Genomic DNA, 57,671 nt, shown 5'->3' on the forward strand with positions numbered 1-57,671 from the left:
CTAAATTTTAGTCTATTGTTAAAATATGCTAAATCATAAAGCCTCAAGACAATAAAACCGTATAATTGTAATTTACGTTGGTATGATTTTGATAAACATGAAATTGAACAGGTTAGGGATTCTTTTAGCGTTGCTGTGTATAAGTTTTGCTTCATTTGGACAAAGCAAGAATGTAGAATTGCCTAAAAACTGGTTCAATTTGGATTTAATTGAAAACGGTTATTTCGGTATCAGTACGGAAAAAGCATACCGTGAAATTCTAAAGGATAAAAAACCTAAGCAGAAAATTATTGTTGCGGTTATCGACGGTGGTGTTGATATTGCACATGAAGATTTAAAGGATGTGCTGTGGACAAACCCAAAAGAGATTCCTGGCAATGGCATTGATGATGATGGAAATGGATACATTGATGATATACATGGATGGAATTTCATTGGCTCCAAAAACGGGAATCTAGAATATGATAATCTAGAATTGGTAAGGCTCTTAAGAATTTACACTCCAAAATATCAATCTACCACGAATTTGACCCCATTAGATAGTACACAGAAGGCGGAATTTAAGTTGTACAAGAAAATGGTTGGCGATTTTGGAAAAAAATATGAAGATGCCAGCAATACCTTTTCCGTGTTAATTGCTATAAATAAAGTTCTGGATTCTGCTGCTAAAGTGCTTAATAAAGAAGTGCCTACTTTGGAAGATGTTGAAAGATACAAGCCTGATGATGAGGTTGAGGAGCAGGTTAAGAAGATTATTAGGAAAGGCGCTAAAGAAGATGGAAGCTTTGAGAAGTTTTATAAAAGCATAAAAGACGGCTACAAACAGTATGACGCCATGCTTAAGTACAATCTTAATCCAAAGTACGATATGAGGGCAGCTTTAGTTGGTGATGATTATTCAAATTCTAAACAAAAGGATTACGGTAATAAAGATGTGAAAGGGCCTGATGCGCATCATGGTACGCACGTGTCTGGAATTATTGGTGCAAACAGAGTCAATTCATTAGGAATAATGGGAGTGGCTGAAAATGTAAGTATCATGGCTATTAGAGTTGTTCCTACTGGTGATGAACGAGATAAAGATGTGGCTAATGGTATTCGCTACGCTGTTGATAATGGTGCGAAAGTGATTAACATGAGTTTTGGTAAAAGCTATAGCTGGGATAAAAAGATAGTTGATGATGCAGTAAAGTATGCCGAAAGCAAAAATGTTCTTTTAGTGCATGCTGCTGGAAATGACAACCAAAATAATGACATCGAAGAAAATTACCCAAATAAATATTATGAAAGTAAAGAAGCGGCTGAATATAAGGCATTACATAAAAAGCCTACTATAGCTGATTTTACACCACCTAAAGCTAATATGCAAAATAATGGTATGGGGATGAGACCGCCGCTGAATAACAGTGCGTTTGCTAAACCAATTCCTTTAGATTCAGCAAAATTTAATCTGCCAAATGCTTCTAATTGGATTGAGGTTGGGGCGAGTGCCTATAAAGACGGCGATAATTTGAAAGCAGATTTCTCTAATTATGGTAAATATAACGTAGATGTTTTTGCTCCGGGCTTTTTAATTAACTCGACTGTTCCTGATGGAAAATACGAAGATGCTGATGGAACAAGTATGGCTGCTCCGGTAGTTTCTGGTTTGGCAGCACTAATTTTGAGTTATTACCCAGACTTAAAACCAGCACAGGTTAGGGAAATCATCATAAAATCAGTTACGAAAGTTTTGCACAAGGTGAAGTATAAAAATGCAAAGGGCGAAAATGTTAGAGTTCCCTTTAGTGAAATTTGTGTGAGTGGCGGCATTGTTAACGCCTACAATGCTTTAAAATTGGCCGAAACTTATAAATAAATTGTTGCTTATTTTATCCTTTTAATGAATTCTTGAAAAGTACCAAATGGATACTTTTTAACTTTCATCCAGCTGATTAAATTTTCCATCCTGGTAACCATTTTATCGCCAGTATTTTTTACAACATAGCCAGGAAATCCAAATTTTTCAAAATCATCTAAATCTGTAAATTCCCAAGGGTGAAAATAGATGTTTAGGTAATTATCTTTTTTGTAAGTCCAGCTGGCCAGGCTTTTGTATATAGATAATGGTAAGTTATGGAAGGATAACCAAAATAATGGAAATCTGATTAAGGGACTAACCGAGGCCGGAATTTGAAGTACATTTTCTTTAGTAAAAAAAGTACGCGAAACATTAAGGTTATTATATCTTCCAGGTAAATAAGTTGGGTTTATAGATGTATTATAAGTGTAACCCGCTTTCTCAATTTCTTTTTCATCAACAGGCATCATACGGGCCATTCGATAACCTGTAATTTCTTTACCCGAAAGCTCTTCTAATTTTAATTTTGATTGAAGTAAGTGTTCGGGTTTAAAATCTGAATGATAATAACCGTGTGACGCTAATTCGTGTCCGCTTTCGGTAATTCTTTTAATAACATCAGGAATGTTCTCTGCAAAAGTTACCGTGCAAAAGAAGGTTGCTTTTACTTCATATTTATCTAAAATATCTAAAATTTTTATGGTACCGGCTTTTGAAATTGCAATCTGATCAACAAATGAAATTTCCCGATTGTACTCAAAAGGCATATCAAACTCTTCAATATCAAAACTTAAAAGCACCATTATTTTACAGGAATATTTGTTGAACGGATAATATAATTTGGTCGGTTTTTGCTTTGCATGAACATCTTTCCTACATAAATACCAATAATGCCTAAGATTATCAATTGCAAACCACCAAAAAATACAATGGTCATAATTACGGATGCCCAACCTGAAACTTCTACATCGTTAACAAAAGCATAAATAATGTATGGAATGTATAATATGGAAGCGAATGATAAGGTAAAACCTAAATAAACGGCAGAATATAGTGGTTTTATGCTGAAGGACGTTACGCCATGCAACGCCAATCTCAGCATCTTTTTTAAAGTATATTTACTTTGACCTGAAAAACGGGCCGCAGGATTATATTTTATTGCAAATTGTTTAAAGCCTAGCCATTTTACCAATCCCCTTAAAAAAGGTTCGTTTTCATGGAAATTTCTAAAAACATTAACTACCTTTTGATCTAATAAGCGAAAATCAGCTGCGCCAGATTCTAATTCGATATCTGATAACCAGTTTAATGTTTTGTAAAATAGACTTGAAGAACTTCTTTTTCCTTTCGATAGTGTTTTATCTTCTTCGCGGATGGTGTAAACCACTTCAAAACCTTCTTCCCACTTTTTCAGCATTTCCGTAATTAATTCAGGTGGATGTTGCATATCACAATCCATAGAAATTACACAATCGCCGTAGGCATAATCCATCCCTGCCTTTACAGCAAGTTGATGTCCGAAGTTTTTCGAGAACTCCAGAAAGAAAATATTATCATGTTGTGCAGCATACTCTTTTATTTTATCGATGGTATTATCTGCACTGCCATCATCAACCAGAATAATTTCGTAGCTATAATTAATAGATGCAAAAACCTGTTTAATACTTTCGGCAATTACGAAAATATTATCAGCCTCATTATATGCAGGAATTACTATTGAAACTAATTTGTTCATTTATTGGTAATAGAGTATGAGTCAAAGTCTTCGACCATCATTTGATAAATGATGCATAGCCAAATGATTACGCAAGGTAAAGCTTTAAGCGAATATAGACGAATGAATTCTTTGACAGATTGTGGGAAAATATCGCTTGGCGATAAGCTGGTTAAGATAAAGGCAAAGATAAACAAAGCAATAACCCAAATATTTTTTGGTTTTTGCTGAATCATAAACCAAACGGCTACACCAGCAAAAGCAATGATGTAGGTAGGTGATTCAGAACCACTACTAAAGATAACAGTAAAAATTAATGTTGAAGCTAATAGCAAAAGCTGGAAACCTAAATTTTTATATTGTTTTATCCTCGTGTATGGCAATGCAAAAAGTACAATTCCACCAAGTAAAAACGGTGCGTTTGGCAAAGCTACATTGCCAGAAATTCTGCGGGCCATACCCATTAGGGAAATATCCTGAAAAGAGGTTAAAGAAGCATTAATATCATTTTTATGTTTTAGCGAATTATACCAATCGCTATAGCTTTGTACTATAAAATCTGTTGAAGATATCGCCATTGGCAAAATAAATAATACTACTAATGCGGCTAAACCTCCAACTATGAACCTGATTTTATTCTTGCTAAAGAAGAAAAATGCCAAACCTACTATACCGTAAAGCTTTATCAACGTGCCTATGGCAATAAAAAAAGCAGATTGAACTTCTTTCCTTTTAATAGTGTAGGAAAAACTTAGTAAAATTAATCCCGTTAGGGCAATGTTAAATTGAAAGCTGAATAATGCTGTTAGCGTTTCGTGAGCGCAAATCCAGGCAATTATCTTTCTTTTATTAATTGATATTGGCAGACTAAAAATTCCCCAGAGTAAAATGCTCACATTTGCTATATTCCATAAAATTGTCCCTACTGCATCGGGAAATAAGGCAAAAGGCGCAACGAAAAGTGAAAAAACCGGACCATAATGATTGCTATCTAAATACTCTGGATATTCTGCATACAAATTTGTGTTTTCGACGGTATGTAGATAAACGTATTTGTAGATCTGATAGTTGTTAAAATGGTTGTGGCTATATTGTTTAACCCCCGAAATTATAGCAAGTAACAAATAAACAATTATGATAAATTGCTTATTCAGTAAAAGTGATTTCAGCTTGCTCGGGATGGTAGTTTTCAGACTCATGTTATGATTAGAGCCACAAATATAGTTATTTATCTTTCTCTCAAAATATAGTATCGCTATACAGTATAATATTCTGGTTAAGAATGATTTATTAAAATATAACCAAAATTTGAGTAAGGTTGTATGGTTAATTATACTAAATGTTTTTTTTCTGCCAAATTATTTGGAGATGATAAATGTAATAATTAATATTGTTGTGTAACATCCTTATTACGAGATTAACTAATGATTAACTTTCCTGAATTACTGAGAAGGGGAAAAAATTTTTCTACTTCTAAGCAAGGTATTGTATTTTATATTTGGCTTGCTATTGCTTTATTCTTTGCAATAAATTCTTTAATAACCCATCGTTTTAATAATTATTTAATATTTGAAAATGTTTTCAGGAATCTGATAACTGAGCAATCTTTCTATGGACATTATCCTCAATTCCACGATGATGTAAACCATTACGGACCAATATTTTCATTATTTATCGCACCCTTTGCAATGTTACCAAACTGGCTTGGTTTAATATTATGGAATACATTTAACTGTGTAATTCTATTCTATGCCTTGCAAACGCTGCCAGTCAAATCTGATAAGCGTGTAATCATTGGTTATATTGCCATCCCATGCCTAATCGAATCGATGCTAAATCAGCAATTTAATGCTGCAGCTGCTGCTTTTATCATTCTAAGCTTTACAAGATTAAATAATAGCAAAGGTTTATGGTCTTCCATGTTAATCATACTCGGAACGTTTATTAAACTCTATGGCATTTTAGGTTTGGCATTTTTCTTCTTCGTGAAGAATAAAACCCGTTTCATTTTATATTTAATTTTTTGGTCAGTGGTGCTTTTTATCTTACCAATGTTTTTCTCATCACCACTTACCATTTTCGAATCTTATCAGGAATGGTTTATAACACTTGCAGAGAAAAACTTAACCAATACTACTCAAGGGTCTGTTCCAATTTCAATTATTGGTTTTTTCAGGTCGTTGATTTACGATTATGATATTCCGAACCTGGCGTTTTTAATGCCTGGAGCATTTCTTTTCTTATTGCCATTTATAAAATGGTCGTCTTTTCAGGATAAAACATTCAGGTTGTTAATATTAGCCTCGGCATTACTATTTCCTGTATTGTTTAGCACCAGTTCAGAAGATTGTACTTATGTAATATCAATTGTTGGTGTTGGCATCTGGTTCATCCTGGAAAAAGACAAACAGATAAGAAAGGTTTTATTGCCTACATTATTGGTTTTGTGCTGCAATTTCCCACTCTTGCTGTTTCCGGTTTGGGCGCATAAACATCCAATATCTCTTGCAATTTTAAGTTTGCCATTTTTTATTGTTTGGCTAAGGATAATTTATATGGCCTGGACTTATCAACCAGCGGTACAAGAAGAACATTTATTAGAAGTTTCAAACCTAAATATTTCTTAAAATACCATAAAAATTAATCCCTTTTGAAACCATAATACAATCTAGGCGTTATCCTTAAATGTATGTTATTTTATGAGTAAGAAAATATTAATTGTTGATGATGATAATGATTTACAAAATGTATTTCCATTATTATTTCAACACAGGGATTTTGATTTAAAAGGCGTCTTAAATATTACAAATGTAGAATCTGTAATAAAGGAGTTTAAGCCCGATTTAATTTTAATGGATATTTGGATTGGTGATATGGATGGCAGGATTGTTTGCAACTATTTAAAAAGCCATCAAGATACCGCAGATATTCCCATCATTTTAATTTCTGCGGTTTTAATAGATATCGATGATGCCCATTGCACACCTGATGCAATTGTGCAAAAACCTTTCGATGTAGATTACCTGCTGGAAGTTATGGATGGATTGATGGAATAAATAGTAAAGCCCCGAAAAATTAATTTCGAGGCTTTGGTATTTAGAGGGACTGATTTAAAATCCTAATCCAACTGTAAAGGCTCTGGCCGAAGTAGAAACTGTTCCCAAGGCTGTTGCTGCTCCGGTTGTTAAATTAACCGTGTAAACTCTTTGCGTTGTACCTACTGTGAAAAGTCCGTAGGCTGTACCTGATGTTGAACCAATATCGAAGCCATTTGCAGCTTCTACGTTAACGCCAAGTGCGCCAACATCTACTAAAGTTCCGGCATTTGGTGGGTCTTGCTTGTACAATCTATCTCCAGTCGAGTCAATATTATAAAGCACCGTTGATGCAGCATTTGCAACATTATTGGTGTAAGCTGAACCGGTAATTCCTGCTGTTGACAGTGAAATGCTACCATCAACAATCACCGTTCCATCTGCAGGGTTAAAGCGTAAGTTTTGTCCGGTATTGCTTACAATTCTAATTCTATCAACCGATGGATTAAAATCGAAACCAAATTGTGTACCGGCTAAAAGCGTTGCTAATGGACCTGTACCCACGGCAGCTGCTACTCCAGAAGAAGCGTTGATGGTATAAATTCTGCTGGTACTTCCTAAAGCAAATATTTGTCCGTTAATTGGGCGCATATCGATTCCTAAAATGCTTTCACCTGCTTGAATTCCTGTAATTGGTTTTGCGATTATTGTAGGAGTTGTAGCCAAATGGTTGAATATCAAAAGCTCATTGGTTGAAGAAATTGCATAAGCAACAGGTTCTGTTGGTATGGCTAAGCCTGTAATTTGTTGTGTGAAATTACCCACTTTTGAGGCTTTACCTGTATTTATATCAATGATGAATAATGATGATGTTCCGCCAACAGACATAGCTGCTAACGCAGAAGTACCATCAGGATTAATATCAAAGCCACTTGCATCTTCTACATCGTAACCTAAACTACCAACTTCTACAAGTTTACCATCATTTGGTGGGTCTTGCTTGTGAAGTTTATCATTGGCTACATCAATATCAAAAAGCACAGTAGTTGTAGCGCCCGCTTTGTTTTGAGTATAAGCGGCAGCCGTAACCCTGGCATTTGTTACGCCATTAATTGCGCCATCAGTAGCGGCAACTGTTCCTGTTTCAGGGTTTAAACGTAAATTTTGCCCGCTTGAGGTTACTAACCTAATTCTATCAACAGTTGGATTAAAATCAAATGCAACAGATGTACCGCTTAATGCTGGTGTAAAAGGCGATGCAGAAATTGACCTTGCAACTCCGGTTTTTTGGTCAATAACGTAAAGTCTGCTAGTGCTGCCAATACCGTACAACTGGCCTGTTGCCGGTCTGAAATCAATTCCAAGAATCGTTTCGCCAGTTTGTAAGCCAGAAATTGTGACTTGTGAGGTTACTGAAGATGGTGTTTTTGCATTAATGAGCAAAAGTTTGCTATCTGCTGTTAAAGCATAAAAGTTTACATCAGGTCCGGGAGTTAAAGGATCGTTAAAGTTTCTGTCCTTTTTGCAAGATGAAAATATTAGAGATACTACACAAAGTACCGCTAGAAAAGTATGTTTAATGTTAAGCATTGTTATAAAGTTTATTTAAGGAATTATGTTAATTATTCGAAAAATAAAGGCTTTTTAGGGGGTTGCTTAGCTACTTTGAAATAAGTTGTGGGAAGAAAAATATTATGATTTGAATACGTGATTTTTAACTTTCGCAAGAATATCGAATTGCAAAACTGATTCAAGATAAATTCTGTTGTTTTTAATGTTCCGGTTTCTTGGCCTTCCTCATCAGAGGTCTCGATTTTTTCTTTTTCTAAATCTTCTTTAGGTAAAGATTTAACCAGATTCGAAATTACAGGAGTAATGGCTTTGGCACTTACCGAAAGTAAGACGAAAAATGATAAGAAAAATAAGAGGTAAATTTTTTTCATCGTAAGTTTTGCCAGAAGCCCAATTCTAAAACTTACATACGTAGTAACACAACGTCTGGTTTTTAATTTTACTGTTTTTAAAATTTAACAGTATCCTACCAGGATTGTTACGATAAAAATAAAATAATAGTAAACAATAAGGGGTTAGATAAGTTAATTAGGTATAACAATTCATAAGCTATGGCATCTTTACACAACTCAAACTCAGAAAATCATTCAATGATTAAAAATCAATCTTCTGATTCTGTAACGATAAGTGATAATTCTTCGGAAACGCAGCAAAATCGCGAATTGTTTCTTCGTTATCTATTAGAAAATTTAGAAAGTGATTCGGAAGAGTAATAATAAACACATCTTCTGATAAAAAAAATCAATTTTACCGATTGATTTGTTCGCTATTTCGTTCAATATTCATTTGAATATGATTTTTCCTATCAGTAGGATATAATTTTTCTATTCTGTATCAGTATATCTTAAAAATATCTGCTTAAAGCATTTAAACGGTCTTTTATATGCTTTCTTGTCGTTGATTTTCATCAATATATCTCCATATTCTTCATTTTCTCAAACGTTTGCGCAGCATTAATTCTATTGCTTTTTCATAATGCTGCATCCGCTTTCCTAGTTAGACGATTAATTCGATTAATATCTATTTAATGTTGTGATGACTTTGTCATTACAATAAAAAGACAATTAGGTTTTGGCTGAAATCTCTTTTATCTGAAGAAATAACGCAAAAAACATATCAAACGTTTGCGTTTAGTTTTCCCATTCAACATTACTTTCTTCCGCCTACCTTGGTCAAAACAGTAAGGCTAACCACGTAACAAAACTTCTATGACCAAAACATTTTATCCGATACGGGAATGAAATAGCATTTAACATTTCCCTCAAATCATTTACGCTTCACATCTCAATTGATGAAAAAAACTAACTAACCAAGTTTAAAAAAAATGAAGAAATTAATCCTATTTTTTACCCTATTAGGCTCTGTATTGGCCGTCTGCGCACAGGAATTAACAATTACCGGCACAGTAAAAGATACTAAAGGCGAACCCATTCCAAATATTATTATTAATGAGTTGGGCAAAAACCAAAATGTTCAAACTAATGTTGATGGTATTTATAAAATTACAGCATCCAGAAATGCTACTTTGGTTTTTAGAGGTATTGGCTATACCACGCAAAATATTAAAGTTACTTCAAACACCATTAATGTTTCGCTCATAGAAAGCACGACAGATTTAGATGCAGTAACCGTTGTTGGTTATTCTGCAAAAAAGAAATCAGAACTCAGCAGTGCGGTTTCTGTGGTTTCAGGAGAAAAATTGAATGATGTAACTTCAGTAAGTTTAGCTAACCTGATTCAAGGTAAAGTTCCCGGAGTTGTAGCTTCATCTGCCTCTGGCGACCCAACCTCTAGTTCGAGCATTGTAATAAGAGGAGCCGGAACCATTAATGCCAGTACAGGGCCATTGTATGTTGTTGATGGAAATATTGGCGGTTCTTATAACCCGGCTGATGTTGAATCGATAACCGTTCTACGCGATGCTGCTGCAACGGGTTTATATGGTTCCAGAGCGGCCAATGGTGTTATCATCGTAACTACTAAGAAAGGTAAAAATGGCGAAACTAAATTTAACTTAAGTTCTGTACTGGGTGTTGCGAATGCAACTATGGGCAACTTTAGTTTGATGAATGCGCAAGAACTGTATAACTACCAAAGCACATTTTTTACGCCAGCGGCTGGTGTTTTAAATAATGATACAGATTGGTGGGATTTAGGTTTCCGAACCGCAATGATTAATAACCACGGTATAAGTGCTAGTGGTGGTTCAGAAAAAACACAATTTTACTTGGCTGGCAATTATTATAAAGAAGAAGGAACTCAGATTTATAATGATAAAACACAATACAGTTTAAGGGCAAATATCATTTCTCAATTAACGAAACGCCTTAAGCTAACGGCCCTGTTAAATGGATTGTACATTAATGATAATTACAATTCGGCAGGTTCTGTTTATCAATCTTATTTAAACTTACCATACGATGCGGCTTACAATCCAGATGGCACTCCGGTAGATGCCAGATATGGAACCTGGTACGGCAGGGATAGATCGAATTTTCTCCATTCGTTGCAATACAACTATTCAAAGGCGAGAAGTTACAGAACTACTGCAGATTTAAATCTGGATTACACTTTGTTAGATAACTTAACCATTTCATCATACAACAGGGCCAATATTTTTAACTCTCGTAGTAATTCATATTATGATAAACGTACAAAAGATGGTGCGGTAAATAACGGAAGTGCTTATGTAAGCAATGCTTTCTCTTCAACACTTTTATCATCAAACAGAATTAAATATAACGTTACGTTGGGTAAACATAACATTAGCGCTTTAGCAGTTGGCGAGATTGAAAAAGGTTATTCAGATTCGAACAGCGCAAATGCCAAAGGACTTCCGGCAGGAAGGGATGCATTTAGTACCGCAACAGATATTATAAGTAATCCATCAGGTGGTTATGATAACTATCAGTTTATAAAATATCTGGGTCAGGTAGAATATAGCCTTGCAGATAAGTATTTTGCGGTTGCTTCAGTTGTAAACGAATATTCATCACGTTTTGGAAGCAACAATCCCGATGCAACATTTTACCAGTTAGGTGCTTCGTGGATTATTTCCAATGAGAAATTCATGGAAAATGTTAAACCAATAAGCTTCTTGAAACTTCGTGGTAGTTATGGTACAACAGGTAATGCCGATGGTATTGGTTATTACGCTTCAATGGGTTTGTATAACATTAATTCAGGTGCAAGTTATGCCGGTTTACCTGGCGCTGCCCCAAGCCAAATGGCAAATCCAAACTTAACCTGGGAGAAATCAAAATCTGCAAACATTGGTTTAGAAATTGGTTTGTTTAAACGCATTGATATTAGTATTGATGCTTATCAGAAAAAGAACTCATCCTTATTGTTTTTTAGAGAATTGCCAGCCACAACAGGTTACAGTGGGGTTTACGAAAATGTTGGTGTTATCAGAAACCGAGGTTTGGAGTTATCCATCAATTCAAAAAACATTGTTGGAAAAGACTTTACCTGGGAAACTAATTTCAATGTTGCAATGAACAGAAATAAGGTTTTGGAAGTGAATCAAGGTCGTTCTGAAGTTTATGCAGGCGCTACACAACCAATTGGTGTTGGCCATAATATGGATGAATGGTTTATGCCGGTTTGGGCAGGGGTAAATCCTACGGATGGCAGACCGCTTTGGCAAAATTCTATTTCGGATGCGGATGGCAATAGTTATGTGCTTTATACCAATACTTATAATTTGGCTTCGAGGGTTTATACAGGTAAAACGGCTGCGCCGAAATTTACTGGCGGTTTAACCAATACTTTTGCTTATAAAAACTTCACTTTAAGTACATTCTTCAACTTTGTACAGGGTAACTACGTGTATAATACAAGTCGTTTTTATTTTGATAATGATGGACTGTATGAAAGTTATAACCAAATGAATTTGGCTAAGGGCTGGTCGAGATGGGAAAAACCCGGCGATATCGCCACACACCCAAAACCTGTATTTGGCCGTTCTGATGCGTCAAACCAAACTTCAACAAGATATTTGGAAGATGGAAGTTACCTAAGACTTCGTAATGCAACTTTGGGTTATAACCTACCGGATGCCTTAATGAAGAAAATCAAATTTCAATCGGCAAGGATTTTTGTAAGTGGCGATAATTTATGGACACTAACTAAATTCTCTGGAACTGACCCTGAGGTTGACCTTGCAACAGGCGATTCAAGCATCAAATACCCAACAAGCCGCAAATTTATGTTTGGTATAAATGTTTCATTCTAATTCTTCTATCGTTAAAATCATGAAAAAAAATATTTTAGTTTTCGCTGCCATTTTAACTACGGTTTTAGGCACATCATCTTGCAGAAAAGAATATTTTCCATCGACCCAAATTGATGAAAACTCTGCATTAACCAATGCTGGCGATATTGAAACTGCAACCATTGGCACTTATGCATTGTTTAAAGATTTAAATTATGTGAGAAGTGGTCACTTTCTTACCGAATACCCTTCGGATGAAATTGCGCAAGGTCAAAATTCATCTGATGATTTATCCAATCTTTATAAATATACACACCTGATTAACTCCTCACACGCTTCATTGTTTTGGAGCCAATCTTACAAAGCCGCTGGTGCAGCCAACAAAATTATCGAAGTAATTGATGATAATGCTACTGCCGACCTTAAGCAATTAAAAGGCGAAAATCTTTACATCAGAGCGATGATGCACTTTAATTTGGTTAGGGTTTTTGGTCGTCCTTTTAGTCAAAATGCCGGTGATAATGCGGGCATTCCAATTTTAAAGGAAGGTTTAAGCGAAGAACAAAAACTTACCCTTCCACGTAGTAAGGTTGCAGCAGTTTATGATTTTGTTATTGCCGATTTATTGAAAGCCGCAAATTTAATGTCGGTGGCTAAAACAAATCCTTTTGCGTCAAAAGAAGTGGCTTATGCTTTGCTATCAAGGGTTTATTTATATCAGGAGAATAATCAAAAAGCAATTGAATATGCAAACCTTGTGATTAATTCTGGTCGATATGCATTACTGCAAGGTTCAGAATATCAAACCTATTTTAGAGCTGCGCCTGAGGGAAATAAAGAAACGATTTTCTGTACCCGCCACATTAAAACTGAAGATAGAGGTTACTCAGCAATTGGCTCGATGTATTACAGTGGCGATGCAAATGGCGTGGCGCAAAACCAGGCGTTTAGCGGTTGGGGCGAAATATACGCTTCCAAAAAATACTACGATTTCTTGTCCTTAAATCCAGCAGATAGAAGATTAAGTTTCATTTCAAGCTATAGGGTAAATGGCGTTGTGCAGAATAATACCAAACTAACACCAAATACGCCAATGCACTACATCAACAAGTATAATTTGCAGGAAGGTATTGTAAACTTAAGTTCTCCTGTATATTTAAGGTTGGCAGAAATGTACTTAAATAAGGCAGAAGCAAATGCAAAACTGGGTAACGCACAGCTTGCGCTTGATGATGTGAATATTATCCGTACCAGAGCAGGCATTCCAACGCATACTATTGCTTCGGTGGCGGCTTCTGGTAAAAGTATTTTGGATGTTGTATTGGAAGAAAGATGGTTGGAACATGCTTTCGAAGGGCAACGTGCTTACGATTTATTTAGAAACGGACGTTCGATGGTTAGGAATTATCCGGGTACGCAGGCTGTAAATGGAAACGTTAATCAAACGGTTACCGCCTTCGATAATCGTGTAATATCATTTATTCCCCTAACGGAAATAAATAAAAATCCGGCACTTACTCAAAATCCTTAATCATTCTTTTCTATGAAAAAGTTAAAATTGAAAAGGTCGGTAAGGATTTATAGTGTCTGCATGATGCTGACCTGTGCAATAATCGCATTGGCCTGTAAGAAAAAAGAGTTTGCAGAAAAACCTAAATCAGAAACTATTGCAGAAACCATTGACGGTATTTTAGTGCCATTTGGTGGAAATGCTTTTATACAAAATAAAGCTGCTGTTGAAACGATTGAGAAAACTGGCTTAATAAATTGGACAAGCGATAAAACAGTTTGTGTAGTTTACTTTAGAGCACAACAAACCGGAGAATTAAAATTGGGTTTGAAGCTTAAAGTTACAAGCGGAACGAGCCAGTTTAATGTTACGGCAAACGGTGTAACTAATAAAGTAACGGCATCAAATACCGAGGTTAAAAATGTTTATGTTGGGAAAATCAATGTTGCTAAAGAAGGTTATATAAAAGTAGAAATCCAGGGTTTATCTAAAACCGGAAATACATTTGCCGAGATATCTGATTTAGTGATTGGCGGAACAACGGCATCAAACTTACTTTTTGCTAACGACCCAGAAAATTATTACTGGTCGCGTAGAGGTCCATCGGTGCATTTGAGTTACACTTTACCCGCATCAACAAATGTGGAGTGGTTTTACAATGAACTAACGGTGCCAGTTGGTGAAGATAATCCAGGTTCTTATTTTATGGCAAATGGATTTGGTCAAGGTTATTTTGGCATCCAAAGCAGGGCAAACGACCGATGGATTCTATTCTCCGTGTGGGACCCGGCAACCGGAATCACTGAAGTAACCTCGAAAGGTGAAGGCGTGACGGTACAACGCTTTGGCGGCGAAGGCACAGGCGGACAAAGTTATATCGTTTACAATTGGAAAGCTGGTGTAACCTATAAATTCTTAACTCAGGCTAAACCTGATGGTGCAGGTAACACCCTTTACTCAGCTTGGTTTTCAGACCCTGAAAATAACAATTGGCGTTTTATGTGTACCTGGAAAAGACCGCTAACCAATACCTATTTAACAGGCTTGCATTCATTTCTGGAAAATTTCTACGACTATAATGGATACATGGGCAGAAAAATGCAAACCAATAATCAATGGATTTGCAGCAGCGATGGGGTTTGGACAGAGGTAAAATCAGCAAAGCTTACAGGAGATGCTACCGTTACCAATAAGCAAAGAATGGATTATGCAGGTGGCATTGATAATGGAACATTATACCTAAAAAATGGTGGTTTTTTTGACCAATATATGCCCGTAAATCAAAATTTTACCAGAACAACTACTGGCGTAAAACCTGAAATTAATTTTAACAACCTTCCTAAAAAATAATATCAATATGAAACCATCACGATTTTTCAAACCACACAGTGGGATAAATAAATCAGATAGCTTCATCACCATTAAAAACAATTTATATACAGATGAAAAAGATTTTATTTGGCCTATTGGCAGGCTTCACACTGCTAACTGCATCGTGCGATAAGGCAGAAAGTATTTTATTTGAAGATAAATCTACAGCTATAAAAGCGGATAAAACCACCTGGACAGCTACCGCAGATAGCGAAACGCCAGACGGTGCCGAAAATACTGGTAAAGCATCAGCTTTGCTGGATAATAATATTGCAACTTATTGGCATACCGATTATACCGTAACTAATCCAGATTATCCGCATTGGGTACTGTTAGATATGAAAAAAGAAAGTAAATTAGTTGCAGTAGTGGTTACCAACAGACAAGCAGCAACACCAAATCGGTCGGGTATGAAAAAGTTTAATTTAGAGGGCAGTACAAACGGAACGACGTTTACAAGTTTGGGTACATTTAATTTTGCCATCACCAATGATCCGCAAACTTTTCCGGTTTCATCGGCCAATGCCTACCGCTATTTAAAACTTACCGCTACCGAAAGCCAAACGGGAACAACAAAACACACTTTTTTGGCAGAAATTGATGTATTTACAGTAAAATAAGATCACCTATAAAAACAATAGAATAATGGAACGTAGAGCGTTTATTAAAAACAGTACAATTACAGCAGCAGGCATTACAATTTTACCTGGCGGAACACTTTTCGCAAAATCTGATGGTGCAAAAGTTAGGTTAGGCTATATTGGTGTTGGTGCAAGAGGCATGAGCCATATTTCTGAAGGTACTTTAAGAGATGATGTAGAAATTGTGGCCATTTGCGATACGCAGGAAAGCTCGCTGAAAATTTGTCGTGCTTTTATTGCCAAAAAAGGCAGGCCGGCCGCAACAGAATATACTGGCGGAGTTGATGCCTACAAAAAGCTTTTGGATAGAAAAGACATTGATGCCGTAATTATTGCAACGCCTTGGCAGTTCCATAGAGACCAGGCTGTAGATGCCATGAATGCAGGTAAATATGTGGGTTGTGAGGTTATTGCAGGCCTTACCGTTCAAGACCATTGGGATATTGTGAATACTTCTGAAAAAACAGGTATGCCTTATATGACTCTGGAAAATGTCTGTTATCGAAGAGATGTTATGGCGGCTTTAAATATGGTTAGGCAAGGTGTTTTTGGAGAATTGGTGCATTTAGAAGGTGGTTATCAGCATAACCTAAGAAATGTATTGTTCAATGATGGGAAATCTTATTACGGTAATGGGGTGGAATATGGCCCGAAAGCTTTAAGCGAAGCGCAATGGAGAACGCAGTTTAATATCGATCAGGATGGAGATTTATATCCAACGCATGGTGTTGGGCCGATTATGCAATATGCAGATATTAACAGAGGTAATCGCTTTACCAACTTGGTTTCATTCAGTTCAAAAGCCCGTGGTTTAGCGGCTTATGTTGAAGATATGTCGCCAGGTCATCCGAACGCAAAAATTAATTATAAGAACGGTGATGTAACGACAACATTGCTGAATTGCGCCAATGGCGAAACTGTTTTATTAAGTCACGATACGCATTTACCACGTCCATATTCTATCGGATTCAGAGTGCAGGGAACGGATGGCATCTGGATGGATGTAAATAAATCAATTTATATTGAGAAGAACTCTAAAGGCAATGATAAATGGGAACCAGTAAAAGAATGGTTCGATAAATATGACCATCCACTTTGGAAAAAATATGAAAAAGAAGCGGTTGGTGCTGGTCATGGCGGTATGGATTGGTTTGTGTTTAATGGTTTTATCCAGGCGGTAAAGCAGAAAAGACAAACGCCAATTGATGTTTATGATTCGGTAACGATGAGTGTAATTGTACCGCTTTCTACAAAATCATTAAAAGAAGGTAATATGCCACAAAAGTTTCCTGATTTTACAAAAGGCAAATGGAAAGAAAGAAAAAATACTTTCGCCCTGGATGATAGTGGCTTTTAGCAAAAAATAATGTTCGTATAAAATTGGTGGATATTGGACTTGTAGATTAATCAAAAAATCTGCAAGTTCAAATCATCCCTTAAGAAATACCAGCATCAAAAATTAACGATAGAATTTTAGCAAATCATATGATTGAAAAAGTATTAGAGGGGTTTGGGTTAGATAAAACCAAAGCTGAACTTAAACCTTTCGGGAGCGGATTGATTAATAATACATGGAAAATTTCTGTTCCGGAGGGGGCATACATTCTTCAGAAAATAAATACTCATGTCTTTTCTTCACCAAAAGATATAGCAGATAATATGCTGATGATAAAGCAATATCTGGATATTGTTGCACCCAAATACTTTTTTGTAGGGCCGATTAAAGCACAAAATGGCGATTCTGTTTTAGAACTTGATGGCAATGCATACCGGCTTTTCCCTTATGTAGAAAATTCGGTTACGATTGATGAAGTAGAAAACCCAGATCAGGCCTACCACGCGGCAAAACAATTTGGCAAGTTTACCCGAATGCTGGAAGCCTTCAACCCTAAAAAACTCAAAATTTCCATTCAGGATTTTCATAATTTACCTTTCAGGGTAGAACAATACAACCAAGCCCTTTCTATTGCAAGCAAGACAAGATTAGAACAGGCAGCTTGGGCGATAAAGGAAATAGAAAGGCAGTTGGATATCGTTCATATTTTCAATGAAGCGGTTAAACAGGAGGAATTAACAGTTAGAGTAATTCATCACGATACTAAAATTAATAATGTATTGTTGGATAAAAACAGCGGTAGCGGCCTTTGTGTTATCGACTTGGATACCGTAATGCCAGGCTATTTTATAAGTGATGTTGGCGATATGATGAGAACTTATCTTTCGCCATCCAACGAAGAAGAAACAGATTTCGATAACATAAAAATCCGTCCGGAGATGTTTGCCGCCATTTACAAAGGTTATATGGAAGAGATGGATAAAATCTTAAATCAATCTGAAAAACAACTCTTTATCTACAGCGGTAAGTTTATGATTTTTATGCAGGCTTTACGTTTCCTAACCGACTTTCTTTCTGGTGATATTTATTATAAAATTTCCAACCCCAATCACAATCTAAACAGAGCTGAAAATCAAATTTTTCTCTTAAATAAATACATAGAAAGTGAACCCATATTTAATGATATTATCGAAAATAGAAACAAAGTTCTTGAGTTAATATCTTAATATTGTTACGATTACCCCCAAAATAAATAACACCTAAAGCTACGGAAACGTAGCTTTTTTGGTTAATATTCCTGCTAGTTGATCCTTTACTCTTAAATGGAATATTTTATTTTGTGCACTAATAAATATTGTTTTTATATTTGATAAGCGTTCGTTTAACGTTTATGTTAAAAGAACAGACCTAAAACCAAATATAAATATGAACAGACTTTACCTCGCTTGCATTTTAGTGCTTGCAGTTTTTACTGTACAGGCTCAAACTCGAAAACTTAGTGGAACAGTCTTTGAATCGGGAACAACAACCACAGTTCCAGGCGCAAATATTGCTGTTTCCGGCGGAAATGCCAAGGCGGTTAGTGATGTTAATGGGAAATTTACAATTGATGTTGCGACAGATAAACCCTACACATTACTAATCAAGTATGTGGGTTATGCAGATCAATCAATTGTCATTCAGCCTACCGACCAAAATGTTAAAATCAATTTGGTATCGCAAGCCAATGATTTGGATGAGGTTGTTGTGGTTGGTTTCGGAACGATTAAGCGTAGAGATTTAACTGGTGCAGTAGCTTCTGTTAAAGCGGCGGATATCGTTAAAGCACCAACGCATAATGCCATTGAAGCTATACAGGGCAGGGCTGCCGGTGTCGACATTACCCGAAGCAGCGGTAGTGCAGGTGCAGGCGTAAATATCCAGATTAGAGGTACACGTTCTATATCTAATAACCCTTCACCATTATATGTAATTGATGGTGTGCAAAATGGAGGCAGTATCAACAACATCAACCCAAATGATATTGAAACCATTGATGTATTGCAAGATGCTTCATCGACAGCAATTTACGGTTCGCAAGGTGCAAATGGCGTTGTAATCATCACAACCAAAAAGGGAACATCTGGTAAACCTAGAATCTCTTACAACGGTTACTACGGCGTTAACGGCGAAACCGCATTTCCAACGCCACGCCAAGGTGAAGATTACTTAACCCTCAGAAGAGAATCTTTCAGAAATGATGCAGGAGTAATTACACAAACCGATGCTCAAATTTTTAATGGAGCAGGAGAATTAGCGGCTATTCAAGCGGGTGCCAATGTTAATTGGATGGATTTAGCCATCCAAAATGGCAGACAGCAAAGCCATACGGTAACCATTAAAGGCGGCTCTGAAGCAACGAAAGCATTATTCTCATTAGGTTATTTTAACGAAGAAGGTGCGCTTAGAAACAACGATTATAATCGATATAATTTCAGGTACAATATTGAGCATAAAGTGAATAATTGGCTTAAGGCTGGTATTACAGGTCAATTAGCCTACAGTAAAACCAATGCACGCAGAGATCCATTATCTGCAGCTTTAACCGCATTTCCTTTTGGTACACCCTATAATGCCGATGGGAGTATCAACATATTTCCAATGGCGGGTTTTGCAACAGGCAATACCGCTTTAAGTCCGCTAACGGATGAAAGAGCTGGTGCCGCCATTGATGAAAATTTAGGAACTGAAGTAAATGCAACTGGTTTTGCAGAATTAACGCCAATTAAAGGTTTAACCTACCGGATGAATTTCGGTACAGTGTTAAGCAACAGTAGAAGAGGTGTTTTTAACGATCAGTTTTCGAATGCCCAAAATACAGTTAGGTATGCATCCGCTTCGCTAACCAATAATAATGGGAGGTATTATAACTGGGATAACGTTATTACCTACACTAAAGATATTAACAAGCACAGTTTTACGGTAACGGCTTTATCGAGTTACATTCACAGCGATGCTGATGTTAACTCTGCAACGGGTATCAGACAGGTATTGCCGTCGCAAGGTTTTAATAACCTTTTTGGCACAGAAGCATCAAGCAGGGTTACCACTTCGGGTTTTACAAGGTTCGATTTATTAGCATTCGCAGGGCGATTAAACTACAGTTATGCGGGCAAATACCTTTTTCAGGCAACACAGCGCTGGGACGGAGCTTCAGTTCTTGCACCAGGTAGAAAGTGGGATGATTTCGCATCAGCTTCTGTTGGCTGGGTAATTAGCAGCGAAGCTTTTATGAAAAGCCTGAAGCAAATCAGCAATTTAAAATTAAGGGCAAGTTATGGCGCTGCGGGTAATTCCGGTAGTGTTTCGCCATATGGCTCACAAAGTTTAATCACAACCGTACCAATGGGTTTTGGTGAAGTACCCGTTCCGGCATTTGGTTTCAGCGGTGCAGTTGCCAATCCGGATTTAGGTTGGGAACGTTCGGCAACTTTAAATACAGGATTGGACATCGGTTTATTCAACAACCGAATTTCTGGCTCACTTGAATTATATCGCACAAAAACTACTGATATTATTCTAAGCAGAGGGCTTCCATTAACAAGCGGACAAAGTACCATCACTCAAAATATCGGTGCAACACTTAACAGTGGTATTAATGCAAGTTTAACAACGGTTAATTTTCAAACAAAGGATTTTACATGGAGCACAACCGCAACATTTTCTCGTAATAAAGAAAGAATTACCGCTCTAATTGATGGTAGAAACATTGTGGCTTCTAATAACCCCGAAGAGAATTCGCTATTTATAGGTTCGCAGGTAAAAGTATTTTATACCTACAAAAAGCTCGGAATTTGGCAATTAAATGAAAATCCTGGTGCATTAAGCTTAGCAGGGCAGGCTTTTAGGTTTGGAGACATCAAATTAGAAGATGTTAATGGTGATGGTATTCTTGATCCAACAAACGACAGACAGATTATTGGTGGTATTCAGCCAAAATGGTTTGGTGGCTTGCAAAATAATTTCAGGTATAAAAATCTGGACTTAAGCATTTTCTTGATTGCAAGATACGGACAAACTGTTAAAGCAGAATTTGTTGGCAGGTACAATCCGGGTGGTGTTGCAAACGGGCCAGATAATTTCGACTATTGGACCATTAATAATCCTTCAAATGATTTCCCTCGTCCTCGTCAGGGTAATGGTTTATCAAGTATTTATCCAAATCAATACCAGTCTTTATTATATATTGATGGTTCATTCTTTAAAATTAAGAATATACAATTAGGATATACCTTACCAAAAAGCATTACGGATAAATTGAAAATAGGTTCGTTAAGGGCTTATGCAACAGGTTCAAACATCTTCACTTATTCAAAAAATAAATTATTGAGAGATTATGACCCAGAGCGTGGCGGTGCAGAATCATCGCCATTAAGCCGCCAGTTTGTATTTGGTTTCAACCTTGATTTATAACATTTAAGAAATTATTATGAAAAAGAATATATTATTATTCGCTACGCTTTTTTCAGCTTGCTTAGTTTCTTGCGAAAAACGTTTGGATGAAGTAAACCCGGGTGGAGCAACGGCAGATGCAACCTGGACTACGCCACAAGGATTTGTTACGGCTGTTAACGGTGCTTATCAAGAGCAACGTGCTTGGTATGGTAAAGAAGATGGTTTATTGGTTTCTGAAGGTGGAACTGATTTATGGTTTAACGCAAATAAGGCAAACTATGCTAATCAACTTACACGTTATGAAGGTTTATCGGGCGCAACGCCAAGTTCTTCGTTAGCCCCTTTCAGGTTGTTTTACAGGGCAGTAAACCTTTGTAATGCAGGGATAAATCGTATCGAAAGTGCTGGATTTACAGATGCGGCAGAAAAAAACCGTCGTTTGGGAGAATTAAGATTTCTTCGCGGATTTTATTACTGGCACATTGTAGAGCAATGGGGTGGAATTAATTTACGTACCCAAGAAACAACAACGGTAGAATTAACCGCAACCCGTAGTCCGGTTAGTGCTTTCTACGATTTAATAATCAGCGATTTAAAGTTTGCTGCGGAAAATTTACCGGTTTCTTCTTTCTGGGGCGCAGAATACAGCCGTGCATCAAAAAAAGCAGCACTAGGTTTTTTAGCCCGGGCATATTTATCAAGAGCATATTACGCTACAGGTACAGAGCGCACAGAATATTTTACACTGGCCCGTAATACTGCAAACGAAGTAATTACCCGTAAATCGGAAATAGGTACGGATTTATGGACAAGTCCGACTGATTTGTGGAATCCGGCAAATAACAAAAACAATAAGGAAGCTTTATATATTATCAGTAATTCTACAAATACAGCGATTGATTATGATGGTAATGCAAATAGATTACACGCCTGGTATTTAACTCAATACAGTAATAAACCAGGATTGGTTCAAAGTATACCTTACGGATTTGATGGACAACGTCGTTTACAGCCAACACGTTTTCTTTTAGATCTTTTTAATGAGCAAATTGATGCTCGTTATGGAGCAAGTTTTCAGGAAAACTGGTTGGCAAATTCTACAACAAGCGGCTCAACAGCGTTTACGTGGACAGCTGCACAAGCTGCAACGTATAGTAAAGCGGCAAGTGTTGTTGGCACACCTGTAGTAAGTGGTACTGGTTTGTCGCTACAAATTACCAAAAATGTTGTGGCTGATAAGGCAACTAAACCTTATGTGGTGGTAGATAGAGATGATTTATACAATGCTAATGGTACTATAAAATCGCTAACTGATTTTGTGGCATTAAAAAAGTTTTTGGATAATACCCGCACTGTTCCAAATTCACAGCCTGGTTTTAACGACGTAATTGTAATGCGTTTGGCAGAAATGTACTTAATCTCTTCCGAAGCGGAGTTCCAACTTGGAAATTTTGGTGCAGCAGCAACACAGTTGAATGTTTTGCGTACAAGAGCCGCAGTTAAAACACCGGTAAACCAAACGGCTGCTATGCAAACTACAGCGGCTGCGGTACAAAATGGTGGTATAGATTTTATTTTGGATGAGCGTGCCAGAGAACTTTGTGGAGAGCAAATCAGATGGTTTGATTTAAAACGTACTCTAACAGGCGATCAGTTTGTGGCCCGTATCAAATCTGCAAATCCCGATATTACTGCGGTGCAAGCATTTCATAGATTAAGGCCAGTACCCTTAACCGAACTGAATGCTTTGTTAAATGGAGCAGAATTTGGACAGAATCCAGGCTATCAATAATAAATAACCGAGCCTACTGAATATTTTAACATGTATTCAGTAGGCTCTTTTAGTGTGAAACAAAAGCCTTTTCCGCATTATTATTTCGATAAAATTTCAATCGATTGAAATTAACCTATTCAAATAATTAGCTTTCCTGGTTAGATTTTATCTTAATTTAATCTGCAATTTTTTGTATAATGGATTAACTAACCATTATTTCAAGTGATACTCAAATCATCTCAGTCAAACAGCAAGATTTACTTTTTGCAAAAACTCTGTTCGATAAAAAATATTTTGTGTGTGTTAGCATGCATATTATTTTTTCAGATTGAACTCAAAGCACAAGTACCCTTGCAAATTGATGATCATACACCACATCAAATTTTTACTTATAATCAATTGGATGTTTTGGAAGATGCATCAGGCGAGCTAAACATCAATCAAATACTAAGTAAAGCACAACAGCAGCGATTTCGCCCAAATCCAAATCGGATACCAAAAAACTACAATCTTAGTGCTGCATACTGGTATAGATTTAAGATTAAACACAATGCGAAATCAACTAATCGCTGGATATTAGAATTTTTTGATCAATCCATTGCAGAGTTAAACTTATATACACCTGATGGAGCAAATCGCTTTAAATTGAATGGATTCGGTACAAATTATAAGTTTGGAAAACGTGCCTATCAACATAAAAATTTTACGGTTGATTTAGCCAATAACTCTGATGCAGAAAGCACGTATTATTTCAGAATCAAATCTCCCAATTCTGTAAGTGGCATTGTTGTGCTTCGCGATGTACATTGGTTTGTGGGCTATGCATTAGGCGAGTATTTCATTTTCGGATTATTCTACGGTATGATTATCGTGTTTTGCCTTTACAACCTGCTAATGTATTTCGCGATTAAAGGTAGGCAGTATCTATTTTATGTGCTCTACAACCTCAGCATAGGTTTGTACGAAATGTGTAACGATGGAATCGCTTTTCAATATTTATGGCCAGATTATCCACTGCTAAATATTTATGGCTTTGGTGTAGCCTTGTTTTTAAGCAGCATCTTCGGGATGCTCTTTACCATCAACTTTTTATTTCTTAAAGCTAAATCACCTGTCTTTTATAAGGTTGTAGTTGGCGCAATTTTACTTCGTACACTATTTTTCATTGCCTGCCTTTGGTATACTCCCTTATTTAACTTTAAAATCATCGAACTTATTCCACTGTTGATAGTGTTTTTTGCAGGTTTGGATGTTGATAAAAAAGGCTATAAACCTGCACTATTTCTCATCATCGGGTACGGGTTTTTAGTAGTTGGTTTTGCGATTAAGATTTTGTTGCTTTTGAAATGGCTGCCTTACGGACCGCTCGTTTATTATAGCCTGAGTATTTGCTTTGTTATTGAAATGGTTATTGTATCCTTCGCAATTGGAAACAGCATCAGAACCTTAAGAAAAAAGAAAAGCCGGGCGCAAAAACGGGTTATTGAACAATTAAGGCTCAATGATAAACTCAATCAAACTTTAAACGCAGAATTATCTATTCTTGTTGAACAACGTACTGAGGAGATTCAAACTAAAGCGAAAATTATCGAACAGCAAAATCTCGAAATTTCTTTAATGAATTCGATGCTAAAGAAAGATAATAAGGAACTTAACCTGAACATAACGCGGGCAACAAAAGCAAGATTAGGTGCCAAGATGGTCGAGTTTGAAGAATTTAGCCGGATTTATCCTGATAAGGAACATTGCTATAAATACATAGCAGAACTTAAATGGGCAAAAGGCTACAGCTGCAAACGCTGTACAAATACACATTTTTTGGCCGGGCAAACCATTCATAGCAGAAGGTGCACAAAATGTGGCTATGATGAATCTGTAACGGCAAATACCTTGCTGCAAAATAGCCGTATTCCAATTAATAAAGCGCTGTATATGTTATTTCTGGTGTGTAGCTCTAAAGGAAAAATTTCTTCCTATAAACTCTCTAACCTGCTTTCTATTAGGCAAAGTACCTGCTGGACTTATAATTCTAAAATGCAGAAATTGTTTGAACAGAAAAAAGATGAAATTAAAAAGGCAGGTGAGGACGGTTGGAGCAGATTACTGCTAGAAGAGCCTATTTAAAGCCATGTAATCGAATTACATCGAAATTTCTTAAATAAAAATAAATGTTTTTAAAGCGTATTACCATAAAATTGGTGATGCGCTTTTAATGCTTAATAAAGGCCGATTTTGTTGAAATCAATTGCGATTGAAACGTATTGAATTTAAATATAACTGTCTGTTTTATAGATAGTTATGATTTATTTTTCTTGTTATTTATTTACAAATAGAATAGGTTTGTGCCTATAATTTCTAAACCAAATAATATGAGAAAACAAATTACGCTAATTTTTAGTCTGGTTTGTTTTATGTTTTCGCTGGCCAATGCTCAGCAATTAAACATAAAGGGAACCATTAAAGACAAATCAGGAGCCGCCATACCCGGTGTTTCCGTAAAAGTTAAAAATGCATCGTCGGGTGTATCCTCCGGAGGGGAGGGAGAATACTCCATCAGCGCAACTCCGCAAGCAACATTAATCTTTACCGCTGTTGGTTACGCGAAGCAGGAAATTCAGGTTAACGGACGAACAACATTGAACATTACGCTTGCAGAAGAATCTAAAGATTTAACTGATGTTGTGGTAATCGGTTATGGAACAACCACCAAAAGAGATGCAACAGGAGCCATCTCAAGTGTTAAAGCTACCCAACTGGAAAACGAAAACCCTCAGAGTTTATCGGATGTATTAAGGGGAAATGTACCCGGATTATCTGTTGGTTTAAGCTCGAGCGCCAAAGGCGGAGGAGATTTTCTGGTGCGTGGTAAATCTACGCTTTCTGCCGGTAGTTCGCCGCTTATTGTTTTAGATGGTGTTATTTACAATGGACAACTGGCTGATATCAACCCAAACGATATTGAATCCGTTGATGTATTGAAAGATGCCAGTTCGCTGGCTGTTTATGGAGCGAAAGCGGCAACAGGCGTAATTGCAGTAACCACCAAAAAAGGTAGGGGCGATTCGCCAACCATAACAATTAATACAAATGCAGGCTTTGCCGAACTGGCTAAGAACATGCGCCCTTATCAAGGTGAAGATTTTTTAAACTGGAGGGCAGATGTAATGAGAAGCGGGGCAATAACACCTGAATACCTGTACAACGACCCAAGAAATCTGCCATCAGGCGTTACCATAACACAATGGCTAAACGGACAGACCGGCGACCCGGTAGACCTTTGGTTAAACAGACTAGGTTTAGTAGCAAACGAAAAGGCAAATTATTTAGCTGGCAAAACCGAAAACTGGTATGATGATATTTTCAGAAAAGGTTTCCGTCAGGATCATACATTAAGTTTAAGCGGGCGCAAGCAAGAAGTGAATTATTACTTGTCTTTAAACTACCAGAAAAATCAAAACCTGATAGAAGGGGGAGAATATACAGCCATCCGCGGAAGGGTTAATCTTGAAGCAGAAGCCGCGAAATTCTTAACGGTAGGTTTGAACTTACAATTCGCAGATAGGGATGAAGCCCGCACTGGCGACAATAGTTTGGAGGCAGATTGGAATCAATTAACTAATTTATCTCCTTACGGCGATAGATACCTACCCAATGGTGAGCTTAGAAGAATCCCAACGGATGACAGTGGCCTGAATGCCAGAAATCCATTTCTTTCTACGACTTATAATGAACGTATGAACAAGCAAAATACCATTTTTGCCAGCCTCTACGGTAAATTGAAATTGCCTTTTGGAATTACCTATCAACTCAATTTTAGTCCGGGTTTGGATTTTTACAGAACTTTCGATTATAAATCATCCCGTAACCCTGATGTAGTTACACCAGGCGGTTCAGCAAGTCGTTCTAACGAAACCCGCTACAACTGGCAGATTGATAACCTCTTAAAGTGGAATAAAACATTTGCCAATATTCACAATATTGACGTGACTTTGCTTGCCAATGCAGAAAAATATCAAACCTGGTGGACTCAAGCCGCAAATGAAGGATTTGTGCCAGGTGATGTATTAAGCTATCACAATCTTGCAAGTGGTATTAAACCCACAACAAGCAGTGAAGATAAGGTTTACACTGGCGATGCCTTAATGGCGAGATTAAACTATTCACTTTTGCAACGCTACATCCTAACGCTTTCGGTTCGTCGCGATGGCTATTCAGTATTTGGCTTTAATTTCAAGCGGGCAACTTTTCCTGCAGCAGCATTAGCTTGGGTATTTACGGATGAATCTTTCATGAAAAACCAGAAATGGCTTAACTACGGAAAACTACGTTTATCTTATGGTATAAATGGTAACCGCGATTTAAGAAATCCAGATAATGGAACTGTCGACCCTTACGCAGCACTTGCTCAGCTTGCAAGTGGTAAATATCAAACGGTAACACACGGAGGTGTCGCTTCTGATGTGAATACCGTACAGATTGGCAGTAAAATGGCCAATTCAAATTTAAAATGGGAAGAAACAACAGCCTTGAACTTTGGATTGGATTTCTCTCTTTTTAATGATAGAATTACTGGCTCTATTGATGGTTTCACCAAGAAAACAAGTGACTTGTTGGTGCGGCAAACGCTTCCAAACGTAAGTGGTTATTCTACGGTTTATTCAAACCTTGCCCGTATAGATAATAAAGGAGGTGAGTTTAACCTAACCACCAAAAATTTAACAGCAGGAAATATTAAGTGGACAACCAACTTCAACGTTTCATTTAACAGAAATAAAATCATTGCATTAGCGCTTCCCACTGACGACCCTGGAAATGGCTGGTTCATTGGTAAGGACATCGACATTATCTGGGATTATAATGTACAGGGGGTTTGGCAAGCTAATGAAATGAGCGAAGCTGCGAAATTTACCCGGGCAGCAATTAAGCCAGGCGATTTTAAATTGGAAGATGTAAACGGTGATTATAATTACTCGGATGCCGATAAGAAATTTCTTGGTTACCGCACACCGAGGTATTTTCTTGCGATGAGAAATGAGTTCAATATCTTTAAAAACTTCGATTTCTCTTTTCAATTGCTTTCTAATTGGGGTCAGCTAAAGCAATACAATCAGGCTAAAAACCAGCCGGGCAGTGTTGGCTTTGCAAGGGCATCTTCATATGTTTTACCATATTGGACACCTTCGAACCCAATTAATGATTATGCAAGGCTGAATTCTGGTTCAAGTGGAGCAAGTTATAATGTGTATTGGGATAACTCTTTTATCCGCCTGAATACGGTGGCGTTATCTTATTCGGTTCCACAAAACTTGCTGACTAAACTGAGGGTAAAAACAGCGAAAATCTATGCAAACGTAACCAATGCAGGTTACTACGCACCGCAATGGACTTTCTGGGACCCACAAAATAACGGGCCAACGCCAAGATTTTACACTTTAGGCCTTAACGTTACTTTATAAAAGTGCTATGAAAATGAAAAAATTAAATCAAAATATAATTGTATTCCTGGGCTTTATCGCATTAATGGCTGCTGCAGGTTGTAAGAAAACCTATTTAGATTCTGAGCAGTTATCAGCCTATGCACCAGAAAACTTAAATAGTTTAGTCGCCATGAAAGCGGCCTTAAACGGGTTAGGCTTGGCTACAAGGAGAGAATTTTTTGGAGATTCGGCACCCATGCTTACCGAATCCATTTTCTCGGATGTTGCCGTAGAAGGTACAACAGACAAAAATACGCCTGCACAGGATTTGGTATCAAGAATTACACCTGATGCGAATCTGAACAGCGACGATTTTAATAAAATAGGATGGTATTGGGATAATGAATTTATTGCGGTAAGGCAGGCGAATACCATTATATCAAATATTGATAAACCCACCTATTCATCAGAAGCAGAGAAAAATCTCATTCTGGGTTCTGCATTATTTTACAGAGCATACAACTATTACAGATTGGTTCATCAATTTGGAGATGTGCCATTATTGCTAAAAGATTTGGATTCGCCAAAGGCGGATTTCTATTCAACCAAAAGGGAAGTTATCCTCGCAAAACTTAAAACCGATTTGGAATTTGCACAAACGTGGGTAACCGATGGTGGAAATAAGGGTGATGTAAGTAAAGGTGCAGTTAGCCATTTGTTAACTAAGGTTAACCTTGCACTTGGAAATTTCGATGACGCCATAACATCAGCAAACAATGTTATCAACTGCGGTAAATACGGCATTATGACCAGTCGTTTTGGAAGTACGGCAGCTGATGCGACTAAAAATGTGGTTTGGGATTTACACCGTATGGATAATAAAGCCATCTCAGCTAACCGCGAAGCTCTGTTTTTGGTTATCGATAGAGAGAATTTTGTCGGGTTTACTGCACTTGGTTCGCAATTAATGAGAAACACCGTTCCAGCCTGGCACTTTGCGAATGTTAAAACGCCATCTGGCGCAACCGCGATTGTGGATGCCGTAACTGCCGAAATTCCATTAACCAGAATGTATGGCAGAGGGATTGGTCGTTACAGAGGTACGCCATACTCAACTAAGTACATTTGGACAGATAATACAGATTATCGGCACGCCAAAGGCATGTGGATGGATATGACTGATTTGGTTTACAACAATCCGGCACTTAAAACATCTACAAATGCAGCAGATAGAGCGCTTTACGGACAGCCATTACAAGCTTATTCATCGTCAAATCTTTCGCAAAGGTTTACCAATGGGGCACTTGATACCATCAGGCATTGGTTCGGCTGGCCGCATTACAAGGTATTTATCAATTCGACAAATGCATTGGCAAGCGACCCCTATTGGACACCCCCACGCGGTACTAACACCGATTGGTATGTATTCCGCTTAGCCGAAACCTATTTGCTACGTGCCGAAGCTTACTATTGGAAAGGTGATTTAGGACTTGCAATGGCTGATTTAAATGTGGTTAGGGCCAGGGCAAATGCAACTTTATTAACCAATGCCAGCCAAATTACCATCGGAACAATTTTAGATGAACGTGCCAGGGAATTATACTGGGAAGAACCTCGTAAAACGGAATTAACCAGGATAGCCTACATTTTTGCACAAACAGGAAAAGCCGCTTATAATGGTAAAAGTTATAGTCTGGCAACTTTCTCAGATAATAATTTTATGTACGATAGAATTATGGAGAAAAACGACTTTTATAAAAATCAGGTGCCAACCTTACAAGGTGTAAATTATAAGATTGCACCTTACCATGTACTATGGCCAATTCCTGCAAGCGCCCAAAGGTTCAATACGGAGGGAAGGATAAATCAGAATAAAGGCTATTCGGGTTACGAACAAAATGTTCCGGCCCTGGATAAATTACCTTAAAAAATTAAAGAAAATGGCCTTGCCAATTCTCAGGCAAAACCATGTTTAGTTGTAGAAGCAATCCCTTCGGGCAAGGGATTGCTCTTTTAATTGAATTGCTATAAATGGCTTTTCAGTTAAATTTTGTCTATCTTTTATCAAAAGCACAAGCTTAATGAAAGTACTTGCAGGCGTAAACCGACATCCATTTAAATTGAAGCGAATGGCTACTCTAAAAAAAACTATAACTGGTTTTCTGGCAGCTTTAACTCTCCTTTGCGCAAATAGTTTTTCATCACAAAGAAACCATGTTACTGATATTAATGTAAAAAAGGTAGTTCGGGAAGTATTAAAAAAGCATATCCTGGAAGAAGCCGCCTGGGCAATGCAGCAAAAACCCATCACCATTACTGCTTACAGTTCGCCAAGAAGTGCAGGAGGTAAGCATGATTTTTTCTCAGAAGCAGACTACTTTTGGCCCGATCCACAAAATCCAGATGGTCCATACATAAATCGGGATGGATTAACCAACCCTGATAATTTCCTGGCGCATAGAAAGGCCATGATTCGTTTCAGTAAAATTATTGGGGCACTTTCGTCTGCCTATGTATTAACAGGAAATGAAGCTTTTGTTAAACATGCCATATTGCATTTAAGCGCATGGTTTGTAAACTCAGCAACCCTTATGAATCCGAATTTACTATATGCTCAGGCAGTAAAGGGCCGTTTTACAGGACGCAATTATGGAATTATAGATACTATTCATCTGATGGAAGTTGCCCAAGGAACCTTGGTAATGGAGCAAGCTAAAGCATTTGATGCTGCAACGCTAGCGAAAGTAAAACAGTGGTTTGCCGATTACATTTTATGGTTAAATACTTCAAAGCCTGGAATTCAGGAAAAAAATGTTAAAAATAACCATGCAACCTGTTGGGCAATGCAGGTAGCATCTTTTGCAAAACTCTGCGGAGATGAAAATATGCTCGATTCGATTAGAAGTAATTTTAAAAATAACCTTTTGCCAAACCAAATGGCGATAGATGGGAGCTTCCCACTGGAAATGGCTCGAACAAAACCCTATGGATATTCGATATTTAATCTTGATGCCATGACCATGCTTTGTCAAATCCTTTCCGACAAAAACGAAAACTTATGGAATTTTGAAACGCCGGAAGGTAAATCCATTAATAAAGGGATTGCCTTTCTTTATCCCTACATTGCAGATAAAAATAAATGGCCGCTAAAACCCGATGTAATGTATTGGGATAATTGGCCTGTAGCACAACCATTCCTTATTTTCGGTGCAAATGCGTACAGTGAATCAGCATGGCTGGAAACCTGGAGAAAATTAGAACATAAACCTCAAGTGGAAGAAATTATCAGAAATTTACCTGTTAGAAATCCTTTAATCTGGTTATAAGTTATGAAACAAAAAATTAAAATATTAGCACTGTTAATGCTGAGTGGCCTAATTGTACAGGCGCAAAAAAATAATGTGAAAAAAGCGATTTCTTCGGCAGAAAAACAAATGGATATACTGGTTAAAAACGTAGATTCTGCCCGAAAAATCAAACCAAATTTAGTATCGCCGCGTACAGTAGAAAATGGTGAATTTAAAATGGTTGGCTCCAAAGATTGGACGAGTGGCTTTTTCGCTGCTGAACTTTGGTATTTGTATGCCTATTCTAAAGATGAAAAATGGCTTAAGCTGGCAAAAAAATATACTGAAGACATCAGGAACGAACAATTTAACCGGGGTACGCACGATTTAGGTTTCATGGTTTATTGCCCTTTCGGTAATGGTTACAAAATCACTAAAGATACTGCTTACAAAAGTGTAATTATTCAGACTGCAAAATCGCTTTGTACAAGATTTAACCAAACTGCAGGTGTAATAAAATCATGGGATCATAATGGAGATAAATGGAAATACCCGGTAATTATAGATAACATGATGAATCTCGAGTTGCTATTTGAAGCCACAAAATTTACGCGTGATTCTTCTTTTTATAAAATTGCAATTACTCATGCCGATAATACAATTAAAAACCATTTCCGCCCGGATTATAGTTCTTATCACGTTATTGATTATGATACGAATCAATATGGGAAGGTGTTGCAGAAAGTTACTGCACAGGGCTACGCAAATGAATCGGCCTGGGCAAGAGGGCAAGCTTGGGCGCTCTATGGCTACACCATGTGTTATCGGGAAACTAAAAAGCAAGAGTACTTAAAACAGGCCGATGGCATTGCAAACTTTATCCTGAGTTCCAAAATAACACCTAAAGATGGGGTACCCTATTGGGATTATAACGATCCGCTTATTCCAAATGTTTCCAGAGATGCATCGGCTGCGGCAATAACGGCCTCGGCACTTTACGAACTTGCAGACTACAGTAATGTTAATGCAAAAAAATATCGTGCTGCAGCCGATAAAATCCTCCAAAGTTTATCAACTAACTACATTAATAAACCTGGAGAAAACTATGGTTTTATATTGAAACACAGCACTGGGCATCGCCCGGCAAAATCTGAAATAGATGTGCCGATTAATTACGCAGATTATTACTATCTGGAAGCCTTGCTGAGAAGTAAAAATAAAGGGTGATTTAGAATATTATTGAACTGTACTTATTTTAGGTAGCGTATATTTAAATGACAGTGTACCAAGCTTGGTATTTGTGCCGAATATTGGTGTTGTTAAAATGATATGATCACCTCTAAATAGGTTTATGTGTGGATTATTTACATTCAAAAAAGCCTTGTTGTAAAACGTTGAGTAATTATTACCCATTTCTCGCTCATCAGTTGAAGCAATAATGCGTCCTTTTGGGTCGATGATGGAGATTTCTTCGAAATTTTGCTCTTCAACTAATTGGCTTAGGTATTCATTAACGCGGTTCATGTCTTTATCAATCATTTTTGAACGAACAGCCCATACCAAAGGTTTAGACATGACAATTAGTTGTTGCTTTAAAGTGGAGTCAACCTGGGCGGATATGCGTGCGCTTAGTCTTTTATTTTTAAGATTGTTTTCTCTTATAAGGCTATTGGTTTCAATTTCTTTATAAACCCAAAGACTGCTGATTAGTATTACTGCACTCAAAATTGTAATAATTAGTGCTTTTCTAGATGTTTGAGCGTGATTATCATTCATTTTTATAAAGAGGGAATTATTTTTATGCTAAAAATATTAAAATCATGCAATTTGTTTTTAAAATTAAAAAATAATAAAACCAGTACACAGCTGTCGCGAAGGATAACCCTTTTTGCATGTCTATTTATATGCACTTGGAATACACTAAATGGCCGGTAAAATAATTAGTTTTTTTGTTTTTTGGTTCAATCAACTTGATAGTTCCGAAAAGGATGTTCAAATTCGCTCTCGGATATATCAAACCCTATAACTCCATGAGCCTTAACAGCAATAGATTGAAAACATTTTCTTCAACACGTATTGGACTTTTTACTTTTTTGATGCTAAGCATTTGCCAATATGCATCTGCGCAATCTACACCACCCAAGGTAAGCTCCGCCGAACTTAGCGAAATATCCGGCCTGTACAATGCCAAAGACAATCTGTTTTTTGTACACAATGATAGCGGTGATACCTCGCGGATTTTTGCCATCAATGCTAAAGGCAGTTTGCTATCTACATTATATTTTAAAGGCGTTTCTTCGAAAAAGCATTCCAGTGTAACGGATTGCGAAGATATTGCTGGTGGTCCTGGGCCTATAATCAATAAAAGATACATTTACCTTGGTGATATTGGCGACAATGCTGCTAACCGTCCTTACATTACGGTATATCGTTTCCCGGAGCCGGGCAACTTATCTGCTAAAATGCAAATCGCAAGTGAGGCTGTACACCTCAAATATCCAAACGGGCCGCAAGATGCCGAAACCTTAATGGTTGATCCGATTTCTAAAGAACTCATCATCGTATCTAAGCGACAAGATACCGTTGGCATATATTCGGCCCCGCTGTTATTCAAAAATAAGGATACCATTACCATGAAAAAACAAGGCAATCTTTTTATTCCGGGTAGAGGTTTGTTTAAATATGTAGTTTCTGGCGATATATCCCGTGATGGAAAACAGGTCATCATTAAAACTTATACGGGGGTTTATTATTGGTTGCGAAATGGCAAAGAATCTATTGCACAAACCTTAAAGAGAGCACCTAAAATACTTCCGTATACGATGGAGCCACAAGGTGAGGCTGTTGGTTTCACACCAGATGGAAAGGCTTATTACTGCATTAGCGAAGGGAAAAATTCGCTAATCTATCGATATGCTATTCCAAAAGTTCAATAGTTTCGCTAAAATACTGACGAGCAGTTTATTACATCATGCTAATGCTTTTACGACAAATAGCTGTAGCGGATAGAAGACACTAATACAACTTCAAGATGTTTATTTGTTAAAATTTCCGTAGAAATACAAAAAACTAGATTTGATTTAATTTGTTATATTCATAATAAATTAAAAATCAGATGATTAAAGCTCTAGTTAAACAAATTCTACCTCCGATTGTAACCGATGCAATCATCAAGAGGCGTTATGTTAAGTCGCCTGTATTATATAATGGAAATTATAACAGTTGGGAAGATGCAAAGCAGAATAGTGGTGGCTATGATGCTGCCAACATTTTGGAAAAAGTAAAGCAGTCTATTCTGAGGGTGAAAAACGGTGAAGTTGCTTACGAACGTGATTCCATGACCCAAGATAATGTAGAATATTCATGGCCATTGTTAGGTGCACTTCAGCACATAGCCATTGAAAACGGAAATACATTAAATGTTTTGGACTTTGGTGGTTCTCTAGGCACTTCATATTTTCAAAATAGAAGCCCATTATCACATTTGGATAAATTGAAATGGACAGTTGTTGAGCAAAAACATTTTGTAGAATGTGGTAAAGAATTTATTGAAGATAATGTTTTAACATTCGAGCCGACAATATCAATAGCGGTAGAAAAACAAAATTACAACGTACTCCTGCTTTCAGGTGTTCATCAATATATGCCAGATACGGATGAGTTTAATACAGAAGTTTTATCTCATGATTTTGATTACATTTTGATTGACCGGGTTTCATTTATAGAGGATGCTAAACGACTGGTGGTTCAAACCGTACCTGAATGGCTTTACAAAGCTACTTATCCAACCTATTTATTAAATGAACAGGAATTTATTGCACCCTACCTCAAAAAATATGACTTGGTTTACGATTTTAATGCCGTTGTCGATCAGGATGAGATAAGTGAGGATGGTAAACGAATGTATTGGAAAGGATTCTTTCTAAAGAAAAAGTAATTATCATGCTGAGCTTGTCGAAGGATAAAAGTTTTTTATTTTTCGACTGCAAGAAAATTCTTCGACAGGCTCAGACTGACAACCTTTTTCCTCAAGTTAATATTATGGGTTGGGGCAGTATTATTCACTTAAAAAGAAGACAAAAAATAGTGTCATCCTAAGCGAAGTTGAAGGACAAATGTTTTTGTTTGACAAAAATCTAATTATTTAACTTCGGTGCACCTTCAGGTATTTCTTTAAACGCACCCTGGCTTCATGGATTCGGGTTTTAACCGTACCAAGGGGAATATCTAAGCTTTCGGCAATTTCCTCATATTTATAACCTTCAAAGTATTGCGTAAATGGAACACGGTAACATTCGGGTATTGAATTTAAAGCTTTACCAATATCTGTGAGTGCGAAACTTGTGATGGATTGATTTGTGGTGGCACTTTTCAATAAGTGGTTATATGTAATATCTTCAGCTGTGGTAATGATTACCTCCTTACGCTTTTTGTTACGATAATTATTTACGAAAGTGTTGCGCATGATGACATACAACCAGCTTTTCAAATTCGTGTTGCTTTCAAATTTATGGCTAAAACGGATCGCCTTAACTAAAGTATCCTGTACCAAATCTTTTGCATCATCTTCATCTTTGGTAAATTTTAGGGCATGAGCATACAGTTTATCACCAGCTTTATTCACTTCAAGTGAAAATTCGTTTTGATTCATGGATATGTCTTTTAAGGTATAATAGAGACAAATCATCACGCTATTTGTTGTAATTAAGGGTATTTAACTCTAAAATTGCGTATTAACACGAAACAATGTATTTGTACTTGTTATTTTATTTAGGATGAATTTGTTAATCTACCGCTATTAGCCAAAACTTTATCGTCATTTACAGGGTTGTTTAATAAAAATACCTGATGATGAAAAAATATCTTGTGATTGGTTCAGTTGCTCTAAGTGGATGGCTAGCCGTACTAAATTTACCTGATGCTCATGCTAATGAAATAATTTCAGTCGTTGCTAAACCTGTAGACAGCTTATCAGCATCCGATAGCCAGCTCATACGGGAAACATACATACTTAGCAACCAAAGTTTATTAAGTGCGAGGTTAGCTACAACACAGGGCAATGGCAAAGATGTTAAAACCCTAAGTGCCGAATTATTAAAAAGGCATATGCAACTAACTGAAGCTTTAAGAGCGTTTGCGAAAAGTAAACAAATTAATTTACCCTTAACAATGCCACAGGGTGGACAAAGACCAGACGGACGTGTTGATGCAGCTCCTGAAAATTTGAGAGATACATCGAGAATACAGACCGCCAGCGGCGAAGCAATTGGCGGGAAAAAACAAGGGCATTCCAATGCTGTTGATGGGGTAGAGGCGAATGAAGAAGTATCACGCCTGAAAGCATTTAAAGGGACTGAGTTTGATATGGCTTATGTTAAAAGTGCCCTCAATACTCAAAACCAACTATTGCAATTGTTTGAAAAAGGATTAACATCTGGTGATGCGCAGATTAAAAGTTTTTCAAATAAATATTTGCCCCAAGCTAAACAGATGGTTAAAAAACTAGAAAGGCTGAATAAACAAAATTGAACCCCGCTAATTGCCATGTGCCGCAGGGCATGTCGAAGTGTTGATAAATTGGAATTTTTTAATCCCTCAAACAAATGCCTGACGTTAAATAAAATGAGGTCTTAGACAAGCTCAGAGAGACAGATTGTCGATGTCATTTCGACCTTGTGGAGAAATCTTTTAAAATTGCTTAACGGTTTGCTTTCCTATATGTTCCGCAGAGCATGCTGAAATAATGATAGACAAGGGTTTCTAATCCATCTACGTTAGAAGAAACTAAAACCAATAGAAAGTTGACCCTTAATATTCAGGTTCAGCGATAGCTATGGAATGTGGCTTATTGAGAATAATTTTTCGTTTGCCAACATTTTCCGCAGATGGGAATAAGTTCATAAAATCAGACAATAGCTCATTGATGTATTTCGCAGAAATATCATCTAAATACCATATCATATAAGGCAGAATGATAACAGAATTCTTACTATTTGAAAATAATTGATTGCTTTTTTTCAAATGGTCATTAAGCCTTTTTTTATTTATAACTAGTGCTAAAGGAACTTCGCCAATAACGTCAGAATAACTTATTGAATCTAATTGCCCCTTCTCGCTTATGTATAAATACACAGAAAATAAAACTACTTTTTGTGATACAGGCTTTTTATAAGTATCTGTAATATTATTACTAATGATATCGTTCAGACTTTTATCATCTCTAATTTGCCCAAAAGTTTGAAGTGTAAAGAAAAGGCTTAATAAAAATGTTATCAAAGTAAGTTTTTTCATCTGTTTGCTATCCGCTTTTCGATATGTTACCCAAGTCATGCCGAAAATAATAATAAATTAGGGTTTTTAATCTTAAAATTACCGGCCATTATCTAGAAGTTAATTTAATGAAAGACATTTATCAAATAATCGAAAATCACTTCGAAAGAAATTATTTCTACAATAGCGGCTCTATTAAAACGGAAGAAAACATACAACACCTTATCGAAAATTTTGAACGTGCCCACCCGAATCTAAGCAATAGACTGATGTCTGATTTGAAGTCTAATTTTCCGGAGGTTAAAGTTGAACACTGGACGCAATTTTTTAATCATGATAGATGCATTCGGTATTTAATTGAAATTGATGAAGTACAAAGATTTATCTGCCAGGTGAGCATTTTTGGCTATTTCAGCATATACCAACATGCCTATCATTTAAAGGACGGTAGGCATGTTTATGATAATGTTAAATTTATGGATAAGGGTGATTCAAAAATTTGCGACCGCGTGTATGAAAGCATTTGCGGCCCATCATTTGCACCAATTTGGCTTGAACGAAATGTATTAAAATATGTAGTTCCAGAATTTTCGCTGAACACTTGTAATGAGTTATACAGCTATGAGATATCTGTTGCAGATATTTTATTTACCAATCATTATTTATAATTGGATTTTCGATATCCATCCCGAAGTACACATAATCTACCATACAGTAGGGTGGCTGATGCTGAATGAGCAATAGATATTTACAAAATGGGCGATTGTTGTTAAAGATTGTTAATTAAAAAATAGTATTTACATTATCCCTTATCTTCAATTATCTCTAATCATATCTCATGAAACAGCTCTTTTTAGCAACAATCCTCATTTGTGGGTCCATCTTCGCCTTCGGTCAGCAAGCGCTAACCGCATTGCAGGTAGATAAAAGTAATTTTAACCTCGACTTTGAAAGAGGGGCTATTGCTTATAAATCTCCGGCCGATTGGCAAATAGGAACAACAGTAAGTGGGTTTAAGGTTTCGGTAGATTCAAATCAAAAACATTCGGGCAAATATGCGCTACTAATAGAGAATCTTAAAAAAGATGTAGATGAAAGCTCAGGTATGTCTAATCTCATTATTCCTTTAAAATATGAAGGGAAAGAGGTGGAAGTAAAATTTTACCTGAAAATGCAAAATGTTAAGGGGCATGTAAATTTCCCGCTAAGAATTGATGATGAAGATAACGATAAGCTGCAATTTACAAATCTGTTGGCAAAGCGAATTCACGGCACAGCAGATTGGAAGCAATATAGCTTAAAGCTGCCACTTCAAAAAGAGGCTGCTACAATATACCTGTACCCTTTATTGTATGGTCCGGGTAAAATGTGGATTGATGATGTGCAGGTTTTGTTTGATGGTGTGGATATCAGCAAGGCAAAGGTTAAGGCAGATTATAATCCTGTCGCTTACAAGCCGATTGATTATGGTAACCATGCGGCTGCTTCAGGCAAAGTTAAAGTTAGAGATGCCGAGCTGTATTATGAAAACTATGGCGATGGAACACCTTTGTTATTGCTGCACGGAAATAGCCAGTCTATCCACGTTTTTAAGAAGCAAATTAAGGCGTTTTCTAAATCGTATAAAGTAATTGCTGTAGATACACGCGGGCAGGGCAAAAGTACCGATACTACCGCCGAGCCGCTTTCTTATGATTTATATGCAGAGGATATGAAAACATTGTTAGACTCTTTGCATATCGCGAAAGCAAATATTTTAGGTTGGAGCGACGGTGGAAATACCGGATTAATTATGGCTTCAAAATACCCTGATTATGTAAACAAACTGGCCATTACCGGGGCTTGCACAAACCCGAACCTAGCCGTTTCTGATAAAACCCTTAAAGAAGTTGAACAAGGGATTAAAAAACTCAAATCCAAAACAGATGAAAAATCAGCTTATCAGGAAAAACTTTTTGCAATGCTTTTAACCGAACCACATATTTTAACCGAAGATTTAAACAAAATTAAATCACCCGTATTAGTAATGGCCGGGGCGCAGGACATGATTTTAGAAAAACACACCAGGTATATTGCAGATCAGATTAGCAAATCTTCGCTTTTTATATTTAAAGATGCAACACATTATGTACCTGTCGAAAAAGCTGCTGAATTCAACACTAAGGTATTATCGTTTTTTGAATAGCAGGCGATGAATTAAACTGGCAGCTTTAAATCGCTAAAATGCATCTGCAAATCATAACCTAAAAATTCGTTATTCGTCATTGCGAGGCAGGGTTTGTGCGAGCTGAAGCAATCTTTTTTTACCTTTTTTCGGCGATGATGACCGCTCTTCGCCATGTTCCGCAGAGCATGTCGATTAATGATAAATTGGGATTCTAATCCTAAACGATATGTGCTTCTAAATGAAGAGCAATTTAATTAAAAAACTACAGTAAGCCTATAACGGCAACATCTTCCCTCATGTTAATAGGCGGGGTACTTAAAATCATCAATATGATACCATTGTCTTCCGCATAAAATTTCTCAAGGGTCTTGCCGAAATAATTGGTTGTATACCCAAGTAGCGTGCCTTTTTTCACAACATCACCAGCTTTTTGTAAAGGATAGAAAAAACCATTATTATTTGAACTCAGATAAGATCTGTTGACGATTTCCTTTGGTTTTTTCGGTGAGGAGGATTTTTTTTCGGCTGGCAAAAAATTTAAGAAGCCGAGTAAATTGAGCACCCCTTGTTCAATGCTATCAACAGCACTTTTTTCTACTATGCCTAATCTTCCGCATTCAATATCTATCGATGGAATTCCTCTTTTAAAAGCTTCGGCAGTGCAATAAAGACTTAGCTCGTTTTTATCCATATATTTCTTTCCATCGGTATTGAAATTCACAAGGTATTCAAACCCCAAAGCAATGGCCATTTCTTTTCCAACTTTGGAAACTTCTGGCATATTGCTGTTGCTGTAATAAGCACCATAAGAAAATAAGTCTTCTGGTGCATCGCCCGAATGCATGTCGAGAAAATAATCTGATTTAGAAATAACTTTGTCCGTGATGAAATCAGCCACCCTTTCAGTAATGGTACCGTTAGAAGAACCAGGAAAAGATCTGTTAAGATTTTTTTTATCTAATGGACTTATATATGGTGATCTACTTTTAAAACTTTCGAAATTTGCAATTTGTATAAGGATCACAACTCCTTCGAGATTTTTAGGGTTTATCGACCTGATTAATTGCTGTGCACCCAATATTGGGGCATATTCATACCCGTGAACACCAGCAGTTATTCCAAGTGTTTTCCCTTTTTTAGCACCATTGAAAATCGTAATTGGAATGATGGTGGAGTCTTTATCTGATGCGATAGGAATCAGAAAATGCTGCATAGTTCCTGCTTTGATTTCCTTGCCTTCGAAAAAGTAATCGGACTGTGCTTGTGCAAATTGAAATGGAAGGATAAGTAGCAGGCTATAATAAAGTATTTTTAGCATTTTGATTCGTTTTTTGAAATCTCAAAATTATCAAATGTCTTGCTGATCGTTTATGTTAATGATTATTATTGCAATATTGTGGCATTTTCAAAGTTCAGGATGCGTTAATACTAACATCTTGAACAGCATGATATAACCTAGCATTAACTCGTCATTGCGAGGCCGGGTTTGAGCGAGCGAAAGCAATCTTTTTTTACATACTCTTCGTCATTTTCCGCAGAGCATGTCGATTAATGATAAATTAGGATTTCTAATCCTAAACGAAATTATCTTGTACTAAGAATGGATTATATCTAACCGGATTGCAAATCCACTCTTATCTTAATTTCAAGATGCGTTAATACTAACATCTTGAACAGCAGTCTTAAACACCCGTGTTTCTGAAGCTTGAATACGTTCCGTTAAATTCATTATCACTTAATTAAATCTGACCATCTACTATTTTTGTAGCATTTTCTTCGTCGAAGCATGGATAATCAATATATCCATGTTCCCCACCACCATACATCGTGGTCCTGTCAGGCTCGCTAAGCAAGGCGTTTTTTTCAAACCGTGTCAGCAGGTCGGGGTTTGCGATGTATAGCTTGCCAAAGGATATCAGCTTCGCAACACCTTTTTCAAGTTCTGCTTCGGCAGAAGCCTTATCATATCCTGCATTTGCAATAACTGCGTGGCGGATTTTCCTGCCAAATAGTTCGATCTCGTCTTGAGCCGCATAATGTTCAGGCGAAGGGAAATTTGGGCTGCACCTCATAAGTTCCACATAGGCAAAGTCCATTTCGTTCAGTTTTTCGATCAGGTAGCCATAGGTAGCGGCAGGGTCATCAAGTATCACATCGCCATAACAATGGAAAGGAGCAATTTTAATACCCACCTTTTCACCACCCACTGCAAAGATCAATTCCTGCATCACCTCCAACACGAAGCGGACTTTGTTGGGGATGCTGCCGCCGTAAGCATCCGTCCTTTGGTTGGAACTTTCAGCTAAGAATTGGTTGGGCAGATAGCCATTGCAGGCGTGAAGGGTAACCCCGTCAAAACCTGCCGCTATCGCATTTCTCGCGGCCTGGCCATAGTCCCTTATGGTTTGCCTGATTTCCGAGATTGTCATTTCCTGAGGTATCTCGAAATCCTTCCTCCCCTGAGAAGTAAAATGCTGCATGCCAAGGATAGGCAGGGGTGACGGCGCAAGCGGGCACCTGCCGTTCCGATCTATAGAATGCCCCATACGGCCGGTATGCCAAAGTTGGGCGATTATCACACCGCCTTTAGCGTGCACGGCTGTGGTTACCTTCTTCCAGGCGGCTATTTGCTGATCGGTAAAAATACCCGGGGTTAGCGGACTGCCAGTAGCTTCTTCACTGATCCTGATGGCCTCGCTGAACAGCAAACCCGCACTTGCCCTTTGTGCATAATATTCTACCGTGGTATCACCTACCAGACCATTGCTGTCTGTTCGGCCCCTGGTCATTGCCGCCATGGCGATTCTGTTTTTTAAGCTGAGATCGCCCAATTGTATTTTTTCTAAAAGCTTCATAGAATTAATTTTCTTCTTTTCGCCGGGCCATACCCTGAGCGATAATGCTGGCGGCAATCAATTGCAAGGCATGGTAAAGCATGAGTGGCAGTAATACAATACCGGTGATGGTACTGTGCTGAAATAGCACTTTTGACATGACGGTACCGTGTACCAACGACTTTTTAGACCCACAAAATAATACCGTGATGCGATCTTCGTCCGAAAAGCCGAACAAACGGCTGAGTAATCCAACGCAAAAGAATACGGCAAAAAACAAAGCTATCATCCCTGCGGCAAGTCCTGCAAGTTCAAGTGCGGTAAAGCCTGCGAATAAATGTTCGGAGAATGACTTACAGAACGACGTGTAAATGATGGTCAGGATGATTGCCTGATCGAAGTATTTCAATTGTTTCTTATACTTTTCAGCAATGGAGCCAAAACGTGCGTTGAGACTGATGCCAATGACAACCGGTAACAACACTTGAAGAACCAACTTGATGACGATTTCGGTGACATTAAAATCGCCTGTTGCAGAAGCGATGAATAGCCCAACCCATAGCGGTGTCACTACTACGCCGATTAAACTGGAAATGCTCGCATTAAAAATGGCCGCGGGAATATTGCCTTTAGCGATGGAAACCATGACCACCGAAGAGGAAACGGTGGATGGTAAAGCCGCCAGAAAAAATATACCCAACCAAAGCAATTCGAAATCGGTACCAACGAACAGCGGGCGGGATGCCAGAACGATGAGCGGAAAAAACAAAAAGGTTGTCAACTGGACGATGATGTGCATCTTCCAGTTAACAAGCCCTGCTTTTAATTTTTCTACACTCAATTTTAGGCCATAAAATAAAAAGATCAACGAAACGCCCGCATTAGCGATCTGCTCCAGCGAAACAGGTTTTTTAACCATGCCCGGCTGCGGTAAAAAATAGGCCAGCAGGATCATCATGCCTATCATGAGCAGGAAACCGTCGAAACCTGCTTTACTTAATGTTGCTAATAACTTCTTCAATGTATTTTAATATATTCTAACCCGCATATTCTTTGCGTATAATTTCTGCGCCCGCACTTAGCGCACGTAACTTTCCTCTGGCCACATTACGGGATAATGGCGCCATACCACAATTTGTAGAAGGGTAAAGATTTTCGATATCTACGAACTTAAGGGCATTACGCAGCGTATTGGCAACTTCTTCAGGTGTTTCGATTGTGTTCGTTGCCACGTCTATGGCACCAACCATTACTTTCTTACCGCGAACAAGTTCCATCAAATCCAAAGGAACATTTGAGTTGTGGCATTCTAATGATACCACATCAATTTTAGATTTTTGAATTTTTGGAAAAATTTCTTCGTATTGACGCCATTCTGAACCCAATGTTTTTTTCCAGTCGTTATTGGCCTGTATTCCGTAACCGTAGCAGATATGTACCGCAGTTTCGCACTTTAAACCTTCAATTGCCCTTTCCAGCGTTGCCATTCCCCAATCGTTTACTTCATCGAAGAACACGTTAAATGCAGGCTCATCAAACTGGATAACATCTACACCGGCCTCCTGCAATTCCCTAGCTTCTTCATTGAGGGCTTTGGCAAATTCCCAAGCCAGTTTTTCACGGCTTTTATAATGCCCATCGTACAAGGTATCGACCATGGTTAACGGTCCGGGTAGTGCCCATTTGATGGGTTTGTTAGTTTGTTTACGTAAAAATTTAGCGTCTTCAACAAAAACTGCTTTTTGACGGGCAACATCGCCTACAACCATCGGAACACTCGCATCATAACGATCACGGATTCTCACCGTTTTGCGATTCTCAAAATCTACACCGCTTAAATGTTCGATAAAGGTGGTCACGAAATGTTGGCGAGTCTGCTCACCATCACAAACAATATCCAATCCTGCCAGCTCCTGTTCCTGCAGTGTAATACGTAAGGCATCCTGTTTTCCTTCTGATAACTGCTCGCCTTCCAATTTCCAGGGCGACCATAGTTTTTCGGGTGGTGCAAGCCAGGCAGGTTTTGGTAAACTTCCCACAATTGAAGTGGGCAATAATAATTTCTTCGTCATAGCAAAATTTTAATGTGTCGTATTAATTAAATTGAGAAATTGGCAGACCACTGCTCAAGAACTTGCTGATAAGGTTTGATGAAATGCTCTTCGGCATATTTACCTTGTTCAACGGCCAGTCGGCTACGCTCTTCGCGGTCGTACTCTACGCGGGTCAGTGAATAATCTTCGTGTTTAAGACTTGGTTGATAGATTTCCCCGGCCACTGAATTTGCATTGTAAATTTCAGGACGATAGATTTTCTGGAAAGTCTCCATCGTGCTGATTGAGCTGATCAGACCAAGATCAGTATAATCACTGAGCAGGTCTCCCGAATGGTAAAAAGCCATCGGTGCGACAGCGTTCGCAGGCATGAAAAAACGGACTTTTAAGCCCATTTTAGCGAAATATTCATCGGTAAGCGAATACTGATCCTGCTGATACTCAAAACCCAGAACCGGATGCTGATACTCTGTACGTGTATACGTTTTGTTTCCAGATACACTTAGACAAATGATCGGCGACATCTTAAAGTGCGCTTTATAAGTTGCCGAATTCACAAAGCACTTATAAAGTTTTCCATGTAAATCGCCAAAATTTTCGGGAACGCTAAAACTAGGTTTATCTTTATTGTAGTTGATTAATAAGACACTGAAATCATAATCACGTACATAAGACGAAAAATTATTTCCGGCAACACCTTCGATTTGCTGACCAGTCTTACGGTCAAAAATATTCGTTTTTAAAACCTCAATCATCGGCAGATCGTTAATGCCGTTTTTATCATCGATGTGCATGGTTACGGTAAGGATTTCGAGTTCTATATGGTAACGATCGCCTTTTGGATTATCTACATGAGCCAATGCATTGAATCGATTGTTAATCATATTTAAAGCATTACGTAAGTTTTGCTGGCGGTTAGTTCCTCTGGCCAGGTTTGCGAAATTGGTGGTCAGACGCGTTTGACTTGCGGGCTGATAATTTTCATCTAAACAAGTGCGCTTTAGCGTGAACACAAATTCATTTTTGATGGTATCCTGGATGTTTTCCATATATTTCTTTAACTTTTTAAATGGTTAATAATCATTAAAAAAAGCCCTTGATTATTCAGGATACGACAGGCAAAAGAAAGGATGAGAGAAGGAGAGGTATAACCAAACGGGCACAACCAACCCCTGAGGGTTTGCACCTTTAAGCTATACAATCTGACCAATAACCTCTTTACGCGGAAGTATCGTCAATTCAGAAAAGGCAGGTATCCTGACTTGTAACGGCTTTTACCGGCCTTCCCGTTTTGCACAGTGACCATCATTGGTAAAACCTTTTGTTACTTACAGTTGCGCGACAGCTCGTGATTTGCACACGATTCCCTATTAATTCACCGCTAAGTAAAACCTTTCCCGATTGCTGAAAAGCAAAGAACCACGAGTTTTAAACTCTGTCCAAAGGTACATAAACAGTTATTAAAGTCGGAACTATAGTATAATTTCAACCGAAATTACTTTGAAATAAAGATTTATTGATTTTTTATGCGGTTTGTTCTTACTTTTATCTGCTGAAACAGTCATTTATGCTATGGAACAATTGGATGAGATCGATCTGAAACTATTAAAAATATTAGGTAACGACTCAAGTCATACCATTAAGGAACTCGCTGCGAAGGTAAATCTGACTCCGTCGCCGGTTGTACAGCGTGTAAAACGCCTGGAAACCAGTGGTTACATCAAGAAATATATTGCGCTGCTCGACCCTGAAAAGTTCAACCAGGGTTTTATCGTGTTCTGTAATATCAGGCTTAAACAGCACGACCGAAAGGTGGGCCACAGCTTTGTAGAGGACATTCTCAAAATCGAGGAGGTTGTAGAATGTTATAATATTTCTGGCGATTATGATTTCTTCCTGAAAGTGTTCGCCCGGGACATGAAGCATTATCAAGACTTTGTTTTTAATAAATTAGGTTCCGTTGAAAGTATTGGCAGTACACATAGTACTTTCGTGATGGCCGAGATTAAGAATACACACAATATCAGTTTTTAATATCGGCGGAAGTAAGGGGCATTATCTTCTTTCTCCTTCCAAATCTGCTAGGCCGGATGGGCATCGTAAAATCGATATTGCAGTGCAAGGTTCTAAAGCCTAGCACCAGCCCATCGTTAAGTCGTCATTGCGAGGCCGGGTTTGTGTGAGCCGAAGCAATCTTTTTTACCTTTTTCTTGATAAAAAGGTAACCAAAAATCAAGACTGGGAACTGTTGTCGGATTAGCTCGCTGAAAATTTAATTGCAACAGCGGATTAGGTCCAATTCTTCATTGGACCTAATCCGCTGTTTTGGTTCTCGGTTTATGAATGTTTGTTAAAAATTTTCAACGGCTTCTCCTTCCAACATTTCCAAGGTCGGATAGCATGGCGCAGCAAAGCCTACCGCTAACTCGTCATTGCGAGGCGGGGTTTGTACGAGCCGAAGCAATCTTTTTTAATTATTCAATAAAATTTCCGCTCTTCGCCATGTTCTGCAGGGCATGTCGAAGTATTGATAAATTAGGATTTCTAATCCTAGAAAAAAATTATTTTACAATATGAATGGGATTGATATCTAACTGGATTGCAAATCCGCTCTTATTATGTTCAAGATGCGTTAATACAAACATCTTGAACTGCATGGAAATTTTACGATGGACATAGTAAAATTTTGAACTACTTGGATTTTGTTGTTATGGTACTAATTAGTAGGTTCGGCATATCGTACATCTCAGTCCAAATTAATGTCAAAATATTTTCTGTTTTTTATTATTGTTTTACTGTTCGGAGGGAATGAATCACCAGACACAAACGGCGGATTTGAATCTGTAAATCAGATTAGCTTACTTCCTGACGGATGGTCATTTCAGGCACCCAATTACAACAATATCAAATTAGATTCAGGTATTAAATTTGACGGAAAATATAGCTTATCAATCGAGAATTCAATTAATTATAATACTCCACAAGAAGTAGGGAATTATTTTTACATAGAGGAAGGCGATACGGTGGGCAAAGATGGGGGGATGATTGAATTGAGAGGCTATATGAAAATGGACGATGTTCAAAACGGTTATGCAGGAATATGGTTAAAGGTTGATGGAGTTGATGGACCCCCTACATTGGTTGATAAAAAGATTGCAGGCACTCATGATTGGGCTGCATATAGTACCAAACTCAACTACTCCAAAAAATTAATGAAAATAGCTTATGGAGGGATTATAGATGGGGTAGGCAAAGTCTGGTTTGATAATTTCCAATTGTACAAGGACGGAAAACCCATCAGTCGTTTAAGGCGGATGCCCCCAAAGAAAGCTGAGCTGGATACCTCTTTTCGGGATGCATCCTGGATAAATAATATCAAGATAAACGCAAACAACGTCGCCAATCTGGCTATAGTGGGGCAGGTTTGGGGATTTTTAAAGTATCACCATCCATATGCTGGCAGCGGAGATGTGAACTGGGATGGAGAGTTATTCAAAATTTTAGCAAGCGCACTTAAATGTAAGAATATAAGCGAACTTAATAATTCTTTAGAGGCTTATATAGACTCCCTTCCGATGGTCAGAAAGTGTGATAACTGTAAAATGCCTACATCTTCAAAAGTGTTAATGTTTCCAGATTATGGAGATCTGTTTACAGGAAAAATTTTAACAAAAAGCTTGTCAGATAAACTTAGGTACATCCAACAAAACAGAGGCAGTAAAGATAATTATTGGGTTAAAAAAGAATCAAGCATTGGTGTACCCTTATTCGTCAACGAGAAAAGCTACGACGAGATGCTATTTCCCGATACAGGTTACAGGCTACTTGCATTGTTTCGATATTGGTCTATCATAAATTACTTTTCACCCTACAGAAACATTACTGAATACGACTGGAATCAGGTACTCAAAAATTTCATACCTCAATTTATAGCTGCTAAGGATACGAAAGAATATACCCTTACAACATTAAGGTTGATAGCGACGATTAGGGATACGCATGCAAACATCTCGAATTATAATCCCACCTTAGAATCAATCAAGGGTAAATATCGCATTCCCTTTCGTGCCGACTTTGTAGAAGATAATTTGATTGTAAGCGGATTTCGCACGGACACGCTGAATATTCAGGAGAAGGTTAAAATAGGCGACATCATTGTATCAATCAATGGCGTTAAAATTGACAAACTAATTAAAAAATATTTACCCCTAACGTCTGCATCCAATTATGAGACACAATTGAGAGACTTGCCATGGAATTACCTAATGAGAACTAATGAAGAGGAATTGCAATTTGTACTTAAAAGAAAGGGCAGGGCAATGAAGTTGACTATTCAAATGCTCAAGGGTAAATCTAATTACGTAAACCCAGAACATAAAGACGAAAGGGCTTATTATTTGATAGATAATAAAATTGGCTATGTAAATGCAGGCAAGTATCAGAATTCGGAATTGCCGGAAATGAAAAAGATTTTTACAAAAACCAAGGGTATAATTATTGACCTGAGAGAATATCCGTCTGACTTTATGCCTTATACCTTTGTGAACTACATTAAATCATCCAAAAGTTTATTTGCAAAATTTTCTACTGTAGATTATCTTAATCCAGGCACTATCATCATCACAGATTCAGCATACAACGGTTCTGGTAAGGCTGGCGATTCGTATAATGGGAAAGTGGTTGTAATTGTCAACTCTGATACCCAGAGCCAGGGTGAGTTCACGGCAATGGCGTTACAGAGTTCACCAAATGTCAAAGTTATTGGCAGTCAGACTGCAGGTGCAGATGGAGATATTACTGCTATCGTCCTTCCGGGAGGCATTTTAACTATGATATCCAGTCGGGGAATCTATTATCCTGATAATTCTCCAACTCAAGGAGTTGGAGTGAAAATCGATGTGTTTGTAAAACCAACAATTAAAGGGGTGATTGACGGAAAGGACGAATTGCTTGAGAAAGCTATAAATATTTTACATACTAATTAGTTTCTATAAAAAACCCACCCTTCGCAATGTTCCGCAGGGCATGTCGATTATTGATAAATTAGGATTTCTAATCCTAAACAAAATTATCTTGCACTATAAATGTGATGATATATAGCTGGATTGCAAATCCGCTCTTATCTTAAGTTCAAGATGCGTTAACACTAACATCTTGAATAGCATGGCTAAGTACACAAACCCCGAGTTAAGTCGTCATTGCGAGGCCTGGCTAGAGCGAGCCGAAGCAATCTTTTTCAATTCGTCGACCAGTTCTTAGCCATGCTCTGCACGGCATATTGAATGCAGGCCGAAGCAATCTCTTCGATGCAAAACAACCCCTCGGCTTGAAATACCTTTTATTTGTCGCGGATAACCCTAAGCCTTTAAAGGTGCAATACTTATTTTTGAGTTATGAGAAAAGTATCATTTGCAATGAACATTAGCCTGGATGGCTATTGCGACCATACCCTTGGCGAACCAAGCGAAGAACTGATGGAATACTTTGCGGCCATGATGGACGATGTAGATTTACTTTTTTATGGTCGGGTGATGTATGAACTCATGTTTCCATACTGGGCAGATGTGGCACAAAATGCATCGGGCAGTCCGGCAGAATGCCGGTTTGCAGAAAGACTGGTCAGTATTGATAAAATAGTCGTGTCTCGAACGCTTGAAAACGTAGCAGGCAACACCACCATCATCAGGACCAATCCTATGGCCGAATTGCGAAAACAGAAACAACTGCCCGGAAAAACCATTTCAGTGGATACCGTAAGTATGTTGCCCGAAATGATGGCCGAAGGTTTAATTGATGAATTCCATTTGGTTGTACACCCGGTAATGACTGGCAATGGACGGCATTTATTGCCTAGCGGAAGTCTAGCGGAGCATTTTAAACTGACACTTGTAGAAACCCGAACGTTTAAAAATGGGTGTGTAGCGCTATTTTATCGTAAGAAATGAGGAAATAAGGAGGGCGAAAAATGCCTGACTGGTTTAGGAACAAGGATTAATGAACAAGGATCAAAGAACAAGGATTAATGAACAAGGACCAAAGAACAGCGATATCAATAGGTATACACCTGGGATGTGATCACAATAGGGTTTTTAGATAGTTGATTTGCGTGTAATTACCGCTGCGGCAAAAGCATCTGCTTCCTCCAGCTCTTTTAACACGCGAGCAATGTTAAACTCCTTTTCTAGCAAGGCGATGGCACCATAATTCGCTTTACGATTACTTAAGAGAAAAAGGTTATACTCTAACTTCTTTTGCCTTTTAATGTTGTCGTCTTTGGTTTCGCCATTCGGCAAGGTGGCGATTACGGTGTTTACTGCCGCCAATTCTGCATTGAGCACCTCAATTTCTGACGATACCTCAATGGTGGTGTTCGCATAATTTTCCTGCTGGCGTTCTAAAGAAAGTTTCCTAAACGATAAGTCCTTTTTGTCTTTGTCGATGAGGGCCAGAACGGTGTCGCAATCTGCTACCGTTGTTAATGTTGATACTGAGTAATTCATTTAAAAAAAATTAAGTGTTAATATATAATATCCTAATAGTAGTAAAATCTACATTAATAAACAATGATATTGTGGTTTTATTTGTATGATTTAATTTACAAATAAAAGGTCAGCAATTTTAATTAATTTTTGATTTTCCCCATATTTATTTTAGCTGTCAATTACTAATTTTCCTAAAAAATTAGGTTTAATGCATTTTTCGGCTACATTTTCGAATAATTTTTTTCGAAACAATTTGTAGCGAGTTGAAAAAAAGTTTCGCCAGCGCGAAACTTTTTTTCGCGAAACAAAAAATTGTTTCGCGTTATTTTGTTTCAAAAAAAGATTAAATTGAACCATAGTTTAAATTATGAAGAAATTAAGGACTCAAATTGGCTTAACACAAACAGATATGGCTAAACTAATTGGCTGTAATAAAACCACCAGTAGTTTGCACGAAAAAGGTTTAAGGGATCTTAATCCGCAAGCCTTGGCCACCTTAAGCATCATCGAAGTTTTTCTGGAGCATCCGGCCAGGATTCAGCCTACCGAAAAAATAAGTTTAAACGAACAAAAGGCTATCGTGGCTATGCTTAACAAACTAAGCTATAATCAGAAACGTGCAGCGCAGAAATATGAAATCACGCAGCAAAAACTTTTGCTGATGGAAGAAGCCTACGCCAGCAATCGTAAACTATGGCTTTTGTTGAAAGAACTCAAAATAAATTCAAAAAGAATAACCCCAAATCCTTATGTAGATGTGCTCGAAATCAGGTGTCTGGAAAAATCAAAACGCTGCGGACTTCCGCAACAAATGTTATTGCGCCACCAAATGACTATTTTAAATGCTGAAATTACTTCTGCACAAGAAATTATAGATGAATATATGTATTTTGCTATGCCAGAAAATATGGTAGAGCAAACGCGTTGAGGTTTGTTGAGCGGGGCAGGGTGGAAGTGTAGAATTAAAGCATATAACCCCGCGCTAACTCGTCATTGCGAGGCCGGGTTTGTGTGAGCCGAAGCAATCTTTTTTACCTTTTTTCAGCGATAATGATTTTTTTAATTGGTTTCAAGCTTGCTTCGCAGGTTTCTTGATAAAAAGGTAACCAACCTGAGCATAGCGATCTTTTTTTGTCCTGGCCGGACGGGCTTTTACCTTTTTTCAGCGATAATGATTTTTTTAATTGCTTTCAAGCTTGCTTCGCAGGTTTCTTGATAAAAAGGTAACCAAAAATCAAGACTGGGAACTGTTGTCGGATTAGCTCGCTGAAAATTAATTGCAACAGCGGATTAGGTCCAATGAAGAATTGGACTGACCGCTGTTTTGGTTCTTCGGTTCATGAATGTTAGTGTAAAATTTTCAACGGCTTCTCCTTCCAACATTTCCAAGGTCGGATAGCATGGCGCAACAAAGCCTACCGGTAACTCGTCATTGCGAGGCCGGGTTTGTGCGAGCCGAAGCAATCTTTTTTTATTATTCGAAAAAATAATGCCGCTTGCCATATAAAGCAAGACTGTAAGCAATTAACATTTGACCTTCTCGTCATTTCGACCTTGCGGAGAAATCTTTTAAAATTGCTTAACAATCTACTCTGCTCTTCGCCATGTTCCGCAGGGCATCTCGAAATAATAATAAATTAGGATTTCTAATCCTAAAACGAAATTATCTTTGCACTATAAATGTGATGATATATAGCTGGATTGCAAATCCGCTCTTATCTTAAGTTCAAGATGCGTTAATACTAACATCTTGAACAGCATGAGTCGTAAAAACAAATTCGATTCAAGGTCATCATGATTTTTATATTAACCCAAGTACGAAAAATATTCCTAAAACTAATGAAAAGGCAGATTCTGATAATTTTATTCATTTGTGCGTACCATATTGGCGCTACACAACCGAAACAGGGCGATCCATCCGACTCCATAAAGGTAACAGTTTTAAAATTCTTCGAATTTGATGAGGATAAGCCTGCACCCCAAGAGCGGCGATTCAATCTGGTGAAAGAAACCATTATTGGGAACCTAAAAAAAAGATCCATAGACAAATTAGGGGTCGAGGTTTTTTTAAACAGATTCAAGAAATCAGGTTTATTTTCTGAATTGTTTATTAATAATTTACGACAACATTTTTACGATGTTGGAAAAACACTGGATGGTGAACCAAAGCTTCCAAAAAATACAATTATTAAAATTGACGGGTTAGAGAGCAGTATAATTTTGCAAACATTAGAGCCCGAATTAATATATGACCACTATAAAGATGGTGTGTTTGAGAAGTATGCAGTAATCAGTAATAAGGCTATAATACAGTACAGAATAAAAGCCTACGATAATAAGATGATTTTTACATTATCTCGTAATGATGGCAAATGGCTAATTGACACGATAGGTTATTATGAATAATTTATACTTCCCTTCTGTTCGAGATGTTCCGCAGGGCATGTCGAAGTAATGATAAATTAGAATTTCTAATCCTAAAACGAAATTATCTTTGCACTATAAATGTGATGATATATAGCTGGATTGCAAATCCGCGCTTATCTTAAGTTCAAGATGCGTTAATACTAACATCTTGAACAGCATGATTCTTACAGGCGTCATTGCGAGGCCGGGTTTGTGCGAGCCGAAGCAATCTTTTTTCTTTTATTCAAAAAAATGATACCCTCCTTAACCCAACTGGTTTATTGTTCGCTATTTCAGCGGCCACTTAAATCTAAAATAAAAACTAAGACTTTGTCTGAAAATGAAGCAAAAACGATGTAGCGAAAAACTGAATTTATACTCCTATGAAGAAAGGGAGGGGTTTTTGCCAATATTATTTATGTAGCTGCTGTATCTCGGTCTGGAGACCTGAGTTTTCAAAAGGGATTTAAGTGATCCGTTGGAACACTTAAACCAGGGGGGAGATGTTCCGCAAGACATCTCGAAATAATGATAAATTAGGATTTCTAATCCTAAAAATCTAAAAGAAACGCTTGTAAACAAAAAGGCACATTATTTATTATTTCACAAATTAGCGTCTGATAATCTTCAAATGATATGGAATTAACATTTGAATTTTACCTTTCAGCATTGGTTTATACTAATGAATAAAGTATGAGGAAAGATGTTTATCTATTGTTAATGGCCTTGTCATTATTTTTAGCCTGCAAGTCAACAGTGCAAAATGTTGATCTGAAAAAACCTATTGATGCGCAAATTCTTTCTCTTAAAAATAATGATAAATCTGACAGTTTAAAGCTAGACTTATGTTCTTTCATACCAATAAAATGGGATAGCCTGGTAGTTGTAACAGGATATGCATTGCCTAAATCTTTAGAGGCCTTTAACTTCGAAAACCATTACGTTTTAGGGCAATTGATAGGTTATTCTGGGATGCCTGAAAACTCCATCCTCTTGCTTTATATTCAAGGTAAGCGTATTGTTGGATATAGTGAATTGCCTTCACCACAACTACATTATTTATTAGTCAGCAAACATTATATGTCTGGTTTTACTGTAATTTATGAAAGCGAATGCGATAATCTTTGGCTCAGGAAAGAGGGGCTTTGACCAATATTGTTTATGTAGCTGCTGTATCTCGGTCTGGAGACCTGAGTTTTCAAAAGAGATTTAAGAGATCCGTTGGAACACTTAAAGCAGAGGGGGCTTATGCCGTTATTTAAAACACCTTTATAATATTTCAAATTGGCGAGCACTGAAAAAAAATGTTGTAGGTTAGTTTACCTAATTATCTTGACTAGCATTTTACCATCTTTATTATATCTAGCTAACCATCGCTTTAAGGCCTCTTTAGCTTTCTCTAACGTTTCGTAGGTATTAAAGTCACCTGTACTCCCTGATTCATTATCAAATTTTCGTTTCACCTTAAAATAAATTCCTTCCCTTAAATCCATTAGTTCTTTTTGAGAGCATATTACTTCCCCAATTTCAGTATGTAAAATTGTTTTGTTTTGTGATGAACCTATATCTGTACGTGGTCGAGAAAAATAAAAGTAGTAGTATTTTTTTGCCTTTGTTTGTTCATCTTTAGAAACCAGCTCTTCACTAGTTGACAAACCCAGCGTTGATATTATGTTTCGATAGCTGTTATTATTAACTAAATATTTTTCTCTTATTAGATCATATTTATTTTGATCAGCTACTGCCTCCCTCAATGTCTTTCCGAAAAAAATGTAATTTGTCTTTACCGTTGGCAATTGTAGCAATAGACTCATCCATTTCCACATCTTGTATTCACCAATCTCTTTTTCTATGGCTGAAAAAAGTAGTGGCGAATAATAGTATGAATATAATTCACGATTCTTGTAATCCGCTTTAGAGAGTATCTTCCCTACAGGAACAGGTGTTAAATTGCGCATAGAACGGACTTTTAATTTTAAATTTTCTTGGTAAACAGAGTCGCCCATGAAATCCCTCGTAATACGCATTGCCAGAAACTCTGCAAAACCTTCAGATATCATGTCCCCAATTTCGGAGTTGAAAGAACGAACTGTTCCAAAATAATAGTGCGAAAGTTCATGGGCCATGTAATGCAAGAAATAAGGGCGGTTATTCTTATCTTGAAAAGATTTCATCCCGTCTTCCCAGCCAACTTTTATGATGGAGGGATAAGAAACAAATAGCCAGGAATCGTTTTTAGATACAGGTGTTGTTTGAATATATACCGTTTTTCCTTTATATGGAATATTTAACTTTTTCTGTAAATATTCTTGATACGAGTGAAGCTCTTTTTCTAAGTCGTTTAACACAACATCATCAGCATCCGAATTTAAAAAATACTTATCGTTTATAACAGTTGACTTAAAATCCCCAGCAAACATTGTTATGTCTTGAGGTGAATTACTTTTAAGAACGGCACTTGTACCATTTACAGGGTTATTGCCATTTAAGTAGATTACTTTGCAATCGTTACAGTTAATATTTAAATCATATGTAACCTTTTCGTACCTCTTATCTGTTTTTGCATCATAAAGTATTGGATACCATGCGCTTTGTAGTCCGTCAACTCTAAGCGAAGTGCCATTAAATGCAATGTTTCCCCTCCAGTCTGAAACACTCGATGTATCAGTTATAACAGGGTACATGCCAACATAATTGAAACGAACTGTATAGGGAAGATATTTTCCGAATTCTGACCAAGAAGGTATATAGTAAGCGGATGATTCACCTGATGAAAGCGTATCTTTCAGTGATTTTTCATAGGCGAGCGGCAACATATTTGGTTCAGCATTCTTGATGTAGCGAATATTCATACCGGAATTAAGCCTAAAAAAATAATTTTTTAACCGTGGCATATTCGATACCACTAAATCACACTCGAATGTTCCTGCTTTAACCGAAATTTTAATATTGCCTTTGATGTGAGGAATAGTATCTTGTGCATATGAATTGAACCAAGGAAATAATAATACAGACGCTACAATAGTAAAAAATTTATTCATAGATTACTGAGTTCAAAATCTTTAAAATTCTGAAATTCTAATGAGAATTACAATTTTATTATTAGAGTTTGTTTAAAAATGGATTGATTTTTTTTCGTTCTTCGCCATGCCCCCCAACTCATCTCCAAACAATAATTAATTACAATTCCCAATAGAATAAACAAAAACCCTATAAACAAAAAAAAGCCTTGATTTCTCAAGGCTTTTTAAGCAGTAGCGGGGAGCAGGATCGAACTGCCGACCTCAGGGTTATGAATCCTGCGCTCTAAC

43 protein-coding genes, 1 tRNA gene and 1 riboswitch (1 of these 45 running past the window's edge) are annotated in these 57,671 nt (G+C 37.5%); of the genes, 28 read left to right on the forward strand and 16 right to left on the reverse strand.

The features are described from left to right. The first annotated feature begins 97 nt into the window (after window positions 1-97). Window positions 98-1,858 carry a S8 family serine peptidase gene (locus tag R2Q16_RS06035; RefSeq protein WP_316735791.1) on the forward strand — a complete coding sequence of 587 codons (1,761 nt, stop codon included), beginning with the start codon at window positions 98-100 and terminating at the stop codon, window positions 1,856-1,858. Window positions 1,859-1,866: 8 nt separating this feature from the next. Here the strand turns inward: R2Q16_RS06035 and R2Q16_RS06040 are convergent, their stop codons facing one another. The 3 genes from R2Q16_RS06040 to R2Q16_RS06050 are packed head-to-tail and all read right to left on the reverse strand — an operon-like array spanning window position 1,867 to window position 4,753. Continuing rightward, the gene (locus R2Q16_RS06040; RefSeq protein ID WP_316735792.1) at window positions 1,867-2,643 is read right to left on the reverse strand and encodes a polysaccharide deacetylase family protein; all 777 of its coding nucleotides are present in this window, start codon (window positions 2,641-2,643) and stop codon (window positions 1,867-1,869) included. After that, window positions 2,643-3,575, reverse strand: a complete 933-nt coding sequence (locus R2Q16_RS06045; RefSeq protein WP_316735793.1) for a glycosyltransferase family 2 protein — start codon at window positions 3,573-3,575, stop codon at window positions 2,643-2,645. The genes R2Q16_RS06040 and R2Q16_RS06045 overlap by 1 nt, the downstream gene beginning before the upstream one ends. Next, window positions 3,572-4,753 carry a glycosyltransferase family 87 protein gene (locus R2Q16_RS06050; RefSeq protein ID WP_316735794.1) on the reverse strand — a complete coding sequence of 394 codons (1,182 nt, stop codon included), beginning with the start codon at window positions 4,751-4,753 and terminating at the stop codon, window positions 3,572-3,574. Before R2Q16_RS06050 ends, R2Q16_RS06045 begins: the two co-directional genes overlap by 4 nt. Window positions 4,754-4,978: 225 nt before the next feature. Here R2Q16_RS06050 and R2Q16_RS06055 point away from each other — a divergent pair, with 225 nt between their 5' ends. Together R2Q16_RS06055 and R2Q16_RS06060 are read left to right on the forward strand one after the other, a co-directional pair. Further along, complete coding sequence (locus R2Q16_RS06055) at window positions 4,979-6,181, forward strand: glycosyltransferase family 87 protein (RefSeq protein WP_316735795.1); 1,203 nt, start codon at window positions 4,979-4,981, stop codon at window positions 6,179-6,181. 72 nt (window positions 6,182-6,253) lie between these two features. Continuing rightward, window positions 6,254-6,610, forward strand: coding sequence for a response regulator (locus R2Q16_RS06060; protein ID WP_316735796.1), 357 nt, complete (start codon window positions 6,254-6,256; stop codon window positions 6,608-6,610). Between the two features lie 54 nt (window positions 6,611-6,664). Here the strand turns inward: R2Q16_RS06060 and R2Q16_RS06065 are convergent, their stop codons facing one another. Further along, window positions 6,665-8,179, reverse strand: coding sequence for a DUF4394 domain-containing protein (locus tag R2Q16_RS06065; protein WP_316735797.1), 1,515 nt, complete (start codon window positions 8,177-8,179; stop codon window positions 6,665-6,667). A gap of 32 nt (window positions 8,180-8,211) precedes the next feature. Continuing rightward, complete coding sequence (locus R2Q16_RS06070; RefSeq protein ID WP_316735798.1) at window positions 8,212-8,532, reverse strand: hypothetical protein; 321 nt, start codon at window positions 8,530-8,532, stop codon at window positions 8,212-8,214. A gap of 180 nt (window positions 8,533-8,712) precedes the next feature. Here R2Q16_RS06070 and R2Q16_RS06075 point away from each other — a divergent pair, with 180 nt between their 5' ends. The 14 genes from R2Q16_RS06075 to R2Q16_RS06140 all read left to right on the forward strand — a co-directional run bounded on the left by R2Q16_RS06075 (window position 8,713) and on the right by R2Q16_RS06140 (window position 33,374). After that, window positions 8,713-8,874 carry a hypothetical protein gene (locus R2Q16_RS06075; RefSeq protein WP_316735799.1) on the forward strand — a complete coding sequence of 54 codons (162 nt, stop codon included), beginning with the start codon at window positions 8,713-8,715 and terminating at the stop codon, window positions 8,872-8,874. Window positions 8,875-9,485: 611 nt separating this feature from the next. After that, window positions 9,486-12,398, forward strand: a complete 2,913-nt coding sequence (locus R2Q16_RS06080; RefSeq protein ID WP_316735800.1) for a TonB-dependent receptor — start codon at window positions 9,486-9,488, stop codon at window positions 12,396-12,398. A gap of 19 nt (window positions 12,399-12,417) precedes the next feature. Continuing rightward, window positions 12,418-13,908 (forward strand): RagB/SusD family nutrient uptake outer membrane protein, encoded by a 1,491-nt coding sequence (locus R2Q16_RS06085; RefSeq protein ID WP_316735801.1) that lies wholly within the window; start codon window positions 12,418-12,420, stop codon window positions 13,906-13,908. Window positions 13,909-13,920: 12 nt separating this feature from the next. Beyond that, a complete protein-coding gene (locus R2Q16_RS06090) occupies window positions 13,921-15,237 on the forward strand; it encodes a DUF3472 domain-containing protein (protein ID WP_316735803.1) in 1,317 nt (438 codons plus the stop codon). A gap of 92 nt (window positions 15,238-15,329) precedes the next feature. Then, a complete protein-coding gene (locus R2Q16_RS06095) occupies window positions 15,330-15,878 on the forward strand; it encodes a discoidin domain-containing protein (RefSeq protein WP_316735805.1) in 549 nt (182 codons plus the stop codon). Between the two features lie 25 nt (window positions 15,879-15,903). Beyond that, window positions 15,904-17,256 (forward strand): Gfo/Idh/MocA family protein, encoded by a 1,353-nt coding sequence (locus tag R2Q16_RS06100; RefSeq protein ID WP_316735807.1) that lies wholly within the window; start codon window positions 15,904-15,906, stop codon window positions 17,254-17,256. A gap of 128 nt (window positions 17,257-17,384) precedes the next feature. Then, a complete protein-coding gene (locus tag R2Q16_RS06105; RefSeq protein ID WP_316735809.1) occupies window positions 17,385-18,461 on the forward strand; it encodes an aminoglycoside phosphotransferase family protein in 1,077 nt (358 codons plus the stop codon). Window positions 18,462-18,660: 199 nt separating this feature from the next. Continuing rightward, window positions 18,661-21,687: a TonB-dependent receptor gene (locus tag R2Q16_RS06110; protein ID WP_316735811.1), complete on the forward strand. Its 3,027-nt coding sequence runs from the start codon at window positions 18,661-18,663 to the stop codon at window positions 21,685-21,687. 16 nt (window positions 21,688-21,703) lie between these two features. After that, complete coding sequence (locus R2Q16_RS06115; RefSeq protein WP_316735813.1) at window positions 21,704-23,461, forward strand: RagB/SusD family nutrient uptake outer membrane protein; 1,758 nt, start codon at window positions 21,704-21,706, stop codon at window positions 23,459-23,461. 282 nt (window positions 23,462-23,743) lie between these two features. Continuing rightward, the gene (locus R2Q16_RS06120) at window positions 23,744-25,567 is read left to right on the forward strand and encodes a 7TM diverse intracellular signaling domain-containing protein (RefSeq protein ID WP_316735815.1); all 1,824 of its coding nucleotides are present in this window, start codon (window positions 23,744-23,746) and stop codon (window positions 25,565-25,567) included. A 245-nt stretch (window positions 25,568-25,812) separates the two neighbouring features. Further along, a complete protein-coding gene (locus R2Q16_RS06125) occupies window positions 25,813-28,899 on the forward strand; it encodes a SusC/RagA family TonB-linked outer membrane protein (RefSeq protein WP_316735817.1) in 3,087 nt (1,028 codons plus the stop codon). A 13-nt stretch (window positions 28,900-28,912) separates the two neighbouring features. After that, window positions 28,913-30,787 (forward strand): RagB/SusD family nutrient uptake outer membrane protein, encoded by a 1,875-nt coding sequence (locus R2Q16_RS06130; protein ID WP_316735818.1) that lies wholly within the window; start codon window positions 28,913-28,915, stop codon window positions 30,785-30,787. Window positions 30,788-30,941: 154 nt separating this feature from the next. Next, complete coding sequence (locus tag R2Q16_RS06135) at window positions 30,942-32,186, forward strand: alginate lyase family protein (RefSeq protein WP_316735819.1); 1,245 nt, start codon at window positions 30,942-30,944, stop codon at window positions 32,184-32,186. Window positions 32,187-32,189: 3 nt separating this feature from the next. Beyond that, window positions 32,190-33,374 (forward strand): glycoside hydrolase family 88 protein, encoded by a 1,185-nt coding sequence (locus tag R2Q16_RS06140; RefSeq protein ID WP_316735821.1) that lies wholly within the window; start codon window positions 32,190-32,192, stop codon window positions 33,372-33,374. Window positions 33,375-33,383: 9 nt separating this feature from the next. Here the strand turns inward: R2Q16_RS06140 and R2Q16_RS06145 are convergent, their stop codons facing one another. Next, the gene (locus R2Q16_RS06145) at window positions 33,384-33,923 is read right to left on the reverse strand and encodes a PDC sensor domain-containing protein (protein WP_316735822.1); all 540 of its coding nucleotides are present in this window, start codon (window positions 33,921-33,923) and stop codon (window positions 33,384-33,386) included. 254 nt (window positions 33,924-34,177) lie between these two features. On the opposite strand from R2Q16_RS06145, the gene R2Q16_RS06150 reads away from it, so the two are divergent. Beyond that, entirely contained in the window at window positions 34,178-35,083 is a 906-nt protein-coding gene (locus R2Q16_RS06150; protein ID WP_316735823.1) for a hypothetical protein, read from the forward strand. Window positions 35,084-35,262: 179 nt separating this feature from the next. After that, window positions 35,263-36,084 (forward strand): methyltransferase, TIGR04325 family, encoded by an 822-nt coding sequence (locus tag R2Q16_RS06155; RefSeq protein ID WP_316735824.1) that lies wholly within the window; start codon window positions 35,263-35,265, stop codon window positions 36,082-36,084. 207 nt (window positions 36,085-36,291) lie between these two features. On the opposite strand, the gene R2Q16_RS06160 is transcribed toward R2Q16_RS06155, so the two are convergent. Further along, window positions 36,292-36,798 carry an RNA polymerase sigma factor gene (locus tag R2Q16_RS06160; RefSeq protein WP_316735826.1) on the reverse strand — a complete coding sequence of 169 codons (507 nt, stop codon included), beginning with the start codon at window positions 36,796-36,798 and terminating at the stop codon, window positions 36,292-36,294. Between the two features lie 197 nt (window positions 36,799-36,995). Here R2Q16_RS06160 and R2Q16_RS06165 point away from each other — a divergent pair, with 197 nt between their 5' ends. Next, window positions 36,996-37,676, forward strand: a complete 681-nt coding sequence (locus R2Q16_RS06165) for a DUF4142 domain-containing protein (RefSeq protein ID WP_316735827.1) — start codon at window positions 36,996-36,998, stop codon at window positions 37,674-37,676. Window positions 37,677-37,955: 279 nt separating this feature from the next. On the opposite strand, the gene R2Q16_RS06170 is transcribed toward R2Q16_RS06165, so the two are convergent. After that, the gene (locus R2Q16_RS06170) at window positions 37,956-38,438 is read right to left on the reverse strand and encodes a hypothetical protein (protein WP_316735828.1); all 483 of its coding nucleotides are present in this window, start codon (window positions 38,436-38,438) and stop codon (window positions 37,956-37,958) included. Window positions 38,439-38,545: 107 nt separating this feature from the next. On the opposite strand from R2Q16_RS06170, the gene R2Q16_RS06175 reads away from it, so the two are divergent. Both R2Q16_RS06175 and R2Q16_RS06180 read left to right on the forward strand, forming a co-directional pair. After that, window positions 38,546-39,085 carry a hypothetical protein gene (locus R2Q16_RS06175; protein ID WP_316735830.1) on the forward strand — a complete coding sequence of 180 codons (540 nt, stop codon included), beginning with the start codon at window positions 38,546-38,548 and terminating at the stop codon, window positions 39,083-39,085. 170 nt (window positions 39,086-39,255) lie between these two features. Beyond that, a complete protein-coding gene (locus R2Q16_RS06180; protein WP_316735831.1) occupies window positions 39,256-40,602 on the forward strand; it encodes an alpha/beta hydrolase in 1,347 nt (448 codons plus the stop codon). 244 nt (window positions 40,603-40,846) lie between these two features. Here R2Q16_RS06180 and R2Q16_RS06185 read toward each other — a convergent pair whose 3' ends face one another. The 5 genes from R2Q16_RS06185 to R2Q16_RS06205 all read right to left on the reverse strand — a co-directional run bounded on the left by R2Q16_RS06185 (window position 40,847) and on the right by R2Q16_RS06205 (window position 46,521). Next, window positions 40,847-41,902 (reverse strand): M14 family metallopeptidase, encoded by a 1,056-nt coding sequence (locus tag R2Q16_RS06185; protein ID WP_316735833.1) that lies wholly within the window; start codon window positions 41,900-41,902, stop codon window positions 40,847-40,849. A 421-nt stretch (window positions 41,903-42,323) separates the two neighbouring features. Continuing rightward, entirely contained in the window at window positions 42,324-43,439 is a 1,116-nt protein-coding gene (locus R2Q16_RS06190; protein ID WP_316735835.1) for an alkene reductase, read from the reverse strand. A gap of 4 nt (window positions 43,440-43,443) precedes the next feature. Continuing rightward, the gene (locus R2Q16_RS06195) at window positions 43,444-44,439 is read right to left on the reverse strand and encodes a bile acid:sodium symporter family protein (RefSeq protein WP_316735836.1); all 996 of its coding nucleotides are present in this window, start codon (window positions 44,437-44,439) and stop codon (window positions 43,444-43,446) included. Window positions 44,440-44,455: 16 nt separating this feature from the next. Further along, a complete protein-coding gene (locus R2Q16_RS06200) occupies window positions 44,456-45,490 on the reverse strand; it encodes a methionine synthase (protein WP_316735838.1) in 1,035 nt (344 codons plus the stop codon). A gap of 26 nt (window positions 45,491-45,516) precedes the next feature. After that, entirely contained in the window at window positions 45,517-46,521 is a 1,005-nt protein-coding gene (locus tag R2Q16_RS06205) for a DUF1852 domain-containing protein (protein ID WP_316735839.1), read from the reverse strand. 180 nt (window positions 46,522-46,701) lie between these two features. Further along, window positions 46,702-46,883, reverse strand: a riboswitch (cobalamin riboswitch). Window positions 46,884-47,044: 161 nt separating this feature from the next. Between R2Q16_RS06205 and R2Q16_RS06210 the strand changes: the two genes are divergently transcribed. From R2Q16_RS06210 to R2Q16_RS06220, 3 genes are all read left to right on the forward strand, one after another. Further along, the gene (locus tag R2Q16_RS06210) at window positions 47,045-47,506 is read left to right on the forward strand and encodes an Lrp/AsnC family transcriptional regulator (RefSeq protein ID WP_316735840.1); all 462 of its coding nucleotides are present in this window, start codon (window positions 47,045-47,047) and stop codon (window positions 47,504-47,506) included. Window positions 47,507-48,231: 725 nt separating this feature from the next. Beyond that, window positions 48,232-50,457, forward strand: coding sequence for a S41 family peptidase (locus tag R2Q16_RS06215; RefSeq protein ID WP_316735841.1), 2,226 nt, complete (start codon window positions 48,232-48,234; stop codon window positions 50,455-50,457). Between the two features lie 408 nt (window positions 50,458-50,865). Beyond that, the gene (locus tag R2Q16_RS06220; protein WP_316735843.1) at window positions 50,866-51,417 is read left to right on the forward strand and encodes a dihydrofolate reductase family protein; all 552 of its coding nucleotides are present in this window, start codon (window positions 50,866-50,868) and stop codon (window positions 51,415-51,417) included. A 144-nt stretch (window positions 51,418-51,561) separates the two neighbouring features. On the opposite strand, the gene R2Q16_RS06225 is transcribed toward R2Q16_RS06220, so the two are convergent. Beyond that, window positions 51,562-51,972: a hypothetical protein gene (locus tag R2Q16_RS06225; protein ID WP_316735844.1), complete on the reverse strand. Its 411-nt coding sequence runs from the start codon at window positions 51,970-51,972 to the stop codon at window positions 51,562-51,564. Window positions 51,973-52,321: 349 nt separating this feature from the next. Between R2Q16_RS06225 and R2Q16_RS06230 the strand changes: the two genes are divergently transcribed. The 3 genes from R2Q16_RS06230 (at window position 52,322) to R2Q16_RS06240 (ending at window position 55,509) form a co-directional block, all read left to right on the forward strand. Next, the gene (locus R2Q16_RS06230; protein ID WP_316735845.1) at window positions 52,322-52,882 is read left to right on the forward strand and encodes a helix-turn-helix transcriptional regulator; all 561 of its coding nucleotides are present in this window, start codon (window positions 52,322-52,324) and stop codon (window positions 52,880-52,882) included. A gap of 911 nt (window positions 52,883-53,793) precedes the next feature. Beyond that, window positions 53,794-54,360 (forward strand): hypothetical protein, encoded by a 567-nt coding sequence (locus tag R2Q16_RS06235; protein ID WP_316735847.1) that lies wholly within the window; start codon window positions 53,794-53,796, stop codon window positions 54,358-54,360. A 693-nt stretch (window positions 54,361-55,053) separates the two neighbouring features. Then, window positions 55,054-55,509: a hypothetical protein gene (locus R2Q16_RS06240; protein WP_316735848.1), complete on the forward strand. Its 456-nt coding sequence runs from the start codon at window positions 55,054-55,056 to the stop codon at window positions 55,507-55,509. Window positions 55,510-55,679: 170 nt separating this feature from the next. Here the strand turns inward: R2Q16_RS06240 and R2Q16_RS06245 are convergent, their stop codons facing one another. Both R2Q16_RS06245 and R2Q16_RS06250 read right to left on the reverse strand, forming a co-directional pair. Then, the gene (locus tag R2Q16_RS06245) at window positions 55,680-57,401 is read right to left on the reverse strand and encodes a hypothetical protein (RefSeq protein WP_316735850.1); all 1,722 of its coding nucleotides are present in this window, start codon (window positions 57,399-57,401) and stop codon (window positions 55,680-55,682) included. A gap of 214 nt (window positions 57,402-57,615) precedes the next feature. Continuing rightward, window positions 57,616-57,671, reverse strand: a tRNA-Met gene (locus tag R2Q16_RS06250); it runs 18 nt beyond the window's last position.

It is taken from the genome of Pedobacter aquatilis, assembly GCF_032678425.1.
Classification (GTDB): Bacteria; Bacteroidota; Bacteroidia; order Sphingobacteriales; family Sphingobacteriaceae; genus Pedobacter; species Pedobacter aquatilis_B.

Coding starts and splice junctions, on each gene's coding strand:
- R2Q16_RS06215 (WP_316735841.1), top strand. CDS start 48,232: ATGTCAAAATATTTTCTGTTTTTTATTATTGTTTTACTGTTCGGAGGG.
- R2Q16_RS06075 (WP_316735799.1), top strand. CDS start 8,713: ATGGCATCTTTACACAACTCAAACTCAGAAAATCATTCAATGATTAAA.
- R2Q16_RS06130 (WP_316735818.1), top strand. CDS start 28,913: ATGAAAAAATTAAATCAAAATATAATTGTATTCCTGGGCTTTATCGCA.
- R2Q16_RS06055 (WP_316735795.1), top strand. CDS start 4,979: ATGATTAACTTTCCTGAATTACTGAGAAGGGGAAAAAATTTTTCTACT.
- R2Q16_RS06090 (WP_316735803.1), top strand. CDS start 13,921: ATGAAAAAGTTAAAATTGAAAAGGTCGGTAAGGATTTATAGTGTCTGC.
- R2Q16_RS06125 (WP_316735817.1), top strand. CDS start 25,813: ATGAGAAAACAAATTACGCTAATTTTTAGTCTGGTTTGTTTTATGTTT.
- R2Q16_RS06155 (WP_316735824.1), top strand. CDS start 35,263: ATGATTAAAGCTCTAGTTAAACAAATTCTACCTCCGATTGTAACCGAT.
- R2Q16_RS06080 (WP_316735800.1), top strand. CDS start 9,486: ATGAAGAAATTAATCCTATTTTTTACCCTATTAGGCTCTGTATTGGCC.
- R2Q16_RS06145 (WP_316735822.1), bottom strand. CDS start 33,923: ATGAATGATAATCACGCTCAAACATCTAGAAAAGCACTAATTATTACA.
- R2Q16_RS06150 (WP_316735823.1), top strand. CDS start 34,178: ATGAGCCTTAACAGCAATAGATTGAAAACATTTTCTTCAACACGTATT.
- R2Q16_RS06220 (WP_316735843.1), top strand. CDS start 50,866: ATGAGAAAAGTATCATTTGCAATGAACATTAGCCTGGATGGCTATTGC.
- R2Q16_RS06210 (WP_316735840.1), top strand. CDS start 47,045: ATGGAACAATTGGATGAGATCGATCTGAAACTATTAAAAATATTAGGT.
- R2Q16_RS06180 (WP_316735831.1), top strand. CDS start 39,256: ATGAAACAGCTCTTTTTAGCAACAATCCTCATTTGTGGGTCCATCTTC.
- R2Q16_RS06200 (WP_316735838.1), bottom strand. CDS start 45,490: ATGACGAAGAAATTATTATTGCCCACTTCAATTGTGGGAAGTTTACCA.
- R2Q16_RS06085 (WP_316735801.1), top strand. CDS start 12,418: ATGAAAAAAAATATTTTAGTTTTCGCTGCCATTTTAACTACGGTTTTA.
- R2Q16_RS06205 (WP_316735839.1), bottom strand. CDS start 46,521: ATGGAAAACATCCAGGATACCATCAAAAATGAATTTGTGTTCACGCTA.
- R2Q16_RS06230 (WP_316735845.1), top strand. CDS start 52,322: ATGAAGAAATTAAGGACTCAAATTGGCTTAACACAAACAGATATGGCT.
- R2Q16_RS06235 (WP_316735847.1), top strand. CDS start 53,794: ATGAAAAGGCAGATTCTGATAATTTTATTCATTTGTGCGTACCATATT.
- R2Q16_RS06245 (WP_316735850.1), bottom strand. CDS start 57,401: ATGAATAAATTTTTTACTATTGTAGCGTCTGTATTATTATTTCCTTGG.
- R2Q16_RS06040 (WP_316735792.1), bottom strand. CDS start 2,643: ATGGTGCTTTTAAGTTTTGATATTGAAGAGTTTGATATGCCTTTTGAG.
- R2Q16_RS06160 (WP_316735826.1), bottom strand. CDS start 36,798: ATGAATCAAAACGAATTTTCACTTGAAGTGAATAAAGCTGGTGATAAA.
- R2Q16_RS06095 (WP_316735805.1), top strand. CDS start 15,330: ATGAAAAAGATTTTATTTGGCCTATTGGCAGGCTTCACACTGCTAACT.
- R2Q16_RS06110 (WP_316735811.1), top strand. CDS start 18,661: ATGAACAGACTTTACCTCGCTTGCATTTTAGTGCTTGCAGTTTTTACT.
- R2Q16_RS06175 (WP_316735830.1), top strand. CDS start 38,546: ATGAAAGACATTTATCAAATAATCGAAAATCACTTCGAAAGAAATTAT.
- R2Q16_RS06165 (WP_316735827.1), top strand. CDS start 36,996: ATGATGAAAAAATATCTTGTGATTGGTTCAGTTGCTCTAAGTGGATGG.
- R2Q16_RS06115 (WP_316735813.1), top strand. CDS start 21,704: ATGAAAAAGAATATATTATTATTCGCTACGCTTTTTTCAGCTTGCTTA.
- R2Q16_RS06050 (WP_316735794.1), bottom strand. CDS start 4,753: ATGAGTCTGAAAACTACCATCCCGAGCAAGCTGAAATCACTTTTACTG.
- R2Q16_RS06170 (WP_316735828.1), bottom strand. CDS start 38,438: ATGAAAAAACTTACTTTGATAACATTTTTATTAAGCCTTTTCTTTACA.
- R2Q16_RS06070 (WP_316735798.1), bottom strand. CDS start 8,532: ATGAAAAAAATTTACCTCTTATTTTTCTTATCATTTTTCGTCTTACTT.
- R2Q16_RS06045 (WP_316735793.1), bottom strand. CDS start 3,575: ATGAACAAATTAGTTTCAATAGTAATTCCTGCATATAATGAGGCTGAT.
- R2Q16_RS06100 (WP_316735807.1), top strand. CDS start 15,904: ATGGAACGTAGAGCGTTTATTAAAAACAGTACAATTACAGCAGCAGGC.
- R2Q16_RS06185 (WP_316735833.1), bottom strand. CDS start 41,902: ATGCTAAAAATACTTTATTATAGCCTGCTACTTATCCTTCCATTTCAA.
- R2Q16_RS06225 (WP_316735844.1), bottom strand. CDS start 51,972: ATGAATTACTCAGTATCAACATTAACAACGGTAGCAGATTGCGACACC.
- R2Q16_RS06035 (WP_316735791.1), top strand. CDS start 98: ATGAAATTGAACAGGTTAGGGATTCTTTTAGCGTTGCTGTGTATAAGT.
- R2Q16_RS06190 (WP_316735835.1), bottom strand. CDS start 43,439: ATGAAGCTTTTAGAAAAAATACAATTGGGCGATCTCAGCTTAAAAAAC.
- R2Q16_RS06105 (WP_316735809.1), top strand. CDS start 17,385: ATGATTGAAAAAGTATTAGAGGGGTTTGGGTTAGATAAAACCAAAGCT.
- R2Q16_RS06135 (WP_316735819.1), top strand. CDS start 30,942: ATGAAAGTACTTGCAGGCGTAAACCGACATCCATTTAAATTGAAGCGA.
- R2Q16_RS06060 (WP_316735796.1), top strand. CDS start 6,254: ATGAGTAAGAAAATATTAATTGTTGATGATGATAATGATTTACAAAAT.
- R2Q16_RS06240 (WP_316735848.1), top strand. CDS start 55,054: ATGAGGAAAGATGTTTATCTATTGTTAATGGCCTTGTCATTATTTTTA.
- R2Q16_RS06065 (WP_316735797.1), bottom strand. CDS start 8,179: ATGCTTAACATTAAACATACTTTTCTAGCGGTACTTTGTGTAGTATCT.
- R2Q16_RS06140 (WP_316735821.1), top strand. CDS start 32,190: ATGAAACAAAAAATTAAAATATTAGCACTGTTAATGCTGAGTGGCCTA.